General features: G+C 71.8%; 48 protein-coding genes, 4 pseudogenes and 2 CRISPR repeat arrays (1 of these 54 only partly in view). Of the genes and pseudogenes, 18 read left to right on the top strand and 34 right to left on the bottom strand.

What is annotated here, in order from left to right:
- From ABT122_RS21325 to ABT122_RS21310, 5 genes and pseudogenes are all read right to left on the bottom strand, one after another.
- A protein-coding gene (locus tag ABT122_RS21325) for a polyprenyl synthetase family protein (RefSeq protein ID WP_351554378.1) crosses the window boundary here: on the bottom strand, positions 1–145 show its beginning. It extends 935 nt beyond the left edge of the window; only the first 145 of its 1080 coding nucleotides appear in the window; it begins with the start codon at positions 143–145; the stop codon falls past the left edge of the window.
- Positions 142–414: a hypothetical protein gene (locus ABT122_RS33645; RefSeq protein WP_502976176.1), complete on the bottom strand. Its 273-nt coding sequence runs from the start codon at positions 412–414 to the stop codon at positions 142–144. Before ABT122_RS33645 ends, ABT122_RS21325 begins: the two co-directional genes overlap by 4 nt.
- A gap of 143 nt (positions 415–557) precedes the next feature.
- Positions 558–1082, bottom strand: a pseudogene (locus ABT122_RS33640) (flavodoxin-dependent (E)-4-hydroxy-3-methylbut-2-enyl-diphosphate synthase); the annotation flags it as partial.
- A 617-nt stretch (positions 1083–1699) separates the two neighbouring features.
- Positions 1700–1867, bottom strand: coding sequence for a hypothetical protein (locus ABT122_RS21315; RefSeq protein WP_351554375.1), 168 nt, complete (start codon positions 1865–1867; stop codon positions 1700–1702).
- A gap of 138 nt (positions 1868–2005) precedes the next feature.
- Positions 2006–2980 carry a helix-turn-helix transcriptional regulator gene (locus ABT122_RS21310; RefSeq protein WP_351554372.1) on the bottom strand — a complete coding sequence of 325 codons (975 nt, stop codon included), beginning with the start codon at positions 2978–2980 and terminating at the stop codon, positions 2006–2008.
- A gap of 80 nt (positions 2981–3060) precedes the next feature.
- Here ABT122_RS21310 and ABT122_RS21305 point away from each other — a divergent pair, with 80 nt between their 5' ends.
- Positions 3061–3795: an alpha/beta fold hydrolase gene (locus tag ABT122_RS21305; protein WP_351554369.1), complete on the top strand. Its 735-nt coding sequence runs from the start codon at positions 3061–3063 to the stop codon at positions 3793–3795.
- Between the two features lie 688 nt (positions 3796–4483).
- A complete protein-coding gene (locus ABT122_RS21300; RefSeq protein ID WP_351554366.1) occupies positions 4484–5221 on the top strand; it encodes a hypothetical protein in 738 nt (245 codons plus the stop codon).
- Between the two features lie 514 nt (positions 5222–5735).
- Here the strand turns inward: ABT122_RS21300 and ABT122_RS21295 are convergent.
- The 5 genes and pseudogenes from ABT122_RS21295 to ABT122_RS21275 all read right to left on the bottom strand — a co-directional run.
- On the bottom strand, positions 5736–6227 hold the full coding sequence (locus ABT122_RS21295; protein ID WP_351554363.1) for an SRPBCC family protein: 492 nt from the start codon (positions 6225–6227) through the stop codon (positions 5736–5738).
- Positions 6224–6616, bottom strand: coding sequence for a metalloregulator ArsR/SmtB family transcription factor (locus ABT122_RS21290; protein WP_351554360.1), 393 nt, complete (start codon positions 6614–6616; stop codon positions 6224–6226). Before ABT122_RS21290 ends, ABT122_RS21295 begins: the two co-directional genes overlap by 4 nt.
- A gap of 106 nt (positions 6617–6722) precedes the next feature.
- Complete coding sequence (locus ABT122_RS21285; protein WP_351554357.1) at positions 6723–7412, bottom strand: formylglycine-generating enzyme family protein; 690 nt, start codon at positions 7410–7412, stop codon at positions 6723–6725.
- A 456-nt stretch (positions 7413–7868) separates the two neighbouring features.
- A complete protein-coding gene (locus ABT122_RS21280) occupies positions 7869–8471 on the bottom strand; it encodes a GNAT family N-acetyltransferase (RefSeq protein WP_351554354.1) in 603 nt (200 codons plus the stop codon).
- Between the two features lie 9 nt (positions 8472–8480).
- Positions 8481–9030, bottom strand: a pseudogene (locus tag ABT122_RS21275) (transposase); the annotation flags it as partial.
- A gap of 805 nt (positions 9031–9835) precedes the next feature.
- On the opposite strand from ABT122_RS21275, the gene ABT122_RS21270 reads away from it, so the two are divergent.
- Positions 9836–10030, top strand: a complete 195-nt coding sequence (locus ABT122_RS21270; RefSeq protein WP_351554351.1) for a hypothetical protein — start codon at positions 9836–9838, stop codon at positions 10028–10030.
- A gap of 185 nt (positions 10031–10215) precedes the next feature.
- Here ABT122_RS21270 and ABT122_RS21265 read toward each other — a convergent pair whose 3' ends face one another.
- On the bottom strand, positions 10216–11247 hold the full coding sequence (locus ABT122_RS21265) for a hypothetical protein (protein WP_351554348.1): 1032 nt from the start codon (positions 11245–11247) through the stop codon (positions 10216–10218).
- Positions 11248–12717: 1470 nt separating this feature from the next.
- Here ABT122_RS21265 and ABT122_RS21260 point away from each other — a divergent pair.
- Complete coding sequence (locus tag ABT122_RS21260) at positions 12718–13179, top strand: DUF8189 domain-containing protein (protein ID WP_502976175.1); 462 nt, start codon at positions 12718–12720, stop codon at positions 13177–13179.
- 501 nt (positions 13180–13680) lie between these two features.
- Here ABT122_RS21260 and ABT122_RS21255 read toward each other — a convergent pair.
- The 10 genes and pseudogenes from ABT122_RS21255 to ABT122_RS21210 form a co-directional block, all read right to left on the bottom strand.
- Entirely contained in the window at positions 13681–15108 is a 1428-nt protein-coding gene (locus tag ABT122_RS21255) for a beta-propeller fold lactonase family protein (protein ID WP_351554342.1), read from the bottom strand.
- Positions 15109–15796: 688 nt separating this feature from the next.
- Entirely contained in the window at positions 15797–15928 is a 132-nt protein-coding gene (locus ABT122_RS21250) for a hypothetical protein (RefSeq protein WP_351554339.1), read from the bottom strand.
- Positions 15929–16116: 188 nt separating this feature from the next.
- Complete coding sequence (locus ABT122_RS21245; protein ID WP_502976173.1) at positions 16117–16425, bottom strand: hypothetical protein; 309 nt, start codon at positions 16423–16425, stop codon at positions 16117–16119.
- Positions 16426–16430: 5 nt separating this feature from the next.
- Positions 16431–17663 (bottom strand): GNAT family N-acetyltransferase, encoded by a 1233-nt coding sequence (locus ABT122_RS21240; RefSeq protein ID WP_351554336.1) that lies wholly within the window; start codon positions 17661–17663, stop codon positions 16431–16433.
- Between the two features lie 50 nt (positions 17664–17713).
- On the bottom strand, positions 17714–18838 hold the full coding sequence (locus tag ABT122_RS21235; RefSeq protein WP_351554333.1) for a peptidase C39 family protein: 1125 nt from the start codon (positions 18836–18838) through the stop codon (positions 17714–17716).
- A gap of 87 nt (positions 18839–18925) precedes the next feature.
- Positions 18926–21025, bottom strand: a complete 2100-nt coding sequence (locus ABT122_RS21230; RefSeq protein WP_351554330.1) for an iron ABC transporter permease — start codon at positions 21023–21025, stop codon at positions 18926–18928.
- The gene (locus ABT122_RS21225; RefSeq protein WP_351554328.1) at positions 21022–22086 is read right to left on the bottom strand and encodes an iron-siderophore ABC transporter substrate-binding protein; all 1065 of its coding nucleotides are present in this window, start codon (positions 22084–22086) and stop codon (positions 21022–21024) included. The genes ABT122_RS21230 and ABT122_RS21225 overlap by 4 nt, the downstream gene beginning before the upstream one ends.
- Positions 22087–22254: 168 nt before the next feature.
- Complete coding sequence (locus ABT122_RS21220; protein ID WP_351554325.1) at positions 22255–23121, bottom strand: ABC transporter ATP-binding protein; 867 nt, start codon at positions 23119–23121, stop codon at positions 22255–22257.
- A gap of 118 nt (positions 23122–23239) precedes the next feature.
- Positions 23240–24113: pseudogene (locus ABT122_RS21215) on the bottom strand (helix-turn-helix domain-containing protein).
- A 167-nt stretch (positions 24114–24280) separates the two neighbouring features.
- Positions 24281–24430 (bottom strand): hypothetical protein, encoded by a 150-nt coding sequence (locus ABT122_RS21210; protein WP_351554322.1) that lies wholly within the window; start codon positions 24428–24430, stop codon positions 24281–24283.
- Positions 24431–24774: 344 nt separating this feature from the next.
- On the opposite strand from ABT122_RS21210, the gene ABT122_RS21205 reads away from it, so the two are divergent.
- The 4 genes and pseudogenes from ABT122_RS21205 to ABT122_RS21190 all read left to right on the top strand — a co-directional run bounded on the left by ABT122_RS21205 (position 24775) and on the right by ABT122_RS21190 (position 27217).
- Complete coding sequence (locus ABT122_RS21205; protein WP_351554320.1) at positions 24775–25431, top strand: hypothetical protein; 657 nt, start codon at positions 24775–24777, stop codon at positions 25429–25431.
- A gap of 194 nt (positions 25432–25625) precedes the next feature.
- Complete coding sequence (locus tag ABT122_RS33635; protein ID WP_502976172.1) at positions 25626–25997, top strand: DUF8825 domain-containing protein; 372 nt, start codon at positions 25626–25628, stop codon at positions 25995–25997.
- A gap of 90 nt (positions 25998–26087) precedes the next feature.
- A pseudogene (locus ABT122_RS21195) lies at positions 26088–26315 on the top strand (hypothetical protein); the annotation flags it as partial.
- A gap of 229 nt (positions 26316–26544) precedes the next feature.
- Positions 26545–26817: a CRISPR direct-repeat array (repeat unit 29 nt; unit sequence CGGACTACCCCCGCGCGGGCGGGGCGGAC).
- A gap of 181 nt (positions 26818–26998) precedes the next feature.
- The gene (locus ABT122_RS21190; protein ID WP_351554314.1) at positions 26999–27217 is read left to right on the top strand and encodes a hypothetical protein; all 219 of its coding nucleotides are present in this window, start codon (positions 26999–27001) and stop codon (positions 27215–27217) included.
- Between the two features lie 95 nt (positions 27218–27312).
- On the opposite strand, the gene ABT122_RS21185 is transcribed toward ABT122_RS21190, so the two are convergent.
- Positions 27313–27504 (bottom strand): hypothetical protein, encoded by a 192-nt coding sequence (locus ABT122_RS21185; protein ID WP_351554311.1) that lies wholly within the window; start codon positions 27502–27504, stop codon positions 27313–27315.
- A gap of 540 nt (positions 27505–28044) precedes the next feature.
- On the opposite strand from ABT122_RS21185, the gene ABT122_RS21180 reads away from it, so the two are divergent.
- Positions 28045–28629 (top strand): GNAT family N-acetyltransferase, encoded by a 585-nt coding sequence (locus tag ABT122_RS21180; protein ID WP_351554308.1) that lies wholly within the window; start codon positions 28045–28047, stop codon positions 28627–28629.
- 289 nt (positions 28630–28918) lie between these two features.
- A complete protein-coding gene (locus tag ABT122_RS21175; RefSeq protein WP_351554305.1) occupies positions 28919–29455 on the top strand; it encodes a hypothetical protein in 537 nt (178 codons plus the stop codon).
- 271 nt (positions 29456–29726) lie between these two features.
- Positions 29727–30060: a CRISPR direct-repeat array (repeat unit 28 nt; unit sequence GGACCACCCCCGCGCGGGCGGGGACGAC).
- A 541-nt stretch (positions 30061–30601) separates the two neighbouring features.
- Here ABT122_RS21175 and ABT122_RS21170 read toward each other — a convergent pair.
- Entirely contained in the window at positions 30602–31609 is a 1008-nt protein-coding gene (locus ABT122_RS21170) for an ABC transporter substrate-binding protein (protein WP_351554303.1), read from the bottom strand.
- A gap of 1644 nt (positions 31610–33253) precedes the next feature.
- Entirely contained in the window at positions 33254–33751 is a 498-nt protein-coding gene (locus ABT122_RS21165; RefSeq protein WP_351554301.1) for an ArsI/CadI family heavy metal resistance metalloenzyme, read from the bottom strand.
- A gap of 91 nt (positions 33752–33842) precedes the next feature.
- On the opposite strand from ABT122_RS21165, the gene ABT122_RS21160 reads away from it, so the two are divergent.
- From ABT122_RS21160 to ABT122_RS21150, 3 genes are read left to right on the top strand one after another with little or no spacing between them, the layout of a single operon-like run.
- The gene (locus ABT122_RS21160) at positions 33843–34241 is read left to right on the top strand and encodes an ArsR/SmtB family transcription factor (protein ID WP_351554299.1); all 399 of its coding nucleotides are present in this window, start codon (positions 33843–33845) and stop codon (positions 34239–34241) included.
- On the top strand, positions 34238–35356 hold the full coding sequence (arsB, locus tag ABT122_RS21155) for an ACR3 family arsenite efflux transporter (RefSeq protein ID WP_351554296.1): 1119 nt from the start codon (positions 34238–34240) through the stop codon (positions 35354–35356). Before ABT122_RS21160 ends, arsB begins: the two co-directional genes overlap by 4 nt.
- Positions 35349–35768 (top strand): arsenate reductase ArsC, encoded by a 420-nt coding sequence (locus ABT122_RS21150; protein WP_351554294.1) that lies wholly within the window; start codon positions 35349–35351, stop codon positions 35766–35768. The genes arsB and ABT122_RS21150 overlap by 8 nt, the downstream gene beginning before the upstream one ends.
- A gap of 741 nt (positions 35769–36509) precedes the next feature.
- Here the strand turns inward: ABT122_RS21150 and ABT122_RS21145 are convergent.
- From ABT122_RS21145 to ABT122_RS21120, 6 genes are all read right to left on the bottom strand, one after another.
- Positions 36510–40103 (bottom strand): hypothetical protein, encoded by a 3594-nt coding sequence (locus tag ABT122_RS21145; RefSeq protein ID WP_351554292.1) that lies wholly within the window; start codon positions 40101–40103, stop codon positions 36510–36512.
- Between the two features lie 90 nt (positions 40104–40193).
- The gene (locus ABT122_RS21140) at positions 40194–41909 is read right to left on the bottom strand and encodes a hypothetical protein (protein WP_351554289.1); all 1716 of its coding nucleotides are present in this window, start codon (positions 41907–41909) and stop codon (positions 40194–40196) included.
- A 186-nt stretch (positions 41910–42095) separates the two neighbouring features.
- Positions 42096–43124, bottom strand: coding sequence for a polyprenyl synthetase family protein (locus ABT122_RS21135; protein ID WP_351554286.1), 1029 nt, complete (start codon positions 43122–43124; stop codon positions 42096–42098).
- 3 nt (positions 43125–43127) lie between these two features.
- Positions 43128–44447, bottom strand: a complete 1320-nt coding sequence (locus tag ABT122_RS21130; protein WP_351554283.1) for a hypothetical protein — start codon at positions 44445–44447, stop codon at positions 43128–43130.
- 47 nt (positions 44448–44494) lie between these two features.
- The gene (locus ABT122_RS21125) at positions 44495–44866 is read right to left on the bottom strand and encodes a hypothetical protein (protein ID WP_351554280.1); all 372 of its coding nucleotides are present in this window, start codon (positions 44864–44866) and stop codon (positions 44495–44497) included.
- A 100-nt stretch (positions 44867–44966) separates the two neighbouring features.
- On the bottom strand, positions 44967–45950 hold the full coding sequence (locus ABT122_RS21120; protein WP_351554277.1) for a hypothetical protein: 984 nt from the start codon (positions 45948–45950) through the stop codon (positions 44967–44969).
- Between the two features lie 389 nt (positions 45951–46339).
- On the opposite strand from ABT122_RS21120, the gene ABT122_RS21115 reads away from it, so the two are divergent.
- The 3 genes from ABT122_RS21115 (at position 46340) to ABT122_RS21105 (ending at position 49532) form a co-directional block, all read left to right on the top strand.
- On the top strand, positions 46340–47635 hold the full coding sequence (locus ABT122_RS21115) for a hypothetical protein (RefSeq protein ID WP_351554274.1): 1296 nt from the start codon (positions 46340–46342) through the stop codon (positions 47633–47635).
- A 189-nt stretch (positions 47636–47824) separates the two neighbouring features.
- Complete coding sequence (locus tag ABT122_RS21110; RefSeq protein ID WP_351554271.1) at positions 47825–49048, top strand: TerD family protein; 1224 nt, start codon at positions 47825–47827, stop codon at positions 49046–49048.
- 52 nt (positions 49049–49100) lie between these two features.
- Entirely contained in the window at positions 49101–49532 is a 432-nt protein-coding gene (locus ABT122_RS21105) for a cupin domain-containing protein (protein WP_351554268.1), read from the top strand.
- A gap of 92 nt (positions 49533–49624) precedes the next feature.
- Here ABT122_RS21105 and ABT122_RS21100 read toward each other — a convergent pair whose 3' ends face one another.
- The 4 genes from ABT122_RS21100 to ABT122_RS21085 all read right to left on the bottom strand — a co-directional run bounded on the left by ABT122_RS21100 (position 49625) and on the right by ABT122_RS21085 (position 55023).
- On the bottom strand, positions 49625–50011 hold the full coding sequence (locus ABT122_RS21100) for a VOC family protein (protein ID WP_351554265.1): 387 nt from the start codon (positions 50009–50011) through the stop codon (positions 49625–49627).
- Positions 50012–50225: 214 nt separating this feature from the next.
- Positions 50226–51524: an MFS transporter gene (locus ABT122_RS21095; RefSeq protein WP_351554262.1), complete on the bottom strand. Its 1299-nt coding sequence runs from the start codon at positions 51522–51524 to the stop codon at positions 50226–50228.
- Positions 51521–53434 carry an outer membrane protein assembly factor BamB family protein gene (locus ABT122_RS21090; RefSeq protein WP_351554259.1) on the bottom strand — a complete coding sequence of 638 codons (1914 nt, stop codon included), beginning with the start codon at positions 53432–53434 and terminating at the stop codon, positions 51521–51523. Before ABT122_RS21090 ends, ABT122_RS21095 begins: the two co-directional genes overlap by 4 nt.
- 941 nt (positions 53435–54375) lie before the next feature.
- On the bottom strand, positions 54376–55023 hold the full coding sequence (locus ABT122_RS21085; protein WP_351554400.1) for an SRPBCC family protein: 648 nt from the start codon (positions 55021–55023) through the stop codon (positions 54376–54378).
- 337 nt (positions 55024–55360) lie between these two features.
- Between ABT122_RS21085 and ABT122_RS21080 the strand changes: the two genes are divergently transcribed.
- A complete protein-coding gene (locus tag ABT122_RS21080; protein ID WP_351554256.1) occupies positions 55361–56014 on the top strand; it encodes a TetR/AcrR family transcriptional regulator in 654 nt (217 codons plus the stop codon).
- A gap of 210 nt (positions 56015–56224) precedes the next feature.
- Positions 56225–57106, top strand: coding sequence for a universal stress protein (locus ABT122_RS21075; RefSeq protein ID WP_351554253.1), 882 nt, complete (start codon positions 56225–56227; stop codon positions 57104–57106).
- Positions 57107–57498 lie beyond the last annotated feature (392 nt).

Below are 57498 nucleotides of genomic sequence, written 5' to 3'. Positions count from 1 at the left end.
AGTCCCGGAGCGCGGTGGTCAGATCAGGCAGCCGGCTTGCCGTGTTGCGGGCGCGCTTCACCGCCAGGAAGCCGGCCAGAACATCCTCGACGGGGCGTTTCAGCAGTTGCAGGTCGAGCTCTTCGTTCGCGGGCAGGAGCGTCACGTCATGATCTCCCCGCTGTCGCCGGGGGCGGCTGCCCGCGTGAGGTTGAGTGCCTTTTCGAGCAGTGCTTCAACGATCCGGCTCTCAGGGACGGTGCGCACGGTTGTGCCCTGGACGGAGATCTGTCCGCTGCCGTTGCCGGAGGAGCCGCCGATGCCGGCTTCGCGGGCTTCGCCGGGACCGTTGACGACGCAGCCCGTGACCGCCACGTGCGGAGGGTCAGGGAACCCGTCGAAGGCGGCTTCGACTTGATTGGCGAGTCTGTGGATGCCGGCTTGGAAGCGTCCGCGGCCGGGCAGGAGACGATCTCCAGCATGCGCTGACGCGGACCGAGTGAAGACAGAATGCGGCAGCCCGCCTCGACCTGATCGACGGGGTCGGTGGACAGCGAGACGCGGATGGTGTCGCCGACGCCCTCGTTCAGCAAGATCCCGAAGGCGACGGCGGTCTTGATCAAGCCCTGCGAAGTGGTGCCGGCTCCGGTGACGCCCAGGTGAAGGGGGTAGTCGCAGGCATCGGAGAGATGCTGGCAGGCGGCGATCGCAGTACGTGGATCGCGGTGCCTCACTGCGATTCCGAGGTCCTGGAAGCCGTGCCCCTCGAAGAGACCGCATGCCCACAGGGCCGATTCGGCCAGCGCCTCGGAGGCGGTTCTGCCGTGTTTCGCGAGCAGCCGGGGGGCGAGAGCACCGGCGTTGACGCCGATACGGATCGGCACCCCCGTCCCCGTGGCGGCCGCCGTGATCTCAGCGATCTTGTCGTCGGACTTCTTGACCGCGGCTGCCCGGCAGGCCGGGCCGGTATCCCGGTCCAGCGGCGCGTACGCGTGACTGGTCCAGCGCCATATCCGTTCCGGGGCGAACGCCTCTCCGGGCAGTGCCCCGGCGGCCCGGCGGTTCCACGGCGCCGGCGCGCGCCAGGCGCCGCGCTGCTCCATGGCCCGCGTCAGGTGCTGCCGCTGGTCGTCCGTCATCGGTACTTCTTGGGCCGGCCGTCGGGGTCGGGCTCCGGGAGAACCTGTCCGTCCGCGTTGTCCGGAGCCGGCTTGCCCCGGCTCAGGTCCGGCTCCGGCTTCCTGTGCTCTCTCACGGACGCCCTCTCCCTACTACGGCGGAGAAGGACATGCTGCCGCAGCGCCCCGTGCCACGGTAGTGAGCCCTTCCGGCCACCCGGGTCATCGCCTTGCTGTTCCCACGAGCACTCAGGCGTTGGCGGAGGTACGAGGCAGACACGCCTTACCCGGAGCCGGCATCTCGCCCGGACCTCGCACGTCCGCCCCACCCGCGGGGGTGGTCCGGCCGTGCTCCTGGGAACGCTGTCGCCCACGCGGTCGTCCCCGCCGCCCGCGCCGGGATCGTCCGCGTGCGGCCTCGCTCGATGCCCCGCTCTGTCCGTCGTTCCGTCGGCGTCCCTCTCGTCCGCTCGCGCCGCCGCCGGTCCGGCCGGCACCTCCGGCAGCACCGGATCGTAGATCGTGGCGATTGCGCGGGGCGGAGGCTTCGCGCCCCGGCGGGCGGCCCCGGTCGGCGCCGGTTCACCGGCGAGCATCCTCCCTCACATCGTCGGCGAGATCCGGTGGATCCGCGCGGAGGGCTTCGCGATGCCCGCGCCGGTGAGGTACCGCTCGACCGCCGCGGTGTACGACGCCGGCGGGGCGGACAGGGCCATGTGACCCGGGCGCTCACGCGACCGCGACGCGCCCCTGCCTTCGGGTTCGGTCACCGGCTCGACCACCATGCCCGCCCCGCCCTTCCGGAGCCGCCGCGGTGAACGCGTACACCTCGCGCCGGAGGCGTGAATGGCCCGGCCCACCGCGGGTCGCGATGACCACGGTGGGGCTCTCCGCAGTAAATCCGGCATTTACCGCGGCGGTTCTTCCGGTTGCCGTTGAGCGGCCGCGGTGAGCAGGTCGGCGAGGTCCTTGAGGGCCTGTCGCAGTTCGTCGGGGTGGTGGATGGTGAAGGGCCACTCCAGGGAGGCGAGGAGGTGTGCCATGCCGTCCAGCCGATCTGCTCGTGCGCGCATGAGGACGCCGGCGGGCTGGGCGGTGAGGGTCACCGCTGATCGGGGCAGCCGGCGGGCGATCTCATCGAGTGGACCGTGGATCGTCACCTCGACCTCCCAGCGGTAGGCGCCCTGGGCCAGGGTGGAGGTCAGGTGGGCGACGGGGTCGAAGCCGACGGGGGCGGTGAAGCGCCGGGTCCGGGGAGTGGTGGAGGCGACGCGGTCGATGCGGAAGGTCCGCAGGCTGTCGCGGAGGTGGTCGTGGCCGACGACGTACCAGCGGCCGGTGTGAAAGACGACGCCGTAGGGGTCGATGTCGCGTTCGGTCTGCTCCTGCCGCCAGGACTGGTGGCTGATGCCGACGGTTGTGCCGGCGCGGGATGCCTGGGCCAGGGCCAGCAGGACGCCGGTTCCGGGTGTCTGCCCGATCACGGCGTTGGCGGTGAACGAGAGGGTCTCCCGCATGGCGGCGAGCGGCTCGCGCAGGGAGTGCGGAAGCACCCGCCCGATCTTGGCCAGGGCACCGGCACTGGCCGGTGCGGTGGTGCCCATGCCGAGGCGTTCTGCCGCGAGCAGGCCCAGGACGACGGCGAGGGCCTCGTCGTTGGTGAGTACCAGGGGTGGCATCCGGTAGCCGCGGGCCAGGCGGTAGCCGCCGTGGCGGCCGCGTTCGGCTTCCACGGGGATGCCCAGTTCCCGCAGGTGGGACACGTACCGACGCACCGTGCGGACGTCGGTGTCCAGACGGTCCGCCAGCTCCGTCCCGGTGAGTCGGGCGTTGGACTGGAGGAGTTCCAGCAAGGTCAGAACACGGGTGAGGGGATGCGTCATGGATCACTCGGCATTTCAGGGCGGAATATGTCCTGTATCAACTTTACGCTCCCGACAGCACCTCACATCAGGGAGATCACATGGCCACCTTCGTACTCGTTCCCGGCGCCTGGCTCGGCGCGTGGGCCTGGGAAGACACCGCCCGCACTCTGCGGGAGAACGGCCACACGGCGCTGCCGCTCACGCTGACGGGCCTGGCCGAGCGCGCCGCCCAGGCCGGACCCGAGACGGACCTGAACACGCACATCGCGGACATCACCGGCTTCATCGAGGAGAACGATCTGCGCGACGTCACGCTGGTCGCCCACAGCTACGGGGCTGCCCCGGTCACCGGGGCGGCCGGGCGTCTCGGCGACCGGCTGGAGCGCGTGATCTACGTGGACAGCGCGCCGTTCACCGCAGGCATGTGCATGCTCGACCTCATGCCGCCGGAGGCAGCGGACCAGCTGAACCGGCAGGTCTCCGCTTCCGGCGACGGGTGGCGGCTTCCGATGCCGCCGTTTGAGGTCCTGGGCCTGTCCGGAAGCCTCGTTGGGCTCGATGAGGGACAGCGGGATGCTCTGTCCTCGCGTGCCACCCCTCACCCGTTCGGCACCTACACCCAGCGCCTCGCCGGCCCGACCGAGCCCGGCGCCGGCGTGGACCGTGTCCTGATCACCTGCCATGACTTCACGGGCCTGCTGGATGCCGGGATACCGACGCTGGCCCACCTGAACCAGCCGCCGTGGCGGCGCTTCGACCTGCCCACCGGGCACTGGCCGATGCTGTCCACACCCACCGAACTCGCCGACGTCCTCGACAAGGCCGTCTCCTGACGGCGACGGCTTCCCGCGGGCCGGGTCACGATCGCTCTTTTGAGGTCTGTCCCACGGTGTCCGCCGGGGTGCGGGGGCCGGGCACGGGGCTGCGGCGAGTCCGCTGACATCGGGCTCGGCGCCACCGTATCCGCAGAAGCAGTAGCCGTGTTGCCGGTTCCCGGGCCGCGCGTCGCAGGGCTTGGCGCGCGAGGTCCACGTCCGCTCAGCTCCACCTCGATGCCCATGCGATCACCATCCTGGTGGCGTCGGCGCGCAGCGGGCGGGCGGCGAGGGCGGCAGCGGTCCGTCCACGGCGCGGACCCGGGCATCTCCGTCGACGGGGCGGTCTGCCCGCGCGGCTGGTCCAGCCGCGCGGGCAGCAAGTACCGCGCGGCACGCTCCCTTGTCGTGGCGGCCGGAATGGCCCGCCGCAGGTCGCGGTGATCACCGTAGGGGCTCTGCCGCGGTGAATCCGGCATTCACTGCGGCAACCGGGGTCCTCAACGAGGACATCCCGGAGGCATCGGTCAGTTCGGGACGAGAGAAAAAAGCTCAGGGCCCCTGGGTCGGCTGGGGAGTAGAGTCCGCTCGTGCGTTGATTTTCCGGGCGACGGCCAAGCGCCGCCGCAGATGGTGCGGGAGCGACCTGCCGAGTTCGGGGTCGCCTGATTGGCATGCCCATCACGATGATCCCGGAGATCACGGAATGACTGCTCAGAATCCCCTCACCTACGACGCGTTCGTCACACTCGCCGTCGCTGATCCAGCTGTCGTCGGTCTTGTCCTCAAGGGCTCCCGGGCTCACGAGGGGATGACCACCGAGCACTCCGACCACGACCTGTACGTCGTTCTCGCTGATGGTGCGACAACCGGCCTCACTCGGTTCACGGGCCACCGCACCCCGGAACTCGACCTCCTCGTTCTCTCACTCGACGAGTTCCGCGCCGCAGGAATGCCGGGATTCGAGCGGTATGCCCTTGCCCGCGCCCGGATCGTACTCGACCGGCTCGACGGGGCCGTCGCCGAGATCCTGGCCGAAAAGGCACGGCTCAACGCCGACCAAGCCTTCCGGGAGGCAGGTGAGTCGCTCGACGCCTACGCCAACTCCCTCTACCGCTCGGTCAAGAACGACCGCGACGGGCACACGCTCGCGGCCCGGCTCGACGCCGCCGACAGCATCCGGCTCCTGCTGGAGCTGCTCTTCGCACTGGACCGTCGCCCCCGCCCGTACAACAAGTACCTGGAATGGGAGCTGGCCCGATTTCCGCTGCCGGGCTGGGACACCGGAACGCTGCTCGACGCCGTGGACCGCATCGCGGGAACAGGCGACGTATCCGCACAGCGCCGCCTCTTCGCCCAGGTCGAGGCAGTGGCCCGGCAGGCCGGGCACGGCGCGGTGCTGGACGCCTGGGGCGAGGACCTGCACCTGATGCGACCGCAATAGAAGAAGGGTGTGAGAGCTCCCGGCCTTCATCAGGCAGCCTGGCCGAGAACGGCAGGGGTCGGAAATCGGGTGTCCGCAGCAGCAGCACGGCAGGATGGCTGGGGCAAGAAGGCGACGATGACGGCGGCTGAGCCACCCCCTGCCCCGAACGGGACAGGGCGGGGGACGGCGCCGACGTCTCGCCACCGCGCCCTCCTTCGATACCGGCACCGCCCTGCGGTGCCCGGCCCCGGAAACCGCCCGCGCCGACGCCCCGTCCCCCGACACGGACCGTCCGGCACAGACAGGAAACGCCCGGACACCCCGGACAACGGGCCGCGACTGGACGATGAGGTGGACGCGCGGGATTCAGCTCTTGCCGGGGATGGTGTCGTCGATGACGGCCTCCGGCTCGGGGTCATCGGGGCTCCCGGCTGCCTTGATCCGGGCGACCGCCGGCGCGAGAGCGTCGTACACCCGCCTCGACGCCGCGGTGTTGCCCCGCTCCCCCGTTGAACTCCGAGGGGTGGGCAGCTCAGGCCAAGGACTCGAAGTATGCCTTCTGCGCGGGGTAGTAGTCCTCGAAGTCGGGCAGTGGCCCGCGCGTGCGGGCGGCGGTGAGCATGTCCAGGTAGTACTCCCAGCCCGGGCCGGTCTGGCCGAGGTGATCTGTGGAGGCGAGGTGATGGACCAGCCGGAGTTCGGTGGTGCCGTCGTTCTCGGCCAGCAGCAGTTCCATCGACCAGGACCCGGCCTCGTCCTCCATCGAGACGGCGAGACGGCGCGGCGGTTCGCACGCTTCGATCCGCAGTGGGCACCAGGGCGCCGACTCCTCGAACACCATCTGCACCTCGACGGTGAGGCCGGCCGCCGCCCGGCCGCGCCACGGGCCGAACCAGCGGGCGGTGCGCTCCGGCTCGGTGACACTCGCCCAGACATCATCGGCGGAGGCGCGGTAGCTGCGGGTAAGGATCAGGTCGTGCCCCGTCGGCGTGGGGATGAGCTGTCCGGTGGGCTCAGGGGTCATGCCGTGTCCTCCTCGGGTTGGCGCGCGGTGTGCTGATCGTCAGTGGGCTCGGCCCGATTGCGGTCCCGTCGAGTGCGGTGAACCTCCGTCTCCAACGCGGCCAGCCGCTGCGGCCAGTCGACACGCCGGGTGTCGAACTGAGCGAGCCAGGCGGCGAGGTCACCCAGCCGGGGAGGGACGAGTGAGTAACGCCGATGGCGTCCGATCTGCTCGTCCCGGACCAGGCCGCTCTCCCGCAGCACGCGCAGATGACGGCTGACCGCGGGTCGGCTGATGGTGAACCGGGCAGCAATGTCGCCTGCCGTCAGCGGGGTACGGCGCAACATCATCAAGATCTCCCGGCGCACCGGATCGGCGATGGCGTCGGCCACCTTGCTCAGGTCGTCCACACCAAAAGCGTAACCCATAGGTTACGCGTCAGGAGTCGGCACAGGCCGAACACCGTGCGAAGGTGGAAGACAAGCTCAAGTGATCCGATTCGCCGGCAGAGGGCCTTCACCACGATGTTGATCGGCGCACGACGGAACGCGCGAGGCGGAATCCCACGTCGTCGACCTGGAAGGCCGGGTGGCTGCGGCGGCGCGCGGAGGCCCGGCAACTCCAGTGCTCATCGAACCAACCACCGCCGCGGAGCACCCGGTAGGCGCCATAGACCTCGGCGTCGTAGACGTCCCAGCACCAGTCCCAGACGTTGCCGAGCATGTCGTAAAGCCCCCACGCGTTGGGACGTTTGCCGCCCACTTCGTGGACGCGCTCGTGCGAGTTGCCGCGATACCAGCCGATCTCGTCGAGTTCCCCGTGGCGCGGCCCGGTCGTCCCGGCCCGGCAGGCGTGCTCCCACTCGGCTTCGGTCGGCAGTCGATACCCGTCGGCGGACGCGTCCCACTCGATGATTTCGGCCTCGGCGCGGAAGTGGTACGCGGGTGTGAGGCCGGCGCGCTGGGACAGGGCGTTGCAGAACCGCACCGCGTCCCACCAGGAGACGCACTCGACGGGCAGCTGGTCCCCAGGGGTGATACTCGGCCGCCGGCCTGTGACCTGTGTGTACAACGCCTGGGTGACCGGGCATGCCGCGAGCTGATAGGGCGCCAGCTCGACCGACCAACTGCGCTGTGTCCGCCGGTCCGACAGCGTCACCTGCCCCGGCGGGATGGCGATCATCTCGTTCCCCATCATCACGTTCATGATCAGGAGATCCTACGAGACCCGTCAGGGCGGGACGACACAGCTGCCAACAGGGACTACCCCCGAGGGGGGACGAGACCGGGTCGGGACGCTCCGTGTCCCATCCGTGCGGGCTGCCCCGCGCGGGCGGGGACGACGCGACCCAGGGGTGCGGTGACCGTTCCCGAGCAGGACTGCCCCCGCGCGGGCGAGGACGACCGGCCGCCGGGGTGGACAGAGAGGGCGGCCGACGGACAAGGACTGCCCTCGCGCGGGCGGGGCTGACCTCGGTCTGGTGTGCGTGGGCAGGCTGCCGGCGCTGGTGGCGGAGGTGCCGCGACGACGGCACAGCGCTCCCGGCCGGGCTGAAGCGGGACCCGGGCGCGGTCGGGCCGGACCAGAGCCTGTCTCCTTGATGCCCTGAGGAGTGTGGTGCCTGGCCGGACAGAGTTTTCGGCAAGTGCTCCGCCGGTCAGGTCAGGCGTCCCAGGCGCGAGGACGGGCCAGCTCTTCCCACTCGGGGCGGAGCAGCGAGAACACGGCGAGGTCGTGGCGGCGGCCGTGGTGGAGGCAGGCGGCGCGGCTGACCCCTTCCTGGGTGAAACCGGACTTGGCAAGGACGGCGAGCGCGGGGGTGTTGCCGGTGTGCGTTTCCGCCGTGAGCCGATACATCGGGAGCTCGCCGAAGGCCAGGTCCACCACGGCGTCGAGGGCGGCGGTGCCGTGGCCGTTCCCGCGATGTCGAGCAGCGATCAACAGCTCGACCTGGGCTGTCCCGTTGACGATGTTCTGGCTGGTCAGTGCGACGTAGCCGACAGGGGTGCCGTCGGGAGGGAGGATGAGGAAGTCGTCGCGATCGTCGTCTTCGATGTCGCGCTCGACGCGCTCGCGCACGGCGGTGAGTGAGCGTGGCCAGATGCCTATGTGGTGGGCGGCTACTGGGTCGGATCTCCAGCTGTGCATGAGCTCGGCGTCGTCTGTGTCGAGCGCTGCGAGACCGACGGACTTGGCCCGCCAGGAAAGCTCCCTTTCAGCCTCTGCGTCATGCTCGTCGTCTGCGATCCTGATGTTCTCGGTCATAGGGGGATGTTATGGGTGTCTCCAGGCCGGGACCACCGCGTTTCTCCCGCTCGGTGACGCGTCGTCCTGCCTGGTCGGCAACGAGCCCGGACAAGGATGGCAGCCAGGTGGAGTGCGGCCTGATACGCGATGGCAAGCTTGTCGGGTCGCATGGCCGGGCCGCGCCACCGCTTGAGCCGGGAGACGCACCGTTCAACGGTGTTGCGCTCCTTGTGTCCCTCGGCGTCGGAGCCAGGCGGGCGACCTCCGGCGCGGCCTCTGCGTAAGCGGTGGCCGACCTGGTCCGCGGGCTGCGGACCAGGTCGGCCCGGATACCTCGGCGCCGGAGATGCCCACGGATCGCGCGGGAAGAACAGCCGCGATCAGCGAGGACAGCCGCGGGCCGGGTTCTTGGTCTGCCGACCCCGCTTCGTGGCATCCGGATTCCGGCCATGACCGCCTCGGAGGCCGGCGCGTCACCGGCCTGGCCCGCAGTGAGATGGATGGACAGCGGTCGTGCCCGGCTGTCACTGGTCAGGTGGACCTTCGTGCTCAAGCCACCACGAGTACGTCCGAGGGCCCGGGCTCACCGGCATTCCGCCGAAGCTGGGAAAAGGGGTTGGTTCAGTAGGTGAGGGTGACGCAGCCGGCGCCGCCGCTGCCACCGGGAGCGCCGGAGCTTCCCGAGCCGAAGCCGGACGGTATGACGCTCCCCCCGCTCCCGCCGTCGCCACCCGTTCCGCCCTGACCAGTGCCGAACGGACAAGTGGACGGGAGCGGGGTGCCTGCCGCTCCTCCGGTGGCTCCTTCGCCGCCGACACCTCCGGCCGCTACTGCCGGCCTGTCGGCCGCAGCTCCATTTGCTCCGCCGGTGTTGCCGTCGGACCGGGCCCCGTTGCCGCTGCCGGATGGTGTGCCGAGACAGACGGAGCCCACACCGAGGATGCTCCCACCGCCCGCGCCGTTGAAGCCTGCCGCTCCTCCGGCGCCGAGCGCGCCGCCACCGGTGAAGGGGTTGCCGCCGTCCCCGCCCGCGAGTCCGCCCCTGCCGCGACCGCCACTCGGCACGGATGCCTGGTCGATCCCCCCTCTGGTCAGAGCGGACCGGCCGCCTCCGGTACCAGCGGTACCGGAACTGGCCCGAGTTGCCGGCAGTTGGGTTGCCCCAGCGCCGCCGGCACCGCCGGCAACCGCCGCCGCCGACGGTGAGGGTAAGGGTCTGGCCCGGGGTGACGGGCAGGGTGCAGGTGATCCGGGCGCCTCCGCCGCCGCCACCCCCGCCTCCGCCTCCCCCGCCCCCTTGGACGCGTGGCCCGTAAATAGGGCCGGACTTGCCACCGCCACCCCCACCCGCGCCGCCCCCACCGGCGGCGACAGGGACGGCGGTGACACTGGTGACCCCCGTCGGGACGGTGAACGTCCCACTGGTGGTGAACGTCTGGGTAGTCGCGGCGGACGCGGGAGTCGCCAACCCCACCGTCAGTGCCAGGGAACCCACCACACCCGCCATCGCGACCGTGGCACGGGCCGCCCGGGAGCGCGGGGCCTTCGAACGCGGTCGTCCGCCGTTGATTCGCTGAATGTCTGTCATATATCCACCGTGCGTACCCGGTGCGAACTATGACAATGGCGGATATTCGTTCGGGTATACACCCCGGCGTGAGCAGGGAGGGGAGAAGCAGACCGGCCCCCGGCCGGACGGCGTTGGCCACCGCCCCGGCCGGGGGCTCACGGACTCATGGTGTCGGGTGTCCAGGTGTTCCTGTCAGGGGCGTGTGGCTCCCGGAGATCCGTTGGTGACGGCGACCACCCCCACGATTCCGGCACTCGCGCCGAGCCCGCCGCTGCCGCCGGGCCGGCCCGCGCCGCCATTGCCGCCCTCGGAGGTGCCGCCGGTGGGGGCGGAGAGGGGACCGTCGTTGCCGTGGCCGCCGTTGCCGCCTTCCGAGCCGGTCTGGCGGGTCTCGCCGCCAGTGCCGCCCTGGAGGGCGACGCGGCCGGTCATGACGATGGTCTCGTCGTTGGCGTCGCCGCCGTTGCCGCCCTCGCCGTTGGAGAGCCCGAAACCGCCGTTCCCTCCGGTCACGTTGACCTGATTGACCAGGAGGGACAGCACCCGGGTCCTGATCGTGCCGTCGTTGCCGATGCCGCCCGCGCCGCCGTCGGAGTCCGGAGTGGTGCCGAACTGGGTCTGCCCGGCGTTGCCGCCGGCGCCGCCGATGACGGTGATCGAACCGGCGCTGGTGATGGTCCCTTCGCGGTTTCCCGCACCGCCCGCGCCGCCATCGCTGCTGGTCCCGCCGCGCCCACCGTTCCCACCGCTGACCGTGACGGTGTTGTTGCCACCGCCGCCGTCGATGGTCCCGGTGTTGCCGTACCCGCCGACGCCTCCGGGGAGGGTGTCCTCGGTGACGCGGCCATTGCCCCCGTCGACGGTGATTCTGTCGTCTCCCGTGCCCCCGTTGACGGTGCCGCTGCTGCCGTCCCCGCCCCTGCCGCTGCCATTTGTCGTCACACTCTGGATGGAGATGTCGTCGTTCCCCGATCCGCCGTTGACGTTTCCGCGGTTGGCCGTCAGGCCCCCGGAGGGCCCGTCGACCACAATGCGGTCGTCACCCGCTCCGGCGTTGATGGTCGTCCCCGGGTTCACCCCGTCCCTGCAGAAGATCAGGTCGTTCCCGCTGGTGCCGTTGATGGTCTCGCTGACGGTCGTACTGTTGTTGACAAGACAAAGGGTTGTTTCGGCCGACGCCGTCCCCGGCACGGCGACCAGGAGGGCGCACGACGTCGCAAGCACCCCGCCGACGGCGACAGCGCGCCGCCGGACCCGCCCCCATCGCCCCGGCGACAGACCAACGGGGGCAGGGGAGAGCGAGAGGGTTAAGGGGAATCGAGGTGTGTTCATGGGGGGGGACCGCCTTGCTGTTCAGGAGCCCCGGCTCAGGGCCCGGTACCGGTCGAACACCCGTCTCCGGGGTGCCACGGGCACCACACCCGTCATGCGCCCCGAGCGGACTACCTGCCCCGTACCCGACCTCAGCTACCAGACGCCCCGACACGACCAGGTCCAGCATCCGGTGGAAGCGACACTCGCCCGGACACGCCGGGCGCGCACGGCCCGCACCCCGGCACACAGACCGGCGCGCGCAGGCCGCTTTCTGCGGAGGTGATCGCTGCCGGCCGAACACGCCGAACGGGATGCGTACCCCGAAGCCGCCGAGACCGCGCACGCCTGCCTTCACCACCCTCCAGCAGAGCGAACTCCCCGGCCCCCGGGCTCAACCGCGGACCGTGCGGTGACCAAGACCGTCGAGATCCTTCGCCCCAGGAGGGCGCGGGCGGAGTTCGCGCAGCGGATCGCGGTCCTTTCGCTGAGGCCGAAGACCTCGGCACGGCGCAGTGGGTCGGGGCCGTGGGTGAGAGCCTCGTCGAGCGGACGGCCCGCGCGGAGCCATTGCGGGGTGCCGGTCGGGCCGCGCAATACGGCTCCGGCGACCGAGTCTTTGCCGATGGGCCGGTCCCCAGTGCGTCTGCTTGTTGACCAGCAGTGGAGGGGACTACCCCCGCGTGGGCGGGGCGGACCGTTCCTGGCCGGGTGGTTTCACGTGATTATGCTGTTCTGCTATACCTGCTTCGCGGCGGTTCCCCGGGTGCTGCTGTGCTCGGCTCTGGTGACGTCGGGATCGGGATCACCGTACCCGCAAGTGCGGGTGTGGTGTTGTCGGTTCCTTGTCGCCGTCTCCCGGACCACCCCCAGGGTTGGGCGCGCGAAGTCCACGTCCGCTCAGCTTCACCCGTGCGATCACCGTCGTGGTGGTGTCGGCGTGGAGCGGGCAGGCGCCGAGTGCGGGCAGTCGGTGTGTCCGCGGCACGGACCGGGCCTGCTTGGTGCTGGGGCGGTCCGCTTGCACAGCCAGCCGTGCCGTGAGCAGGTACTGCGCGATGTGCTCCCTCGCCGCGTCGGCCGCTTTCGCCGCCGCCGCAGCCGTCGGGAACGGCGGCCAGGGCGCGGCGCTGCACTTCCTCGCTCGCGATCTGCCGGTCGATGGCGGCGTCGCGGGGATCGGCGGTGCTCCGGTCGCGGACGAGGCCGGCGCAAGGCCGGGAGGCGCAGCCATAGGCCATCAGGGCTTGTTCCGTGGAACCAGGACGCTCTGATCTTCCTCTACCGGGGCGGCGCCGGGGGCGGTTGGCTCTGCCGGGGCCGTGCACCGCCCGCCGTCCGGCGGACGGTCCTTTGTGTGATCAGGAGGTTGGGTCAGTGAGGATGAAGAGACTCGGGAAGGCCGCCGTGGTCGCCGCCACGGTCGTGGGCGTCGTCGCGGGGACAGCGGGCACCGCCCAGGCCTCCCCCAGGGTCATGACCTTCAGCCAGTGCGACAAGCCGGCGATCACAGCCGAGCCCCTGGCGGGCGGCGGGTGGAACGGTGGGCTGGCCCTCTGCGGCGGAGGCTTCGGCCACAAGATCGCCAGCTACCTCTACTCCGACGGCATGAAGCAGGACTTCTTCGTCGGCGCCGACTACGCGGTCTGGACCGCCTGGTACGACTACAGCGGCCCTGATGCAGGATTGCGCAGTCTGGCCTCGCTGGGCGGCAAGGTCACCTCACAACCCGTCATCAGCGCCCACAGCGGCAACTACCTTCAGCTGAAGGCACGCGGCACGGATGGCAAGAACTGGTACAAGGAGCGCTACTCCAACGGAACCTGGAGCAACTGGTACCGATAGACCCGGGCGGCGGGGGTGCGGGCTGCCGACTCCCGCACCGCCGCCCCGGTGCCCATGAACCCGGCCCGTTGCCGTGAACGACCGGCTCCGGGCCGGACTGTGGGCACAGTGAGATCCCCTTACGGCTCCGGGGTCCGGGCAGTCAGCCGGCAGTCCAGTGGCGCGCCGCCACCGCGCTGCTCCACCCGGGCGAGTCATCGAGAATCAGCTCCGGGTCGGTGACGCCCGCGGCTTCCAGGAAGACCTGGAGATCATGGTCGGAGAACGCCGCTCGGTGACGGCCTGGCCGTGACGGAGTGCCGAGCCGTCACGGCGCTGCGGGCGTCCTGGCCCGGACCGGGTGGTGTCCGCTGCCGCCGCGTCGAGGGTCTCAGCGCTCCGGGGCGCCGACGTGATCCGGTTGGCTGTGAGTTCACGGAGCCGGGGGCACGTCTGACGGCGGTCGGCCGTTCCTCCCGGGTTCGGGGAGGAACGGCCGGTGTTGGGCCGGTGTCCGGCGTGTCAGGTGCAGTTGATGACGAGTGCGGTGGTGGCGGTGCAGGTGCGGGACGCGCTGTCGTTGGCGGGGTTGAGGTCGGTGGGGGTGCTGGTGGTGCGGGTGGCGGTGACGGTGTGGGGGGTGCCGAGACTGAGGGCGGCGACGGGCACGGTGATCCGGCGGGTGGTGTCGGCGCCGGGGGCGAGGGCGGTGGTGGTGCAGGTGGCCTTGCCGGTGGTGAGGGTGCAGTCGGGGCTGGTCGCCCCTGTGGGACTGGGCAGGTCCAGGGTGACGGTGGCGGAGGCGAGGGTGCGGGGTCCGTGGTTGGTGAGGGTCACGGTGTAGTCGATGCGGCCGTTGAGCAGGCCGGGGCGGGGAGTGGCGGTCAGTTCCACTCCGAGGTCGGCGGTGGGGCGCTCGGCGATGGCGATGTCGACGGGGGTCGTGCCCACGGGGATGCCGCTGGTGGTGTGGGTGGCGGTGTCGATCACGGAGACGGTGGCCGAGTTGCCGTTGGCGGTGTAGACGTGGCCGCCGTCGGGGGTGACGGCCACTCCCCTGGGGGTGTTTCCGGAGGCGGTGGTGGCGGTCACGGTGTTCGTGGCGGTGTCGATCGTTGCGATGGTGGCGCCCTGGCCCCGGGAGACGTACACGTGCGCGCCGTCCGGTGATGCGGCGACGTCGTAGGGGCCGTCGGTGAGGGGGACGGTGGCGGACACGGCGTTGGTGGCTGTGTTGATCACCGCGACGGAGTTGGAGAAGGGGCGGGTGACATAAGCGCGGGTGCCGTCGGGGGTGAAGGTGACGCTCTGGGGGAATCCGCCGACGTTGATGGTGGCGGTCACGGTGTTCGTGGCGGTGTCGACCACCGATACGGAGCGGGCGTTGTAGTTGGTGACGTAGGCGCGGCTGCCGTCCGGGGAGACGGCCACCTCCTGCGGGGCGCTGCCGACCGTGATGGTGGCGGTCACGGTGCCGGCCGCGGTGTCGATCACCGTGAGGCGTTCGAGGGAGCTGTTGACGACATAGGCGCGGGTCCCGTCGGGCGAGACGGCGATGCCGCCCGCGCCGTTGCCGACGGGGATGGTCGCGGTGACCGTTCCGGTCGAGGTGTCGGTCACGGTGACGGAGCCGGCGTTCCCGTTGCTCACGTAGAGGCGGGCTCCGTCCGGGGAGGCGGCCACGCCTTTGGGGCCGTCGCCGACCGAGAGGGTGGACGTGACGGTTTCGGTGGCGGTGTCGATCACGGAGACCGTGTCGTCGCTGTAGTTGGTCACATAGGCGAGCGGCGCTTCAGCCGCGGTCGGTGCCGCGGGTGCGGCGGGGGCGGGGTGCGCGGCGGGGGCCATGGCGGTCAGCGAGGCCATGGCCAGGCCGCAGGAGGCAGCGATCGCGAGGAGCCGGCGGGCGGGCTGCTTCCAGGGCCGGTCGGATGTGGTGGGCTGGCTCATACAGAGGTTCCTCTCCCATCGGGCCCGGCGTGGGACCAGATGGCCAGGTGGCCGGCCGGTGGCCCGTGTGGTGGTGTCGTGGACGTGGGTCGGATGGTGGTGTGGCGTGGTGTCGACAAGATGTGCGGCCTTGATTCGGGCCGGTCCGCGCAGGGAGCCCCCTGGCGGCGGGAGCCGTCTCGTCCCGCCCCGACGAACCTGGGGCGACGCACCACCGGCACCCGCCCCCTGCGCCATCGGGCATGGCGCCCGCCCACCACTGTGGTGCCTCCCCCGCCGGTCCGATCGCGATCACCGGCACAACCATCCGAACGGATGATCATGCGGTCATGTGTTCAATCCGTCGGCCTGCGCTGCCCCCGCAGATCAGTGAACAACCAGCCTGGCACAGGGGCTGGTCGTGGCGAAGGCGGACAGAATCCGGCCGGACCAGTTCAGACCGGGCCGGGGCAGCCGCCGCCGGAGGCACGCCGGGGAATCGGTTGCGCGCCGCGATCCACGCGGCCGATGACCTCGGGGCGACCCCCGCGTGGGCGGGGCTGACACTTCGTCCCGGTCCATCGTCGACCACTGGATCGGGCGACCCCCGCGTGGGCGGGGCTGACGGGTCATGTCATGGCACGTGAGCTGTTCGCCGACGGGCGACCCCCGCGTGGGCGGGGCTGACACTTCGCGACCTGGGGTTCTTTCACGTGATCATGTTGTTTTGCTTGACCTGCTTCGCGGCGGTTCCCTCGGGCGCTGCTGTGCCTGCTTCGGTGTCATCGGGCTGGAGGTCACCGTATCCGCCAGTGCGGTCGTCGTGTTGCCGGTTCTTCATCGCCGTCTCCCCGGGCCGCGCGCAGGGGTTGGCGTGCGAGGTCCGCGCCGGTCAGATCCGCCTCGGTGCTCATGTGATCGCGGTCCTGGTGGTGTCGGCGTGCAGCGGGCGGGCGGGGGCGATCAAGAGTCCGGACAGACCGATTCCGGCACCGCGGACGGAACCCGCGCGGGCGGCGTGGACTGGCCCTATGGCGCACTCAGTTTGGGTGCGGTGGTGGCGATGAAGGCGCCGTTGGGGCGGTCCGCGGTGGGCTGTGCGGCGTGCCGGCTGTGGGCCGCCGCTGCCCAGGTCTCCTGCCGGGCGACGGCGAGGGCGGCGGCCAGGTCGAGGCCGAGTACGGTGATGCCGGGCAGTGCGGCCAGGTGCTCGGCCGTGCCGGACCGTGCGCGGTCGGCTTCGACGAGTGCGCATGCGGGAACGCGGAGGAACCAGCCCGGCTCGGGGTGGGCCCGGTGGACCGGCAACCCCCGTACCGGCGGGCCGCCTCTCCCCATGGCACTCAGAACCAGTGCACGCAGTGTGGGGGGCTCTCTGTACGGAACAGCGCGTCCGCCACGGCGGACGCGCCCGGATGGTGGGCCCGGATGTGTCCCGCGCGGACGAGCGTGCTGGGGGCGATGCCGCCCAGGTAGAGCGAGCTCAGGTCGCGCACGTCCAGCGACAGATCGGGGTGGCGGTCCGTGGGGGCACAGGACGCTCTGCCCTCGCGGACGGTCAGCAGATAGCGGCCGTGTGCGCCGAGGAACGGATCGTCCACGTCGAGGACGAGGTCGCCGTCCGCGGACCAGCCGCGTGCTGTCAGGGCGCGAGGGACATCGAGGATGCGCACCCACAGCCAGTCGGCGTGCTCACCGACCTCGCCCGCCCGGAAGTCCGCGAGCCGCCAGCGCAGCGGGTGCTCGGGCGGGACGTGCCGGAACACGGCCCGTGAGACCAGGTCGTGCCCGAGAACGAACCGGGCCAGAGCCGTGAAGACCGCGTCATCGGTGGCGATGGTCTCGTCGACCGTCAGGGTGCCGCCCTCCCCGATCGAGTAGCTGGCGTACCCGTCCGCCACGCCGTCGGCGTCCCGGTGGACCGCGATGTGGCGCGGTGACGAGGAGACCGGCGCCTGCCCCGCTCCCCGCGCCCACCAGCGGTGCGGCCGGGACAGCGCGCCGGGCTGGGCGCGGCGGTACCGGTCGTACACCTCTTCGAGTACTCCGCCGCACGCGGAGCGCCGCATCACCTCGACCGTGCCGCCGGCCGTGGCGGACACCGGTGCGTCGGCCGACGCGCGCGGCCGGGGCTCCGCGAGGGCGGCCCGGTGGCGCGGCACCGTCAGCCGGGTGGTGAACGTCGCCGGTCCGTAGCCGAACCTGCCGTAGATCGGAGCCTCGGAAGCCAGCAGTACCGAGAGGAACTCACCCCGGGCCCGCACCTCGGAGAGCTGCCGCCGCATCAGCGCGCCGAGCACGCCGCGCCGCCGGTGCGAGGGCAGGACGCCGACCGCGCTCACCCCGGTGACGGGAGTGACGTGCCGGCCGGGCAGGGTGAGTTCGAAGGAGTACGCGGCGGCGGTGCCCACGGGCCGGCCGTCCTCGGACAGGGCGAGCAGGCTGCGGTCCATTTCGAGCGCCGACCACCAGCGCCCGCCCTCCGCGACAGGGGCCTCGGGAAAGTGCCCGAAGGCCGTGTGGACCGTGTCGACGAAGACCTCCAGGTCCTCGTCGGCCGTGGATCGGATCTCCATCGCTGTCGCTTCCTTCCCGGAGCACCCGCACAGTGGATCATGGTGTTCGTTCATGGGTGTGGCGTCGCGTCCCGCTCGTGCGGACGGCCGATGGTCACCGCGCCGCGGAAGTCCTGCGGCGAGAGGACCGACATCGTGTCGAGCGACGCGTCGGACACCGGCAGGAGATGGGCGTCGACCCAGGTGTCACCCGTCGTCGCGTTGCTCCACGGATCGTCGATCACGATGGCGCCGGGCACGACACTGTGACAGAGCACCCAGTGCGGCACGTCGAACCCCTGCATCCCGGCGAGCGAGAGCAGGAGCAGTACGTGCTCGCCCCGGCCGATCGATGCGCGGACCGCGCTCAGGGAGAGACGGCTGGGGTCCACGGGGACACCGGCGCGCTCCGCGTCCTTCCTGGAGGCGCGCTGGAGCAGGGCACGCCACTCCCGATCGTTCTCCGACAGGTGGTCGAGCAGCACCGGCCGGTCGGCGTCCAGGTGGACCCTGACCGGTGACGAGGGCCGGGCCCGGTGCACGGCGACGCCCAGCCCGACGGGTTCGCACGCGGGGAAGTTGGTGGCGTCGCGCCAGAGCGTCAGCTCCGCCTGCCGGTCGAGTTCTTCCCACTCCAGCGCGCCCGCGTGCGCCCGGGCGACCAGCGCGGTGACGGCTCCGCAGGTGAAGTGCGTGGTCTGTCCGTAGTACACAGGCGTGGTCGTGACGCCTCCGCGCAGCCAGCGGACGTATCCGGCAGCCGGTCCCGCCGCACCCTCGGACGGCGTCAGCGGAGTCCTCAACCCGGTGAATCCGGTGGCGGCGACGTCCTCGGCACGCGCCGTCCACCCCTCCCACTTGACCTGTGCGAGCCCTCGGCGGGCCGCGAGGGCGACAACCGCGTCCACGGCGGCCCGCACGTCGCCGACGGCGTCGACGATTTTCAGATAGGCCGTCTTCGGGCGTGCTGTCACGAGCGCCGCGGCGGCCCATCCCTCGCGGTCGTCTCCGGGAACGGCCACGAGACGAGGCGCGTGGGCGGAGCGGTCGACGGCACGCCAGCGCTCCGACACCTCATCACCGGCGAGGGGCACCAGCCCGGGCGGCGGCGCGTCCGGCTCGTAAGGGACGACGAGGCTCTCCACGGGGCGCACGGGCCCGGTGGGCCGCTCGGACGGTTCATGGCGGGGCGGCATTCCGGTACTCCTGGCGGGAGGGCGAGGGACAGAGGGGGGAAGGAGGGGGCTGAAGCGGTGGGCGCGGACCCCGCCCCCGCCGTGGGGTCACGCGCGGGACTTCCGGAGCACCCACACGAAGTACGGTCCGCCGACGAGCGCGATCATGAGGCCCGCCGGCACTTGGGCGGGGGCGACGACGGTACGGCCGAGGGCGTCGGCCACACACACCAGCACGCCACCGAGGACCATCGCGACCGGGATGGAACGGCCGTGCCGGGCGCCCACCAGGGATCGGGCGAGGTGCGGGGCGACGAGCCCCACGAAGCCGACGACTCCGACGGCGACCACGCTGAGCGCCGCGAGCACCGCGGCGATCGCCAGCGCGGTGAAGCGGGTGCGCTCCACCCTGACTCCGACGATGCGCGGGGTGTCCTCGTCGACGGCGAGCAGATCGAGCCGGCCGCGCAGGGCCAGCAGTACGGGCAGGGCGAGCGCCAGGCCCACCGCGACCGGGACGACGTCGGGGAAGGTCCGGCCGTAGGTGGTACCGGAGAGCCAGGTGAAGATACGGGGGGTGTTGTACGGGTCCGCGCGCAGCAGCAGGAAGGTGGTGACCGCGCTGAGGCCGTACCCCATGCCGATGCCGATCAGTACGAACCGGTCGGGCAGGAAGCCACCGCGCCAGGCGAGCAGGGCGATCACCGCGAACGTGATCAGCCCGGCCGCGACCGCCACCACGACGAGGACCGTCCGTCCACCGGACAGCCCCGAGGTCGCGACACTCGCCGCGCCGAGGCCGGCGCCCGCCGTGATGCCGAGCAGTCCGGGCTCCGCCAGAGGATTGCGTACCGAACTCTGCACGACGCAGCCGGCCAGTCCGAGGGCCGCACCGGCCAGGATCGCGGCGGTCACGCGCGGGACCCGGTCGTCGAGCGCCTGGCCCACCAGGTCCGGAGCCGTGCCCTGGAGCCACAGGAGGATGTCCCCGGTCCGCAGCCACAGGCTTCCGGCGAGGACGGCCACGAGGGCCGCTCCGGCGAGCAGCGTCACCGCGCCGGACGTGACGAGGAGGAACGCACGGCGCGAGCGTGCGGCGACCCTCGCGGGCGGGGGCTGCCGGATCTGCCCGGTGTCGCGCAGCCGCAGGGCGAGGACCACGATCACGGCGGAGCCGAGCAGCGCGGTCGGTACGCCGGTGGGGATGGAGGCGGCCCCGTCCGCCCCCTGGATCGCCCGCAGGACCGCGTCCGCGAGCAGAATGAGCAGCGCGCCGAGCAGCCCGGCCGCGGGGATCAGGAACAGGTGCCGGCGCAGCGCGTGGACGCGTCCCGCGATCAGCCGGGCGAGGACGGGGGCGCCGAGACCGACGAAGCCGATCGGACCCGCCAGGGTCACCGCCGTGCTGGTCAGCAGTACCGCGCAGATCACGGCGGTCACACGGGTGGTTCGGATCGGCACGCCGAGGGTGGACGCGGCGTCGTCGCCCAGGTGCATCACGTCCAGCCGTCGGGACAGTGCCAGAGCCAGGCACAGCGTCACGGCGACGAGAGGGGCGGCGCGTACCGACGCGTCGATGTTCAGCTGCGCCAGCGAGCCGCTCCCCCAGGCGAAGAGACCGGTCGTGTTCTGGTCGAACAGGATGAGGAACATCCCGGTCGCCGCGTCCAGGGCCATGGCCGTCGCCGATCCGGCGAGGACGAGACGGGTGCCCGCGGTGCCCGCGGCGCGGCCCGAGAGGAGCAGCACGAGTGCCGCCGCGACGAGGCCTCCCGCGAAGGCGACGGCGCCCGACGCCCACAGCGGGACGGTGAGGCCGAGGGCGGCGACGAGCGCGAGGGTGAAGTAGGCCCCGGACGTGACCGCGAGGGTGTCGGGTGAGGCGAGCGGGTTGTGGGTGACGGACTGGAGCAGCGCGCCCGCGCAGCCGAGGGCGAAGCCGACGGCGATGCCCGCGAACAGCCGCGGCAGGCGCGAGCCGGTGAGGATCTCGCCGACGGGCGCCTCCTGGGCGCCGCCCGTCCCGGCGAGGTGGCGTACCAGGTCGCCCACGCCGACGCCCGACGTCCCCTGTGTCAGATGCCACAGGCCGGTGAGCACGGTCGCGACGAGGAGGAGTGCCAGGACGGCTGCCCCGGCGGGGCCGCCGCCGAGCCGGGCGGGGGGCAGTGGCCCCGGCTCGGGGGCCACCGCGCGTACCGTGCTCACTTCTTGTCGAGTACGTTGACGTAGGCGTCGATCGCCTGCGCGCAGGAGCGCGGGCCGCCGGCGCCCCAGACCCGCGCCGGGAACGCGTGGGCGCGGCCCTCCTTCACGGCGGGGAGCTTCTTCCAGATCGGGTTCTTGCTCAGCGCGGCGACGTAACCGCCGGCGCCGTCGTCGTTCGCGTGGAAGAGGTTGGCGTTGCCCACGGAGGTGAGCCCTTCGACGTCGGTCTGGGCCAGGCCGTAGGCGGCGTCCACACCCCCGTCACCGTGCTTCTTGTTGACGTCGTTGGTCCACGCCGGGGTCATGCCGAGTTCCTTGCCGATCTCGGTGAACAGGGCGCCGTCCGCGTAGGGGCGTACGGTCAGGTTGCCTCCCTCGAGCCAGCCGTCGAAGAACAGGAAGTCCTTGGTCGGCAGGTTCGCGTCGGCGACCCGCTGCTTCGCCGTCGCGAGGTGCTGGTCGAACTCCTTGAGCACCTGGTCCGCCCGGTCCGTGCGCCCGGTCGCCTCGCCGATCATGCTGAACACCTTCCGCATGTTCCCGATCGGGTCCTTCGGGTCCGCTCCCCGGGTGGCCATCACGGGAACACCCCTCTTCTCCAGCTTCTTGATCATCTCGTCCTGGGCGCCGAAGGCCTCGACGACGATGAGATCGGGCTTGGCCGCGTAGAGGGTGTCGAGATCGGGCTCCTCCCGGGTGCCGATGTCCGTCACACCGGCAGGCAGCTTCTCCGCGCTGGTCCAGGTGCGGTATCCCTTGGCGTCGGAGACGGCGGTGGGGGTGACGCAGAGGGTCAGCGCGTCTTCGACCTGCTGCCATTCGAGGACCGCGATCCGCTGGGCGGGCTTGTCGAGCTGTATCTGGCGGCCGACGCCGTCCTTGAAGGAGACCGGCTTCGTCGAGGTGGTCGTGGTGTCCTGGGCGCAGTCCTTCGACGCGGGGGGCGCCTCGGTGCCGCTGCGGGCCGTCGCCTTGTCGACGTCGGTCGTTCCGCAGGCGGTTACGGCAACCAGCGCGAGGCCGGTCGAGGCTGACAGCGCCAGGCGGCGGGCACGGTTCATGGGGATTCCTCTTTCGCGGGTGAGGGGAGTGATGAGGGTGGGGAGGAGGGTGGGGAGGGCGGCGCGCAGAAGGCGCGTCGGTGCCTCCGGGGGCAGCGCGGTGATTCCGGGGCGGCTCGTCACGGGTGAAACGGCCGATGCGGCGCTCCGGGAGGCGCGCCACCGCGTTCAGGAGAGGTGACGTCCGAGCGGATCGATGCGGAGCCGCCCCGTTCGGGGGTCGGCGTCCACCGCGACGCGGATGTCGTAGACCTCTCCGATGTTCTCGGCGGTGAGGACATCGGCCGGTGCGCCGGCCGCGTACACCCGGCCCGAGCGCATGAGGACGACGGTGTCCGCGATCCGGGAGGCCTGATCGAGGTCGTGCAGCACGATCCCCACCGCGATGCCGTGTTCCTCGACGAGGTCCCGAACCAGGTCGAGTGTCTCGAACTGGTAGCGCAGGTCGAGGTGGTTGGTCGGCTCGTCGAGCAGGACGACCCCGGTGTCCTGGGCCAGGCAGGCCGCGAGCCAGACACGTTGCATCTCCCCGCCGGAGAGTTCTCCGACCTGCCGTGCGGCCATGTCCCGCACTCCGGTGACCCCCATGGCGCGGTCGACAGCGCTCCGGTCCTCGGCGCTCGGTCCGGCGAAGCCGCGCCGGTGGGGATGGCGCCCGAACGCGACGACCTCCGCGACCGTCAGGCCCTGGGGAACGGGCCTCGCCTGGGAGAACAGAGTGACCTCGCGTGCGAACTCCTGAGAGCTGAGCAGGGCCGCGTCACGCTCGGACTCCCCCTCGGCGCCGCCGAGCGTCACCCGGCCGCCGTCCACCCGGTGCAGTCGGGACAGCGCGCGCAGCAGCGTGGACTTCCCACTGCCGTTCGGCCCCACCAGGGCGGTCGCCCGGCCGGGTTCCAGGGCGACCGAGACACCGTGCACGACAGGCTTGCCGTCGTAGCGCAGCACCAGGTCGTGCCCGTTGAGCGTGACCACCGGAGCCGCGGCGGGGTGGGCCGCGGGCTTCCCGGCGGACCGGAAGAGACTTGTGAACACGAGGATGTCCGGACGGTCGGAGGGCGGGGACTGCGGCAACCTCTGTCCGATGTCACCGGGCAGGCCGCGCGCTCGCCCGGGCACGGCAGCACCGCACACGGAGAACAGCAACTAAGGGTTACCTAACCCGGTGAAGCTTATATTCCGCTTGCCGTGGCGACAATCCGGAGTTCTGGTCACACGATACGGAATTCCGGACACCCCGATGAACCGGCCACCGCACCGGAGAACGCGCCCGGCGTGGTCCCCATGACCCGCCGGAAGGCGACGATGAAGGAGCTGGGCTGCGCGTAGCCGAGCACCTCGGAAACCGTCGCCACGTCGAAGCCCTCGGCGAGAAGCATCAGGGCCCGGTGCACCCGCAGCATCTGGCGCCACTGGGCGAACGGAAGCCCCGTCGCCTGGCGGAAGGCACGGGTGATCGTACGGTCGCTGGTCCCCAGCAGCCGCGCCCACTCCTCCAGCGAGCGGCCGTCCGAGGGATCGTCCAGCAGGGCCTCGGCGATGGCGTCGATCCGCGGATCGCCGGGCAACCGCAACGCGAACTGGCGCTCCGATGGCCGGATCACATCGAAGACCACGGACTCCGCCCGCGCCCTCGCCCCCACGCCGAGGTCCGCAGCGGACAGATGGGTCAGCAGCGACTCCAGCAACGTCGTCATCGTGATCGTCATGGGCTGCGTGAACGCGAACGGTGTGTGAGCGGGAGCGAAGAAGGCGCTGAAGAACTCCGCGCCCGCCGTCGACCGGCCCTCGTGGACCATTCCGGCGGGCATCCACAACCCGTACCCCTCGACCACGGTGTGGACACGGTCACCCACGCGGGACGTCAGCGTTCCCCCTCGCACCCAGACCAGCTCATGCAAGGGATGCGCGTGGGCCGACCACTCCGTGGGAGCGGGAATGATCCGGGACGCGGCGAGGATGGCGGACGCCGAGTCGGGGAGCGGCTCGACTCCCCGGACCACGGTGCCCGCCTCGCGCCGCCACATCCCGGGGGGTGCTTGAACCATGACGAGAAGTGTATCGGCGTGCCGGTCCGGACCTATTTCGCATCTTTTGCCCATGTTGAGGGGCAGTCCGACGGCTCGGTGCGGCGAACGAGCGAGTGGTGCGGGTGGTGGGGGTGGCGGGCAGGGCTCTGCAGACCTTCCCGGTGTCACCGGACGGCTCCCGGGTCCGCGTCGCCGGGAGCCGTCCGGTGACACCGCGAGACCTCGGCCTCGACACCGGCCGGGATGGCCGCGATCACCTCACCGGTGACGGTGTCGACCGCGAGCGAGTACCTGATGGGTGTTGACGTGGACACATACGCCCGTCGGATGCCCGGCACTGCCGACACCGCACCCGCGGCGGCGGCCGGCTCGCCCCCGCCCGTCTGCCCCCAGTGGCCGCGTCCGGCCACCTCAGAGATCCTCACCCCGCGCCGGAACCTCATGACGCGCAGCGCGGTACGGACTCCGGTACGGACTCCGGTACGGGCCGAACCTGCACCGGCCCCCGCGCGGGGGCTGATGGAGCGCTTCCGGGTTGCGGACGGCCGGAGAAGGAGGAGCGGGCAGGGAGACCGATGGCTGCACCATGTGTCCGCCCGGATGGCAGGCTGCCCCTAGCCAGTCCATCAACTGGTCTCTTCTGTACGGAGGTTCAGTCATGCTCAGGTCGCGTCGATCGGTCATCGCGGTGTTCGTCGCGGTTCTCATGGCGGGTTGTGGCAGTGGCCCGGACGGCATGTCCCCGGGCGATGAGGAACCGCCTCCGGTGTCGAGGAGCGCCGGACAGAAAGACCCGGATCAGGCCACCCGGAGTGACCCCCCGAGGCGGAGCGTCGAGCTGGCCGACGGCGATGGGTACCGGTACCGGACGCCGTTACCGGTGCTGGGGCTGCGCCCGCAGTTCCTGGATCAGTCCGCGCCTCCCGGACAGACGTTCCTCTACGTCGACCTGACACTGGAGAATCTTCAGTCAGACCGCACCGCGAGGCCCAGTACGCTGACCGACGGCTTGATCTTCACCGGCCGGCCGGGCCACGGCGCCGGTGACACGCTCTGCGCCGACGCCAAGCAGGGGTGCGGCGCGGGGACCCGGTGCGAGCACCGCGACAGGACCGATTCCGACGGACGCCCGGAGGAACTGGACGACGCATGGGCACCCATGCCCGCCGCGGCGACCTACAGCCTCCGCTGCTTCCGGCCGGAGCCGGTATCCGAGCCCGTCGACCTGAAGCGGATCGATCTTTTTCTGCAGACCCTGAAGACCGAGAACGGTATCGGGTTCGGCGTGCCCGAATACACCAAGGTTCCGCTCTGAAGCCCGCCCGGCGGTGAGCGGCGCGGTCTCGGCCGGTGCCGCGGCGGCCGGGGTCGCTGCTGCGGCGCCGGCGGGTGCGGCGAGGGCGGCAGGGTGGGCGGCCGTGCAGGCTGCGATGACCGGGAGGGCGAAGCACTTGTCTGACACCTCAACACAGCCCATATTCGAACAGGTGCACCATTCGACTTTCGAATATGGCTGAGCCCGATTTCCCTCCGGACCTCCGCGACACGCGGACCCGCCTCCGCCGGGTGCGGGCCGAGGGGCGAGTACAGCGCGCTGTGCCGCCGGGAGCTGCCCTGGCCGGTGGAGCCCGATGCCCGGATGGGAGGGCGACAAGCAGCTCCACTCCGAACTCCGAGCGGATCGGCAGGATGCGCCGCCGGAGGACCGGGGTGGCGCGGCTGCACGGGGTGCTGCTGGAACTGGCCGAGCAGGTGACGACGCACCCGGGCCGGCAGGAGCTGCGCGGGCCGGATCTCGTTGAGGCCAGGATGGCGCTGCAGCGCACCGCCACCGCCACCGGCGTCGGCGTCGGCGTCGGGCCTGCGGCGCCTGAGAGCTGAGTACCGTGCTCGGGCGCCGGACGCCGACCGGCGGGAGATGCTCTGGTTTCTGCGCCGAGTCCGGACGCAGGACGACCTGAAGCGGACCGAGTGCTGGATCGGGGACGCGGACCAGCGTCAGGTTCGCCACTCCCCACGGCCGGCCCGTGGCCGGCCCCGGCCGGGCGGCCGGACTCGCCGACTCCCGCACCCGGCTGGGCCGTGGAGAAGAGCACCGCCGGGCCGATCCGTCCGCACACCGGCGGGTGCTGGGTACCCGCTCCCGGCAGCCGGGCCCTGATCTGCGACGAAGCCCGCCGGGCTCTCGCCGAAGGTCTGCCCGCATGCTCCGAGCCGGGCCGGATGTCGCCCCGGGCTCTGTCGACTGTCGACGTCGCGGCACGGCCCGGGCCGCTTGAGGAGCCGCGGGCCCGCGAGGGGTTGTGCCGCGTACGCCGTCGGACTAGCCCCGCGCGAGGCGAGGACGACCATCCGTCCGCAGCGGAGCCGATGAACCCTCGCGGGCTACTGCGGACTTCACGTCGAAGAGCTGCACGGCCATGCACGGCGGACTAGCCCCGCGCGGGCGGGGCGGACATCAAAAAGGAATGGGGCGAGATGATCACGCTCGGACTACCCCCGCGCGGGCGGGGCGGACCGGGCCGGTGCCCCAGGTGACAGCGCGGACCACGGACTACCCCCGCGCGGGCGGGGCGGACGGGGCGCCGCCACAAAAAGCTCTGACCTGCGACGGACTACCCCCGCGCGGGCGGGGCGGACTTGTCGACCGCCGCCCCGATCTCTGAAAGGCGCGGACTACCCCCGCGCGGGCGGGGCGGACACTTCCTGACCTGCGGTTCTTTCACGTGATCATGCTGTTTTGCTTTACCTGCTTCACGGCGGTTCCTCCCCGGGTGCTGCTGCGTCAGCTCCGTTGGCATCGGGCTCGGGGTCACCGTATCCGCAGAAGTCGTCCTCATGTTGCCGGTTCCTCTGCGCCGCCTCCCGGGCCACGTTCAGGATTGGCGCATAAGATCCGCGCCACTCAGCTCCACCTCGGCGCTCACGCGATCACCTTCCCTGCGGTGCCGCCGTCCAGCGGGTGGGTGGGGAGTGCGGACAGCCGGTCCAGCCGCGCCGCGAGCAGGTACTACGCGGTGCGGTCGCTCGCCCTGTCGGCGGCCTTCGCCGCCGCCGAGATGGCACCCGCGCCGGTCGGGTTGTGCCGGCACCGGCACTGATTCTGCTCGGTCCGGTAGCCCGTCGGGCTTCCGTCTCAGCCTTCTCGGTCTGGCTGAGCCGTTCCAGTGTGCTGCTGTGGTGCTCCGGACCAGTGCTACCCCACCGCCTGGAGCGCGGCGAAGGCGAGCGTGGCCGCCGCGACCGGTTCCCTGTTCAGCTCGCCCGGCTCCGCCCAGCCCAGAAACTCGCGGCGGGTGCGGGCGATGTCGGCCGCCGGCGACGCCGCGACATCCACCGCGTCGGTCAGGTCGGCCACCCGGGTGGCCGCGACGAGCCCAGCCTCCACGGTGAGGGCCTCGGCGCGGCACCGGTAGCCGCACGCCTCGCACAACCCCCGGCCCGCCGCTGCCCGCAACCCCGCGCCCGCCCGGGCCTACCGGACCGCGTCGGCAGCCGCTGCGGCCGCGCCTTCGGCTTCCGCTCGCTCCTGGTAGGCCGCACGGGCGACATCGCGCAGCCGCTCCTCAAGGGCGCGCCGGCGCTCATCGTCGGCCAGGCCGAGCAGCTCCCGATCGATCTCCGCGCCGATGAGGGCGGCAGGGGACGCCCCCGTGCAGCGGCTGGTTCCCAGTGGGTCATTACCAGAGGCATGCAGCGTGTCTCGGGGTAGTGGCCGTTGGCGTTGGCCCGGCCTGGGCAGCACCGGCGACGCGATCAGCAGGTCCCTCGGACAGATGGGAGGGACAGCCAGACGCTCGAGTACGGACCGTACCTCCGACGGGCCGACCCTGCCCCATCGGCGCAGCTTCTTCCAGTTGCGTGAGGGCCGGACCGGGATCAGATATTCGGTGTTCCGCGCGCCCCGTGAGGACACAAGATGGTGCGCATGACTCTGGCCACGCCCGTACTGCACACCGCTCGCCTGCGACTTCGGCCCTTCACCGACGCTGACGCGGGCCTTCTCTTCGCGCTGCACAGCAGCACCTGCGTGATGCGCTACTGGGACTCCCCGCCGTGGACCGAACATGCCCGCGCGGAGCGTTTCATCGCGATGTGCCGGAAGGTGGCGGACGAAGGCACCGGGGCGCGGATGGCCATCGACCGTGCTTCTGACGGGGCCTTCGTCGGCTGGTGCGGTCTGACCGAATGGGACGAGGACCACCGCAGCGCGTCGTTGGGCTACGTCCTCGACGATGCGATGTGGGGCCACGGCTACGCGACGGAAGCCGCGCACGCCGTGCTGGAGTGGGCATTCGACACACTGGATCTGAACCGAGTTCAGGCCGAGGCCGATACGCGCAACGTGGCATCTGCCCGAGTCCTGGAGAAGATCGGTTTCGTGCGTGAAGGGACGTTGCGGGAGGACTGTGTGGTGAACGGCGAGGTCTCCGACTCGTGGGTGTTCGGTTTGCTCAGGCGAGAGTGGCGGCCGACGGCCGTGACGATTCCAGCCCGTGAAGCGCGGCGTTAACTCCGTTTCTGGTCGTGGCCTCGTCCGGGTTGGGTGGGGAAGCCTTGGCGTGTGAGGCGTCCGAGGCGGCTGCGGGTGATGTTGACGGTCGCCTCGTCGGTGGGCATGCCGAGGAGTTCGTGCACGAAGGACCCCGCCGCCCGGCCGAAGGGGGCGTCCCCGGCGGTGCCGGCCCCTCTCGACCGCACCACGCTCACCGGCCGCATCGAGGACGGCGACCGCTGGGACGGCAGCCCCGTCGCTCGACTCCGAATCAACGCCCCGACCACCAACCAGAGGGACAAGGCACATGACCGGTCAGATGTTCCGCTCCATCGACGAACAGGGCCACCAGCACTTCTTCCGTTGCACCGAGGTCACCACCGACGACAGCGGCCAGAGCATTATCAAGGGATACCTCCGCTCCGGCGTCGACGGGAAGGAGAGCCCCTGCATCCTCGGCAGTGACGCGTGGGACCGTGACGCCTGGACTCCGTTCACCCCCGACCCGACGCTGACATGGACCGTGGAGCAGCTCAGCGGCGGCACCTGGACCGCAGTCGACGGCGACACCACTCCCCGGACCAAGGCCGGCGCCCTCGATGTCGCCCGCGTCGCCCTGGCCGCCCACCTCATGGACATAGGGGAGCAGCCCGGCCCCGGCACGTACCGCGCCGTCGTCCAGGACGGCGGGCCGCCGACCGTCGTCACCGAGGCAGACCTCACGGCCTGTCTCCGCGAGCGCGGGCACCACGGCCCCGTGACCACCCGGACCATCTGGAGCCTGGAACGCGAGGCGTTCATGGCCCTCCCCCAGCAGACACGGCAACGCCTCCACCAGCGCTAGCAGCAGCACTGGGAAGGGCCCGTCACCACAGGCACGGTGACGGGCCCTCCGCATGTCTCGACCTGCCCGGGGCCGGACTTTCCGAAGTCATGCTGTGAGGTCTCACCACAACGCCCGGGCCGGGAACATCCGGTTCCATCCGTACTCAAGCGCGGGGCTGGTCCTGGCTGTCGAAGTCGAACCCGGCGCCGGACCCCAGCCGTCGACGAGCGTCCGCCGCGCCGCCCGACCGAGGGCTGGTGATCGGTGACACCCGCTGGTACTGCGCCCTCGTACCACCCCGCGCGGGCGGGGACGACTCCTCATCAGGGACACAGTCCGCCTCAGCTACCGGACCACCCCCGCGCGGGCGGGGACGACCCTGTCCACCCCAACGAGTGAGGCCCCGTCTCCCGGACCACCCCCGCGCGGGCGGGGACGACAGCCGGGTGGAGAACGGGCAGGGCCTCCTGAAGGGACCACCCCCGCGCGGGCGGGGACGACGCCGGGGCGGACGTGGAGCGGTTCAGCCGGTGGGGACCACCCCCGCGCGGGCGGGGACGACACGGCAACGCCGTCGAATGCTCTGCCTACACGAGGACCACCCCCGCGCGGGCGGGGACGACACTTCCTGAGCTGGGGCGTTGTCACGTGATCATGCTGTTTTCCTTTACCTGCCTCAGGACCGCTCCGCAGGCGCCGCTGTTGTGCCGACTCCGGTGTCATCGGGCTCGGTACACCGTATCCGCCTGCGTGGCCCTTGTGCCGCCGGTTGCGTGGACCGCTCTTTCGCATTCGGCACCAGGGTCGCACTGGAGGTCTTGCCGATTCCTGCCGCGCCGGCGGGCCTCGGACCGTTGGTGCGGCGTGGGTCGGGTGGGCTCGGCGTCCAAGTGCTGCTCGACCACGGTCTCGTCGCGCGGGCGGGGCGGACCGCCCGGTCGGCTGGGCATAGCGGTGTACATCGACGCGGAGTCGGGCCGTCACGCCCTCGGTACAGCGCGGCCACGATGACGTCAACGGTCCCAGAACGGGGCGTGGGTACGAGCGGGTGTGGGCGGCGGCGGCCCGGTTGTGCTCCAGGTTCGGACCTGGGCGTGATACCCGGGGCAGCGGGCACCGCATTCCGTGCCGGGCGGTCAGGGGAGCGGCGCGGCCGTCGGCGTCTCAGTGCCAGGCGCGGTCCACGCCAGTGGGGTTGTCGCCCCGGACCGGGCCGATGAAGTCCTCCATGATGCCGCGCAGTCGCTCCACGCGGGCACGGTCGAGCATGAACTCGCGGAATCCGCGCGGGTCGGTGTTGCGGTACTGGTTGATCGGCTTCCAGCCGGGAATCTGCACGTCCCTGCGGGCCGGCCACTGGGCCGATGCCTGCTGGGCCTGCCGCGAGAGCCGGTAGCTCATGTACAGCCTCGCCGCGGCGGGGTGCGGGGCGTCCTCAAGGATCGCTCCGGTCTGGTACCACGCCTGGAAGAAGTCCTCCTTGGGCAGGATGAATCTCATCGAGTCGCCCGCGGGCGGGTTGAGGTAGTAGAAGGAGGTGAACGTCGCCGCCCGTTCACCCGACCCGATGACCGCCAGTGGCGTCGCGGTGCCGCGCACCCACAGCGGGTTCTGCGCCACCAGCTTCTCCAGCCAGCCGTAGCCGTGCTTGGCGATGATCCGCTCGAACTGGAACAGGACGGCGTCGTCGTCGTGCGGATAGGTCAGTACGATGCGGTCCTTCAGGTCCGGGCGCAGATAGTCGGTCGCCTCACGCGGGGCCTGCTCCTCGGGGATGACTTCCGTGTCGACGACGTTGGAGAACGCGAAGACGAACAGGGCGTAGTAGGTGCCGTCGGGGTCCACGAAGTCCGGGTCGACCTGATCGAGGCCGTCGGGACGGTACGGCTGGAGCAGGCCGTGCCGCTTCCAGTACGGGAAGTCGTTGACGGTCTGCACGTGCACCACGTCCACGCGGTTGTCCCCGCGGATGTGCTGTGCGTCGATCCGCGCGTTGTGGAACTTGCTCAGGTCGACGGTGACCTCGATGTCGATGTCGGGGAACATCTCGCTGAAGCCGGCCGTGTACATCCGGGCTTGCTCAGGAGCGTCCCCTCCGGCGTACACGACCAGCCCGCCTCCCTCGGCCCTGGCCCGCTCGTACAGCTCCCGCAAGTGTGGGTCGGTGGTCATCGCCTTCTCCTTCTGTCGTCGTGCTCCGTGCGCGTGCCCGCCGTGCGGGCGGGCCGGACCCGTCCGGGTGGGCGCGGCCCGTCTCGCCACGGCTTTCCCGACGCCGTCCAGGCCGTCCAGGCCGTCCAGGCCGACCAGTCCGTCCAGGCCGACCAGTCCGTCCAGCCCGTCCAGCCCGTCCGCGGCATCCGGGCTGTACTGGGCGTTGGCGTCAGCGTCGGCGGAGATGTCGCTCCAGGTCGGTGCCCCCGGTCGGGCCGTCCGTCGGCGAGCATCCGCCGGCGCTGCTCACCACACGCGGCACGAGGCGGTTCCCGTGCTCGGCCAGTCCGCTGTCCCCGACCCGGAGCAGGTCCGTGCGGAGCTACCGGGCTGCCGTCCGCGATGGCCCGGGCGTGCTCGTGGCGGAAGTACGCCGCCGCCGGCGAGGAGGCGAGTTCGCGCAGCGCCTCCGGCCCGTCGGCGGCCGGCGCGCTGTGCTGCGTGTACGCGGGGACGATCCACCGGTCGACCGCAGAGGGTTCCTTGTCCCCGAGCAGCTCACCGACGGTCCGGAGGACCGACTCCGTGCTGTTGTTCACGCTCCGCTTCCGTTCTTCCGGGGGCGGCGACCCCGCGCTCCGCAGGTCCACCATCACCCACACCGGCACGATCCGCGCGGGACACCCCGGGCGCGAAGGAGAAGGCAGCCGCACGCCCTGAAGGATCGCCCGAACGCAGGACACAGGGCGGTTGTGGGACGGTTTCGGAAGGCCGGGCTCCGTCCGGTCTCGGCCTCGAACTCAGCCGACCGCTCGGGCTCGTCCGCGAGCGCGGTGCGGACGCCGTCGGTCGTGGCCGGGATCTCCACGGGTACGCCGCCGACACTCGTCGTCCGGGTCACGGGTGGCTGGTCGCGGGTATGGCCGTGCCCTTCTGATCGCGGTCGTCTGCCCGGGCGGGCTGTTGCCCTGGCCGGCACGGCACACCCGGCCGCGGCCGGAACGGCAGGCTTCCGGGCGCGGATGGTCATGGTCCAGCCGGTCAGGGACACGGCAATCGCCGGCCTGGTGACGCGGGCGGCTGTGGCGGAACAGCCGCTCCCCCATGGTCACGGACGCCCTGGGCCGGATCTACGGACGCTCGGTGACGCCGGACTCCCGAAGTGCCGGACGCCATGCCGGGCGAACGCGTTCGTCGCGGCCGACGGCAGCGGTCCGTCCCCGAGGGCGCAGTCCGGCTGTCCACCCGGTGGTCCTGGTCGCGGTCGTGGTGTTCCTCGGCCTGACGACCGTGGTGGCGGAGAGCGGGGCAGCGAGCGGACGGGCAGGTGACGTGGCCGTTCCGGCGTCTCTGGCGATGATGGCGGCCGGGTGTGAGTGGGATCGCCGGAACCCGCCCCCTGGCCGAAAGCGATGGTGAGGATGGCCCAGAGGCGCAGGGCGCGGGCCGTCCCGATCCGGCCTGGGTGATCGACGATGGCCCGGCCGGTTTCGACCAGTGCTCCGGGGGCTGGGAGTTCCCGCGAGGTGTCGCTCCGCCGGTTCGCCGGCTGGGCGCTGAACGGCGCTGACCGGGCAGCTCGTGCCGGGGGAAGTCGCGGCCTCGGCGTGACACGGGCCCCGGTTCCCGGTGCCGCCCGCAACCGGGTGGCTGCCCGCCCGGTCAGGTGCCGCAGGCGCAGCCCGCGACAGCCGGGGCGGACCTGTCGTCCCCGTCTGCCGCGCCCCGCGCGGTGCGGCGGGCGCCGGTCGCGGGGTCCTGGACGGGGGCCTGGCCCATCCGGTCGGCGTCGGCCTTGACGACGTAGATCTCCCAGGGCTCGTGGCCGGGGCCGTGGACCCAGACCTTGTCCTGGAGCGCGTAGCAGCAGGAGGTGTCGTTCTCCTCGAAGGTGGCGAGACCGGCCTCCTTGAGGCGGGTGGCGGCGGCGGTGACGGTTTCGGTGGAGTCGACTTCGACGCCGAGGTGGTCGAGGCGGGTGTCCCCGCCTTCGCCGCCTGCCTCGCCTTCGATGAGGACGAGCTTGAGCGGAGGCTCGGTGAGGGCGAAGTTGGCGTAGCCGGGACGGCGCTTGGCGGGCTCGACACCGAACAGGCGGGTGTAGAAGGTGACCGATGCTTCGAGATCGGGGACGTTGAGGGCGAGCTGGACGCGGGACATGGCAGTCTCCTCGGACCGTCTGTATCGATGTCTGTCAATGTCTTGCGCTGTCGAGCTTGCCTCCTGGATCGAAGTTCGTCAACATAGAAGTATGTCGAATCAAGAGCTTCCGGTGATCGGGCAGGCCACCACGGTGGAGGGCTGCTGCCCCGGGCTGCTGTCAGCCCCGCTGGACGAGGACCAGGCAGCGCTGCTGGCGAAGGTGTTCAAGGCGCTGGGCGATCCGGTGCGGCTGCGCCTGCTGTCGATGATCGCCTCCCGCGAGGGCGGGGAGGTCTGTGTCTGCGACCTCACCCCGGCGTTCGACCTGTCCCAGCCGACGATCTCCCACCACCTCAGGCTCCTGCGCGAGGCCGGGCTGATCGCCTCCGAACGGCGCGGGACATGGGTGTACTACCGGCTGCTGCCCGAGATGACCGACCGGCTCGCCGGCGTACTCACCCGGCCCGCGGGCGAGCCCCTGTCCGAGCCCGCCGGGCTCTCCGCGTGACCACCCCGGCCGTGACAGCGGGCCCGGTGGCGTCCCGGCTCTCGTTCCTCGACCGCTACCTCGCCCTGTGGATTCTCGCCGCGATGGCCGCCGGCCTGGGCTTCGGACGCCTCGTCCCGGGGCTCGGCGACACGCTCGCCAAGGTCACGGTGACCGGGGTTTCGCTGCCGATCGCGCTCGGCCTGCTGATGATGATGTACCCGGTGCTGGCCAAGGTCCGCTACGACCGGCTCGACACCGTCACCCGCGACCGACCCCTCCTGGTCTGGTCCCTGGTCCTGAACTGGGTGATCGGCCCGGCGCTGATGTTCGCCCTCGCCTGGATCTTCCTGCCCGACCTGCCGGAGTACCGCACCGGGCTGATCATCGTCGGGCTCGCCCGCTGCATCGCCATGGTCATCATCTGGAACGACCTCGCCTGCGGCCACCGCGAGGCCGCCGCCGTCCTCGTCGCGGTGAACTCCGTCTTCCAGGTCGTCGCCTTCGGCCTGCTCGGCTGGTTCTACCTCGACCTGCTGCCCGGGCGGCTCGGCCTGACGACCACCGGGCTGGACATCTCCGTATGGGAGATCGCCCGCTCCGTCCTGATCTTCCTCGGCATCCCCCTCGCCGCCGGGTTCCTGACCCGCCGCATCGGCGAGAGGACCCGGGGCCGGGAGTGGTACGAGACGGCGCTGATCCCCCGGATCGGGCCGTTCGCGCTCTACGGGCTGCTGTTCACGATCGTGGTGCTCTTCGCCCTCCAGGGCGAGGCGATCACCTCGAAGCCGGTGGAGGTGGCCCGGATCGCGCTGCCGCTGCTGGTGTACTTCGCCGTGATGTGGGCCGGTTCCATGGCGCTCGGCCGGGCGGCGGGACTGGACTATCCGAGGACGACGACGCTCGCGTTCACCGCCACGGGCAACAACTTCGAACTCGCCATCGCGGTCGCCATCGCCACCTTCGGCGCCACCTCAGGGCAGGCCCTCGCGGGCGTCGTCGGACCGCTGATCGAGGTCCCGGTTCTCATCGGCCTGGTCCATGTCGCTCTGCGGGTACGCCGTTTCTTCCCCACCGCCCCCGTCCCCGCGGCCGGTCCGGCCGCCACCGTCCCGGAAGGCCCCACCCGTGTCTGACTCCGAGCCGAAGCCGTCGGTGCTGTTCGTGTGCGTCCACAACGCGGGCCGCTCACAGATGGCCGCCGCGTTCCTCACCCACCTCGCCGGCGACCGGGTCGAGGCCCGCTCCGCCGGGTCCCGGCCCGCCGACGCCGTGAACCCGTCCGCCGTGCGGACCATGGCCGAGGCCGGCATCGACATCTCCGCCGAGACGCCGAAGGTCCTCACCGCTGAGGCCGTACGGGCGTCCGATGTGGTGATCACCATGGGCTGCGGCGACGCCTGCCCAATCTTCCCCGGCAAGAGCTACCTCGACTGGAAGCTCGACGACCCGGCGGGGCAGGGCGTCGAAGCGGTCCGTGCCATCCGTGACGAGATCGAACGGCGCGTTCGGGGCCTGCTCCCCGAACTCCTGCCCGAGCGCGACTGAAGTCCGCCCGGCCCTGCCCCGCGCCCTTCAACTGGCTCTCGCGGGCGGCGTTTTGCGCGATCGTGATCAAGAGCAAGATCAAGGTGAATGCTGATGGCGACGTTCCTCACGGTGGCCGCACGATGGCCGCCTGGTGGTGGGGGGTCGCGTTGCGAGCCGTCCAGGGGTGATGGCGATGAGGGCGCGGCGGTGCGCTGGAGAGGGCTATCCCGCGCGTGCGGGGACGACCGGGCGAGAGTCGAGTCCGCCCCTTTCAAGCGCGGACTACCCCCGCGTGCGCGGGGACCACGACTTTTCCGTCTGGGAGCGGGAGTATGCGCCGGGACTACCCCCGCGTGCGCGGGGACCACACTTCCTGACCTGTCGTTCCTTCACGTGATCATGCTGTTTTGCCTGACCTGCTTCAGGACAACTCCCCCGCACCGTCGTCGTACCGGCCCCCGCAGGCTCGGGGCTCGGTAGCACCGTATCCCCCGGAGCAGTCATCGCGCCGACGGTTCCGTCCGCTGGTCGAGCAGGGCGCTGGTCCTGGTGCGTTGTGCCGGAGCGGTGCGGCTCAGGGCAGACCCTCTCCACGCGTTTCCGCCCGCAGGCGCCGGACAGCGTCTTCTCCCTGATGTTCAGCGGGCGTTCAGGCGAAGAATGATGCCCTCGGCGGGCGGCAAGGGGCACCGCGGACGGGACCACGCGAGTGGTCAGTGTTCACCGTTCCCCACCCGGCCTGGGGCGGCGGACGGAGCCCTACGTCAGCTCCGCCGCCTTCCCCGTGGCACAGTTCTTCATCGCCTCCCAGATCCCCTCCCCCAGGCTCTCGAAGAGCTTCTCCGGGTTGCTCTGGAGATAGCCCACGATGTCGTCCCACGACTGGACGCCGAAGCTCAGATCGAGATGGAATCCGACCAGATGGACGCCCTCGAGATAGGCGTCGCAGTCGCCCGTCAGGCGCAGATTCGCGCCGTTGCCGTCGACCAGCAGATCGAAGCCGCCGTGCGCCGTGATGCCGACCAGACTGCCGCCGGGGACGGGGATGCCGCCGAGGAGGGCCGCCCGGGGGAGGTTGACGCCGAAGTCCAGGCCGACATCGGCCGCGGCGTGCAGTCCGGTCGAGGCGTCGAGGGTGCAGGTGACCTCCGACGTCAGGATGGTCAGCAGATGGGCTTCGAGGGTGAACGCGAAACCGCCGGAGCCGAGTTCGGCCTCGACGGCGACGGATATCCCCAGCAGGGCGACCTTCCCGGAGAGGGAGAGGATCTTCTCGGGGAGGTGGTGTTCCTTGATGCCCCGGGTGTCGAGGAGGTAGCGGGGGCCCTTGGTGCCGTTGGCGTCCGAGAGGGTGAACCACTCCCCGATGGTCAGCGGCTCCGCGATCGCGCTGTCGGCGTGGATGCCGTCGTTGCCGACACCGATCTCGAAGCGCCAGTTGTTGCCGAAGAAGTCGACGTTCCCCTTGGCGTAGTAGCCCTGCTCCCAGTGCTCGCCCAGCGGGCTCGTCCAGCCGCCGGGGACCGTGACGGCGCAGAGCATCAGCTCGTGCAGCACGATCTTCCGCAGGAAGTCGAGCGCGTCCGGCGGGGTGAGGACGATCGCCAGGATGTCCCGGAGGGAGACGCCCTTGGACCGGTCGGCGGTGGCGAGGGAGAAGCGGAACACCGTGATGAAGGGTTCCGGTTCGAGTCCGCCGACGACATCCAGCTCCAGACCGGCCTCGCCGACGGTGATGGTCCCGCCGAGGCCCAGGGTGAGCCCGCTCGTGCCGCCGCCGATCTGCGCCCAGAACGCCTCGATGTCGAAGCCGTCGATACCGAAGGCGTTCTTCCAGGCGGGCCCGCCCGGTGGGGTGTCGGCCTCGATCAGACGGCGGGTCGCGTCGTGCACGGTCCGCCCGTCGCCACTGGTCACGGGGGTGGCCGAGAGAGCCGTACGGCCCGGTCCGTCCAGGACGAGGGCGTGCCGGCCAGGGGCGAGCTGACCGGCGGCCGTGCCGAGGGCGGAGTCGGCGGGTTTGAGGGTGAGGAAGAGCGAGAAACCCTCCTCGGACACCGTTCCTCCGGCCACGAACTGGAGCAGTGTCTCCGGTGCGGAGCCCATCGCGGGAACGGTGAAGTTCCAGGAGGTCTCCAGGGTGATTCTGAGCTGGGCCGGCTGGATCTCCACCTCCAGTCCGCCGAAGCCGGGCCGCAGTCGCTGCTCGGCGACGGACGCCCTGAACACGGAGTTCCGCACCGGTGAGGTCAGGACCGCCAGCAGGTGGACGCCGGTCGCGGCGCCGTCGAAGAGAGCCTTCAGCGGCTCCAGCGGGCCGGTGAAGCCGATCTCGGTGAAGAAGGTGAGGCCCTTGTCCAGGGTCGCCGGGAAGGTGTCCGGGGCCGAGTCCGCCGCGAGGGTGACCCCGTCGGCCGAGCAGACGGCGGCTCCGGACTTGGCGAAGGTGATGCCGCCGAGGATGCCCAGCACATCGGACCAGCCCGGGACCTGGTCGGGCGACCAGGCCCAGCCGTCCTGCCAGAAGGCGGCGGCGAACAGGGTGCCGTCACCGCCCTTCGCGGCCTTCCCGACCAGGGTCAGCGCCGTGGCCCCGGCGAACTCGACGGTGCTGCCGACCGTCAGCTCGTACCCCTTGCCCTCGTCCGCCTCACTCGCCTGGGCGGCTCCGAGGCGCAGGCGCACCGTCGAGTCGCGCAGCTCGACCTCGGGCAGACCGTCGGGCAGGGGGATGTCGACCCGGCAGGCGAGGGCTTCGAGGAGGGCGGTGAGATCGGCCTCGGGAAGGGTGCCGCCGAGTTCGAAGCCGCCGGGGAGGTGCCAGGCGGCGTCGAAGACCAGGGAGCCGTCACCGCTCTCCGGGCCGAGCGTCGCGCGTGCGGCGACCGTGCCGGTGGTCTTCGCGGCGCCCCCGTCCGGGAGGACCCCGGCCCGCTCCGCGCCCCCGGCCCCTTCCTTGGCGCGCTCCACCTCCAGGGTCGCCTGTTCGAGGCGGAGGACGGCCGCGCCGATGCCGATGTGCCACTCGGTGGTCACCGTGGCCGAGAGGCTGTACTCGCCGCGCGTGGGAACGGCCGTGCCATGGAACTTCTTCAGCGTCAGATCCGGTGCGCCGCTGAGGTCCGCGCCCGGGAGGAAGTGCCGGAGCACGTCCTGGAGCCTGGCCGGGGTCTCCTCGTCGAGGGTCAGCTCGAAGCTGCCGGGCGGGATCGCCGCGGCGGCGTGCAGGGCGACCGCGCCCGCCACGGCGAAGTCCCCGTATCCGGTGACGGTGGCGGCGCGGGCCGGGGTGAGCGGCGCGGTGACGGTCAGTTCGGCCGCGACGCCCGTCACGGCGAGGTCGTCGCCCGCGATGGGCCACGGGACATCGGGGGCGGCCACGGCCCGGACGGTGATCGCGGTCAGGGCGGCGGCCAGGCCCTGGCCCGTCTTCGTCCCGTCGAGGCGGATACCCAGCTCCGCGAGCCGGACGGCGCCGCCGAGGGTGTATCCCTGGGAGGTCAACCGCTCCACGGCCGCTCCGGTGCCGTACCACCCTTCGAGGACGGCCGTCCCCACCTCGCCGTCCGGCAGTGTGTCCACGGCGAGCACGATCTCGCTCCCGGCGGCCGGGACCGGCGCGCTGAGGCTCGCGCCGACGCCCTCCGCCAGTACGACATCCGCGGCCAGCCGGAGTCCGTACGCCAGGGGTGGGCGCTCTCCGCTCGACCCGGCCCACAGCGAGAAGTCCCCGCCGAGATCCGCCGACGGCTCGGGTACGGAGCGCAGCGCGATGTCGGTGACGACCTCGGCTCCGACGGGGCGGCGCGCCACGGGCCCGGTCAGCGAGAGGTCGGTCCCCGTGCGGCGGACCAGGCCGGCGAAGGGGCCGAGCGGTGCCGGGTCCCGGACCACGGGCGCGTGGAGGGTGAGGCCCCGGCCGAGCGCGGGGCGGCCGTCGCGGGCGGGGCGGGGGACGGAGGTGAGGAGCAGCTCGGGCGGGCGGTCGCCGAAGGCGAGGCCGGCCAGGTCGCTGCCCCCGGTGTCGGGGAAGGAGACGGGGAGCGTCCAGCCCCCGGGGGTCGGGAGGGGGAGGAAGAGGGTGGGGTCCTGGTTGACGGGGTCGAGGCCGAACTCGGCGCCGGTGACCCGGGCGCCGGTGATGCCCAGGGCGCCGAGTTCGCCGCCGACGACGACGGTGCCGGTGTCCGGGTGGTCCTCGCGGTGCAGGGCTCCGAGGGTGAGGGTCCGGTCGTCGAGCCAGGTGGCGATCAGCGCGGCGGCCGGCCCGCTGCCGAGGTCGGCCGCCGCGAGGGTGAGGGTGTCTCCGGTGGTGTGCCGGTCGAGGAGGGCTTGGAGTTCGGTGAACCGCATGCGGGAGACCTTCCGGGCGGGGGCGGGCGGTCGTACGGATGCGGGCGTGCGGGCCGCTCGGCGCGCGGACCCGCTCCCGCGCGGCCTCGGTCAGCCGCCCAGCTTCCGGGCGATCACCGTGCGGGCGTTGTCGGTCAGGGCCCGGGCGATGTCGTCCTTGCGCGCGGCGGCGCCTTCCCGGACGCCCTCGATGAAGCCGTCCTTGATCTCCTCGGTGTTGAGGATGGTGTGCAGCGCCTGGTCGGGGAGGCCCTCGACATGGACGGCGATGTCCAGTCCGGACGGGTCGACATCGATGGCGAGCGAGCGCAGCCCGATGGTCAGGGAGTCGGCGTCGGGTCCCGAGAAGGAGAGGCCGAGGGTCGCGGAGGGCTGTCGCGCGGTGGTCGTCATGGTGCCGTCGAGCTGGTCACCGGAGTTGACGAAGGTCGCCACCACGGCGGCGTCGATGGTGATCGGCGTGCCGGAGATCCGGCCGAACCGCAGGGTCGCGTCGACGCCTTCGGCGACCAGGGTGGCGTCCTCGTCCGGGATGAGCGCGTCGGCGATACCGCTGATGGTGACGGAGTTGAGGGTGAAGTTGACCGGGACGCCCATGACCTGCTGGTCGCCGAGGTCGATGGTGTCGATCGACAGGGGGTCGAGCTTCGGGTCGTCGGCGGACGCGACGACGGCCGGCGGATAGAAGCCGGAGTCCGGGTCGTTGAGGGCGGCCCGGGCGCGGTCGAAGAGATAGACCTCCAGGGGCCCGTCGCCGGCCGGGGGCCGGCCGCCGCCCGTCGGGAGCGCCCCGGTGCCGAGAACGCTGTCGAGCGCCTGCGCCAGTTGATCGGTGACAGCGCCGGAGAACTGGGTGCGGAAGTCGTCCGCGTCGAGCGCGGCGCCGAGTTTGGCGGTGAGGGCGGTGGCGGCGTCGGGGCTGTCGAACGCCAGCACCGCTGCGCCCTTCCAGGCCTTGCGGTTGAGGTCGGTGACGGTGTCGCCCTCGATGGTCAGCTTGTCCTCGTCGAGGGTGTACACCGGTGTGGAGACCACGGCGACGGAGTCGACCGTCACCTTCGGCGCGCGGCCGGAGCCGCTCCCGGCGGTCTCGATGGTGAGCCGGACGTCGAGTTCCACGTTCTCGATGGTGAACTCGAACGCCCCGTTGCCCTCGATCGTCTGGGACGGCCACTCCACCCCGTACGCCGTGAGTCCTCCGGCGGGGACGGTGGTCGGCGGCCTCAGGTCCTCGTCGAGCTGTGCCGGGCCGTCGGCGGAGTCCGAGCTGTCGGCGGAGTCCGGGTCGTCGATCACCACGACGTGCTGGACGAGGCGGTAGCTGCCGTCGACCGTGATCCGCGGCTGGTAGCCGTGGCCGTCGTAGGCGGCGGCGGTGACCCGTACGGTCCCCTGGTAGCCGTTCTCCGTCGCGACGATGTCGCTCAGCTCGCCGACGGAGGCGTTCGGCAGTCCGGTGATGGTGACGGTGAAGAGGGTCAGCGCCGGGAACGGGTCGTCGCGGTCGCGCTGGCTGTCGAAGTCGTCGAGGCTGTCCGGGATGCCGCTCGCCCCGTCGCGCTCCGCCCGCTCCCAGGCCGCGCCCACGAAGTTCCACCAGGCGACGGCGATGGAGTCGGCGGCCGTCGTGCCCGTGTCGCCCGGCAGCTCGCCCAGCTCCCACTCGTCCACCTTCAGCGGGGACAGTCCGCGCCCGTCGGGGGTACGGACCGCCTCCAGGGTCTTCGGCAGCCAGTAGGGGCTGTCCGGGTCGTTGGCCCGCTTGCGCATGGTGGCGTAGACGAAGTCGACCAGGGCCGCGGTCATGCGGTGCTCCTTCTCGGGAGGGCGGATCGGCGGGTGGCGGATCGGCGGATCAGCGGGGGCGGGTGGATTCGGCGGGTGCGGATGCGGGGACGCGAGGGCGGGGGCGGGGGCCGGGAGGCGGGGGCCGGGTCGGGCCGGTCATGGGCTCCGGTCCGGTCAGAGTCGGTCAGGGCCGGTCAGGGCCGGTCAGGGTCTCCGGTCGACGATGTGCAGTGCCAGGTCCTCCAGCGCGTACCGGTGGGGGCTCGCCGCGAAGGGGCGCAGCAGCTCGATGGCCTCCAGCGCCTGGGTGCGCGCGTCGGCGTAGGCGCGGGAGAACCCGGTGGTCCCCCGCACCTCGGCGACACACCGCTCCAGCCCTCCGGCGTCCAGGGGCTCACCGCGCATCACCCGGCTCACCCGGTGCTCGGGCCCCAGCTCCTCCATGGCGTACACCAGCGGCAGTGAGGCCCGGCGGCGCAGCAGATCCATGCCGCGCGGCTTGCCGGACCCGGCCTCGTCCTGGGCCAGGTCGAAGAGGTCGTCCATCACCTGGAGGGCCCGGCCGAGCCGGCGGCCGGCGAAGCCCGCGCGGCGGGCGTCGCTCGTGCGCCCGTCCGCGAGGGTGACTCCGGCCTCGGCGGCCAGTCCGAAGAGGACGGCGGTCTTGCGGTCGGCGGTGCGCCAGTAGTCCTTGATCAGACGGGCCGGCTCCTGGTGCAGATCGGCGCGCAGCTCGTCCAGTTCACCGCAGCCGATCTGGAACGCGGTATCGAGGACCAGCTCGATCAGCGCCATGTCGCGGTCCCGGTCGATGGTCCGCACGAAGCCCCGGATGGCCTGGACGAACTGGAGGTCGCCGATGAGCACGGCGGCCTCGGTGCCGCGCGCGGCGTTGACCGACGGCAGCCCCCGGCGCAGCGCCGACCCGTCGACGATGTCGTCGTGGATCAGGGTCGCCACATGCAGCATCTCCAGGGAGACCGCCCCTTGCAGCACCTTCCCCGGCAGCGGCGCGGAGCCGAGCACCATCCGCGCGGCGAGCAGCAGGACGGCCGGGCGGAGGCGCTTGCCCTGCCGGTAGAGCGCGCGCTCGGTGTCGCTGAGATACTCCTGCTGCGGGGCGAGTGCCTCGTCGAGGAGGGCGTCGAAGCGCGGCCGGTCGTCGGCGAGCAGCCCGGCCCAGATCCCGGCGGTGACATCCTCGGCGGGGGCGCCGGTGGGAAGGATGAGCACGGGTCAGGACTCCCCGTCCCCGGCGGGGCCGTAGCCGGCGATGCCGGTGAGCGCGGCGTGCCGGAGGGTCTCGGCGACCGCGTCCCGGAGCAGTTCCTGTACGAACCGCATGGTGCGCAGCCGCTCCCGGGCGACCTCGCCGGCCGGGCCCCGCCACTCGGCGTCGTCGATGTGCAGGGCGAGCGGGGGCAGGGTCACGGTGGCCTCGCCCCGGGCGGGGTCGCCGGTGACGCGGATGTTCTCCAGACGGGCGTGGCAGTCGCCCCAGTGGAGGGTGTCGGTGGCGGACTCCCGCTCCCGCGCCCTGTCCTCGTAGGCCTCCTTGCCGAAGGCCCGGTAGCGCGCGCGGTGCTCGTCCGAGAGCGGGAGCCACTCCTCGGGTTCGTCCTCGGGTGCGGTGTCGTAGGTGCCGTGGACGAGTCCGATGTAGCGGTCGACCTCCTCGGGTGTGGTGGCGCGCACCTCGCCGGAGTGCTGGTCGATGGAGGTGTAGACCTCGTGCTGGGTCATCGGGTTGACCAGGTCGCCGCTGTTGCCGGTGTCGTTCACCGCCGTGGCGAACCGCTGGGCGGCGTCGAGCGCGTCGCTGTACTTGTCCTGGGCGTCGGCGGCCGCGAAGCTCATCTCGAAGGAGAGCGCGCTGGTGACATTGACGTACTGGATGAAGGCGTTCGCGTTGTAGCTGGTGTGGTGGTCCGGGTCGGTCCAGTCGTTGACCGCGCTCGCGCTCTCGGGCGGTGTCCGGGGGTCCGTGGTGTCGAAGGTGTGCGCGGACATGCTCCGGGTGGTGCCGTTTCTGCGCCAGTTCTTTCTGAGGGTGCTGGAGGTGTCGAAGAGGTCGTAGAAGGTCTCGTTGTTCTTCCCGTAGGTGATGAGCAGTTGCTGCCCCTTCTCGGTCCGCATCAGCTGGTCGCGGTGGCTGTCGGCGCGGTCGCGCCACTTCCGCAGGGTCTCCTCGTCCGGCGGCTCGGGGGCGACGGCGTCGCGGGTCGCGGCGGGGAGGGTGGGCCGGAGCGCCTCGTCGGAGAGGGGGCGCAGATGGCCGGCGGTGTCGAGGTCGCGGATCTCGTCGGGGCGGGCGTCGAGCGCGTACCGGCCGGTGAGGACGAGCGCCGGTATCCGGTACGCGCCCTCCTCTCCGGCGACGGCCTCCGGCCGGCCCTCGGCGCGAATCCGGAGCGCGCCGAAGCGGATGCTGAGGGAGCCGGTGGGATATCCGACCGTGCCGGGCATCTCCACGGTGCGGGCGAGGGGGTAGCCGGGGGTGTCCGCGAGGTACAGGGGCCGGGGTTCGGTGCCGGGGTCGGGGTACGGGGTGCTCACGTACGTCTCCTGCGGTGAGTCGGACCGGTGGACGGGGAGCGCGCGGGTCAGGAGATGTCGGCGGTCCCGCTGATCATGAGCATGTCGCCGTGGGCGGCCAGTTCCGGTGATGCCAGCGATATCTGGATGGTCGCCCCGCCGATCGGGATGCCACAGCCGATGGGTGTGTCGAGCGGGATGTCGGGGGTGAGCCCGGTGATCTTCCCCTTGACGATGTCCGGGGCCGCTTTGGCCAGATCGTTGACGAGGCCGGAGAGCGCGTCGGCGAGGACGGTCCCGGGGGTGAAGGTGACCTGTTCGAGATCGAGATCGGTCACCCGCACCGTGAGGGCGGTGTCCGAGATCCCGGTGGCCTGGACGGTGACGACGGGCGGGTCGGGGGTGTAGCTGACATCGAACTCGATGGGGGCTGTGCCCATGGCGGGGCCTCTCCTGGCTGGTCGCTGCGCCGGCGTCTCCTCGGTGGAGCGCCGGTGGGATCACCCGTGGATCTCCGGTGCGTCACCCGTCGATCCCCGGTCACGATTCATGGCCCGCCTTGGTCAGGGCACAGCCGCCGCTGCCGTCCGGGGAGGTGGGGAAGAGGTCGAGTTCGGCGTGCCAGTCGATGTCGACCCCGGCGGACGCGGTGGTGGGATCGGTGCCGACCGTCAGATTCGTGGCCTGGCGGAAGGTGGCGTCCCACTGGGCGGAGGCGAGGAACTCGATGGTCTTGCTGTCCTTGGCCAGTTGCTGGTTCTCGTACTTCTTGACCGCCGCCGTCAGCAGTTGTGTCAGCAGACCCCTGCTGATCAGTGTGAACACCTCCTTGTCCGTCGGCCAGTCCGCGGCCTCGGCGCGCACCGCCCGCCTCTGCTGCTGTTGTTCCTGTTCCTGTTCCTGTTCCTGTTCCTGTTCCTGCTGTTGTTGCACCTGGGTCGTCGAGGCGAGGACGAGATGGGTGGGGATGACGTCCACCTGGACGAGGTCGAGGGTGACCGTCTGCCCGAAGAGGTTCTGGGCGGGGATCTTCAGCCCCTGGAGCAGGGTGGTGCCCTGGTTGAGGAGTGCGGGGACCACGACGTTCTTGACGATGATGCTGGTCGGTCCGGCCGGCAGATTCTCCAGCCAGGCGCCCAGGGGGACGGCGGTGATACCGCCGCCGCCCAGGGTCAGCTGAAGGGCGACGGTGACCTTGCCGGTGACCTCCGGGAGCGGGGTGCCCCCGACCGAGCAGTCCGCCTGGAGCTGTTCGGTGACGAACTGGAGCACCCCGGAGTCCGGGAGGTCCGTGACACCGTCCGCCTTGATCATCTCGTTCCAGAGATCCGGGCCGGGCGGGGTGAGGGCCAGTGTGGGCGCGTCCAGGAAGTCCCAGGCGAAGGTGTACGCCGTGCCCTCGATGGGGTCCGGGGTGACGCTGCCCCGGAACGCGTCACGGTGCTGGTCGTGGGCCGTCCGGAGGCCGGAGTTGAGGGCGTCGGTACCGACTCCGACCGCGAGATCGAAAGTTGAATCGCTCACGGCGCCATCCAAAGCCACCCCGGGTGGCCGCACCACAGCTTCCCTCGCGCTGTCGCAAATCCGCGCTCGGACAGTGGTGAACGCGTCTTTCCCGGGTGGGCGCGCCAGGGGCGCGTGAGTGGGGCGCGCGGCGGAGAGGCACCTCGGTGAGCAGGGGCGCTGTCCCACTGGATCACCATGTTCCCGATAGATCTCCACTGTCGGAACTGGCCACCTTGGCAGGAAACAAGAGGTTGTTACCGGACATGTCGACTTAACGAGATGTCCGGCCCGGTGTACGGGGGACGGTATGACGGGTCGGCGGCACCGGGCGCTTCGCCGGTGGGCCGGCCGTGCCCCGGGCGGGACGAGGGCCCGTGACCACCACTTCGGACAGAGGGAGTCGGACCATGAGTTACGACCTTGCGGTCGGAGCCGATGTCGGCATCGTGAACAGAGTGGCGGAGGAGGTCTACGGCCAGTTGTATCCGCGGTGCTTCACCGGTTCCGAGCCGTACGACGACGATGACGTCCCCACCACGGTGACCTGGGACGTGAAGAGCGCGCCGGTCTTCGATCTCACTCCGCCCTCCTACTCCGACGAGGAGTTGCGCGCCCGCTTCACGGAGAACGGCGGAGCGCGCCGGCTGACCGGGGAGGAGGTGGCGGAGCACGCCGCCGCCCTGGGCGCGTCGCTGGACGGGAGCACCTTCCAGGTGGTCCTGAGCCCGGTCCATGTCACCGTCGACGTGGGCGAGGGCGAGGACCTGGTGGAGGGGGACATCACCGTGACGGTGGACGTCCAGGCCGGAACGGACCGGTCCGGGCTGCTCACCCTGAATCCCGTCAAGGCCGTCGCCAGTGACACGAGCGAAGTCCAGAAGGTGATTCTGGACAATGTGGTGCTGCCCGCCCTCCTCGCCCAGTCCCGCGAGATCCTCTCGGGGATCACACTGCCCAAGCCGGACATCCCGCTGCTGAATCTGTCGTCACCGGTCCCCGTGATCCAGCCGGAGCGGGTGGTGGCCGCCATGAATCTGGTGGAACACGGCGTTCCGCAGCCGCCCTTCCCCGAGAGCTGGCCGTCCGGCGGCTTCTTCGCCCTGCTCGGTACGGACACGGTCCAGCGGATCGCCGAGGCCGCCACCACCTATCTCGACGGGATGCCCTTCGACGCCGGCGACTCCGAGGACTTCGGCATAGGCACCGGCTACTACCAGGCGACGGTCGCGATCCACCAGGTCCGGTGCGAGGTCGTGGACACCGAGATACCGACGGTGCGTGTCAACGCCTCCGTCACCGGCAGCGGGAGCGCGGGGATCGAATGGCTCTGGGGCGGGTCGACCGACGCCTTCTTCGATCTGGCGCTGGAGCCCGATCCCACCATCACGCTCAGCCTGTCGATGTCCGGAACCACCCTCAAGGCCACCACGGAGAGTGTCAGCTCCTTCGATCTCCGGATCTATCCGCACGACGACCTCGTCAGCGTCATCGCCTCCTGGGTGGCCAACGCCCTCTCGTCCGTCCTCGGCGGGCTCGTCGGTGACGCGTTCGACGGCATCGATTTCACCCTGGGCGACCTCCCGGCCGTCCCCATCGACGTGGACCCGGTCCATCTGGAGGTGACACCGGTGGACCTGGCCCTCGGCCGTTTCGGCGACGCGCTCTCCCTCCAGGGCGACGTGGCCATCACCAGGCGCCCCTGAGCCGTCTCCCGCGGATCGGGCCGGACCGGACCGGTACGGCTCCCTCCGCCGGTCTCCGCCGTGTGCGGTGCCGGCGCGCGGCGGGCACGCCTCGAACGCCCGGGTTTCCGGGCACGCGGGGCGGCCGGTCCGGCGCGCTCCGACGGACGGGCTGGTCACAGACGTGCCCGGCCACGCATGATGGGCCGTATGGGTCAGATGATCAAAGGTGGGAACTGTGTCGTTCCCTCGGTTCCCCTCCGGGTCGTGGTGCGCCACGACAGCAGCGCCGGAGCCCCCGCGCTGGATGTGATGACGCTGCTGCTCGACTCCGTCAGCGGCCGGATGCGCGGCCCGCACGACCTGGTCTCCTCCGGACGGCCCGTGCATCCCTCGGGTGCGGTCCGGCACGGCGGCGGGGGCGGTGGCACGCACTGGATCGAGTTCGACCCGGCGGCGGTCGAGCATCCGGTCGACCGGGTGGTGCTCGCGGGCACCACGCCGGGAGGTGTGCTCGCCGCCCTGACGGACCCCGTGGTGGAGGTGTTCGCCCCGGACGGCGAGAGCGTCGCCCGCTATCCGGTGACCGGGGCCGGGACGGAGACGGCGTTCGTCTTCGGCGAGTTCTACCGGCGGGCCGGCGGCTGGAAGTTCCGTGCGATCGGCCAGGGGTACGCCTCCGGGGCCCCGGGCCTCACCGCCGACTACGGGAGCACGAACGCCCCGCCCGCCCCCGCCGGCCGGACCCCGCCCGCACCGCCGGCGCCCGTCGTCCCGCCCGTGGCGGGTCAGGTGGCCATGGCCCCGCTCACGCCCGTACCGGACGCTCTGCCCGGAGCCGTACCCTCGTTCTCCCCCGTCTGGTCCTTCGGGCCGGTCTTCGCGCCCTTCGTCTCCCAGGGCCTGGGCACGGGAGTCGTCGACACCAGGGGCGCGGTCCCGCCCGGCCCGGTCCTCGTCGAGGCGGTGTTCCGGGGTGAGGACTTCCACTCGGTCTGCCCGCTCGGGCGGAACAACAAGGACGAGATCTCCGTGATCTGCGGCATGGACGACTACCGGGGCGGCGCCCCCGTCCAGTCGGACGGCAACCGCGCGCTCCGGCTGAAGGTCGAGACCGGGGAGAGCTGGACCGTCACGGTCAAACCACTGGCCGCCGCCCGGCGTCTGGAGGGCACCCTCACCGGGGCGGGCTCCGAGGTCTTTCTCCACACGGGCGGGCCCGTCGACCTCGCGGTGGAGTACCGGGGCGACGAGAACCTCATCGCGCACTACTACGAGATCGCGGGCCTGAGCGGGCTTCCCGAGGACCCCGAGAACCTGATCAATGAGATCGGCGCCCGCCGGGTGACCCTCCCCCTCCCCGCCGGCCCCCTGCTGGTCTGGTTCGAGTACGCGGAGGGACCGTGGACGATCACGTGCGGGCCGGTGCGGTGAACGGCTGATCCGGGCCGTTCCGTCCAGCGGGCCGGGCCCGCAGGATGGGACCGTGACGGATTTATCTGATCTGGTGGCCCTGCTCGGTCTGCGACCGCATGTCGAGGGCGGGTGGTTCCGGGAGACCTGGCGCACCACGGCCGCGACGGTCCCCTCCGGCTACGGCGGCCCACGGCCCTTCGGTACGGGAATCTACTTTCTGCTGCATCCCGGGGAGGAGTCCCGGTGGCACCGGGTCCGCTCGGACGAACTCTGGCTGTGGCACCGGGGAGGGCCGCTGCGCATGCGGCTCGGAGGGAGGGGCGAGACCCCCGGGGAGGCGGTCGAGTCGGTTCTCGGGGGGAGGGTGGAGCGGGGTGAACAGCCGCAGTTCCTGGTCCCGGGCGGGGTCTGGCAGAGCGCGGAGCCCGCGGGTGACGAACCGGTTCTGGTGACGTGTGTGGTGGCCCCGGGGTTCGATTTCGAGGACTTCGAGATGGAGTGAGGGCAGCCGTCCCGGCCCCCGGCGGACCCGGCGCGGGGTGTCGGCGCCGTTCACGCCGGCGCTGTCCGCGTCGGCGCTGTCCGCGTCGGCGCCTACGCGCCGTGCGCGATCTGGATCAGGTTGCCGCAGGTGTCGTCCAGCACCGCGAAGGTGACCGGGCCCATCTCCTGCGGCTCCTGGGTGAAGCGCACACCGAGCCCGCGCAGCCGGTCGTACTCGGCGCGGACATCGTCCACGGCGAAGGAGGCGGCGGGGATGCCGTCCTTGACCAGCGCGGTCTTGTACGGCTTCACCGCCGGGTGGCCGTCGGGCTCCAGCAGCAGTTCGGTGCCGTCGGGGTCCTCGGGCGACACCACGGTGAGCCACCGGTCCGTGCCCACCGGGACCTCCTGCTTCTTCACGAAGCCCAGCACCTCGGTGTAGAAGCGCAGCGCCTTGTCCTGGTCGTCGACGAAAACACTGGACAGATGGATTCTCATGGGGTGCTCTCCGGTGCGTCGGTCCCGGGTCACCGGGTCGCGAAGCGCTCCGGAGTCCGGCCTGTGCGGATCGTGGAACATCTAGCATCTCCGGCACCGCGGGACAACCAGCCTCGCGGGCCGGAGGGCGGAAGACCGCTCGGGCCGCACCGCACCGGAGCACCGGAGCAGTGGGCCGCTTCCGCCGCCGGGACCCGCCCGTGTCCGGCGCTCCTCACTTCTCCGCGCCGGGCCGGGAAGGGGCCGGTGAGTCCCCGGCCGTCCAGGCGCTCCGCGTGCGGTGCAGGTACCACAGGCCCGCGCACGCCACGGCGCCGAGGGCGAGGAAGGTCTGCCGGGTGCCGAGAGCCTCGCTGAGCAGCGGGGTCACCACGGGTGAGAGGAGCGAGGCGGCACCGGTGAGGAGCCAGAGCAGCCCGGTCGCGCGGCCCAGTACCTCCGCCGGCAGGTACTTGACCCGCATCATCACCGCCGTGCTCAGCACCGCGCCCTGTCCCAGGGCGCCGATGACGAGGGCGGCCACGAACAGCGGCCAGAACGGCACGGCGAGCAGCAGGAGGGAGAGCGTCCGGACCACCATGCCGAGCCCCAGCGATCTCCCGGGGTGGAACCGCTTGCGCTGGGCGACCAGGAGGTTCCCGGCGAGCATGGCCACGTTCATCGCGGTCAGGGCACCGGCGGCCTGCCGGCTCGACAGGTCCCAGGTGTCCCCGAGGTCGTAGACGATGAGCGCGTTGAGGCCGGTTCCGCAGGCCACACCCAGGGCGAGCTGTGCCACCAGCATCGCCAGAATCCGGTGGTCGCCGCGGACCGCCCGCCAGCCCTCGACGAGTCTCCCGGAGCGGGCGCCCCCGCCGGGTTCCGCGCTCGCGGGGGCGGCGGGCGGGGGCGGCCGGATGCCGAACGCCCATACGACGATGGGAGCGAAGAGCGTCAGCAGATTGAACCAGAGCAGCCCGATGTAGCCCAGCCAGGGCAGTGTCGCCGCGACGATCAGCGGACCGATCAGCGTGGTGGCGAAGAACAGGCTGTTCAGGGTGCCGCGAGCGCGCACCTTCCGGTCCGGGAACATGGCGGGGATGCCCGTCATCCACCCGGCGCGATAGGCCGATCCGCCGATCGCCAGCAGCAGCGCGCACAGGAACAGGGTGGCGGACCCGTCGTGGCCGGCCCGCAGGAGAAGGGTCATGGCCAGGGCGGCGGCGGCCTGGAGGAGGAGCCCGGGCACCACGAGCACCCGGGGCCCCCAGCGGTCCGCGACCACCCCGAACGCCGGGGCGAGCAGCATCGCCGCCGGTACGGCACCCGCGAGCAGCGCCATCACCGCCAGCGAGCCGGTGCGTTCGTACATCAGGAGGGGCAGCGCGGTGGCGTACACCGCCTCCCCGATGTTGTTGGCCGTGTTGCCGGCGGCGAAGACATTGAACCGGGCGCTGCGAAACGGCGACGGCTCCCACTCCTCCTTCGCGGGTGTCGAGGAGGACTCCCCGCCCGGCGCGGAGGCGACGGTCACCGCCGGGCTGCCGCTGCTTCGGTCACCGTGCCGCCCCGGACAGCCGGTGAACCGGGCAGCCACAGATCGCGTACGGCCGTGAGCACCTCGCCGCCGCTGCGGTCCAGCCGGTACAGCCGCAGATAGCCCCCTCGGCCGCCCACGACGATGTAGGCGTCGCCGTGCGCGCCCCGCACGGCCGCCACGCCCTTGGCGAAGTCCGGCAGATCCTCGTGCAGGGCGAGCAGCTCGCCGGACGTCCGGTCGAAGGCGGCGATCTGCATGCCGTAGGTGACGGCACAGAGGGTACCGTCGATGACGGCGCAGTTCTCGGCGGTGTTGTCCAGCAGTTCCACGTACTGATGGTCCGGTTTGTCGCTTCCCACCTCGAACTCCCGGACGCCTCCCCCGCCGGTGACCCTGACCCGGTCGCCGTCCACGATCAGACGCTTGGGGTAGTTGCCCAGCTCGACGGACCAGGTGGACGCGGAGTCGGCGCCGTAGGCGTTCATCCGGCCGTTGCGGGTCGCCAGCAGGCGCTGTCCGTCCGGGAGGTAGGCGCCGGCCCAGGCGCTGGCGGGCAGGTTGTCGACGCGGCTCGTCTCGGCGCCGGTGGCCGCGTCGTACTCGATGCCGCCGGCGTTGCAGGCGACCAGCAGCCGCGCGCCGTCGGGGGACAGGGCCAGGGTGTGCGCGATGCCCGGCAGCTCCCGTTCCCAGAGCGGCGTCCCGTCACCGGAGACCCGGCGCAGGGTGCGCGGCCAGAACACACCGGCCCATCCGTCCTCGGTGACGGTGAGTCTGCGGGTGAAGCCGGGGCCGCCGGTGTGCCCGCCGGTGACGCGCAGGGCGGGGTGCCCGGGCTCGGGCTCCACCAGGCTCAGCCGTACCGCTCCGTCGTCGGTCGCCGCCAGCAGCTCCCGCTCCGCTCCCGGGACGGGCTGGATGTCCCAGACGCACTGGCGGGCGAAGCCCAGGGTGTTGAGGACCGTCCCGTCGGGGCTGAGCGCGGTCACCTCGCCGTCCTGGGTCAGGACATGGACCCGGCCGTCGTCGGTCACGGTGATGTCGGTGATCTGGTGGGTGAAGCCGCCGATCCGGTCGGCCACGGTCAGTGCCGGGGTCGAGTTGTCGAAGATCAGCAGCTCGCCGTCGAAGCCTCCGCTGTACGCGCGGGAGAAGTCCGGGGAGAAGACCAGACCTTCGACGTCGTTGCGGGCGAAGTCCAGCCGCTGGTCGAGGGTACCGTCGAGCCCGACGGTCACCACCCCGTTGGCGATCTTGTACGTGTCGCCCAGACCGGCGTCGGTCGTCGCCCAGAACCGCTGGTGGCGCTCGTCGTAGACCACCCGGTGCACATTGGAGGTGTCGACCTCGACGACCTTCGGGAACGAGAGTTCGTCCAGGGAGCCCAGATGGATTCTGCCGTGCCGGTCGGAGACCGCGTGCACACCGGGGGCGTCGGTGCAGAACCACTCCAGCATGTCGTAGCCGTGCGGCCAGAGCACGACCCGGTCGACGGTGAAGCCGGCCAGGTCGACGACCACGAGCTGGAAGTAGCCGTTGTTGACGTACATCTTGCCGTCCCAGACCCCGATGCCGCGCAGCATCGTCGGTGAGGGCTGCTCACCCTCCATCAGGAACCCGCGGTTCACCGTGCTCCGGGCGTCCAGCCGGTCGGTCAGCGCGAGCGTCTCGATGTCCCACCGCGAGATGTTGCCCCTCTTGTCGCGGGTGAGGACGGCGTCCTCGCTGAAGGCTACGGCGTACAGCGGGTCGCCCGACGGGTCCTGGGCGGTGACGGTCGAACGGGAGGAACGGACACGGCGCAGATCCGCGTCGAGCCAGTGCAGGCGTCCACGGACATCGGCGGCCAGGATTCCCCGCCCGGGGCGGTTGACAATGCGGGTGATGCGTTCTTCGTTCGGCACGGGGACGGTCCTCCTGGGAGCGCGGCATGGGGTGCGTACGGCACAGGGCGCCCGGGAGGGCGGCCCGCTCCCCGGGGCGGGCGGTGCTGCCCCGGGGAGCGGTTCACTCATGATGCTCCCGGTACCGGGTCGTCGTTCTCCGGTACCGGGTCGTCTCTTTCGGATCGTGCCGGGCTCGCGGGCCCTGGCACCGCGCCTCGCCGATCCGGCCCGATCAGAAAGGAACTCCCTAGATGTCTCCTCGGATGACGCGGCGCACGGGCTTCGGCATGGGAATCACCTCGCCTTCGACAAGAGCGGGGCGGAGCGGGCGGGAGAGGGTCCGGGCACGGACCGCCTCCGAGGCCGCCGGAGTGAGCGCCCGGCGGCCGGTTCAGGGCGCTACGGCAGGGCGGCGGCGGTCACCGCCGGCACGCGGCGCGGATGCTCGGGGGCGGCGCCGGCCTGCGGCTCTCCGGCGCGTCCGCGGTCTCCCGGAAGCTCGCCCGGTGTGCCGCGACGCCTGTCCGGCGGTTGGCAGGCACTGTGCCGATCAGGTGTGGAAGCCGTCTCAGGTCTGAACCCCTCGCCGCCCATTCCCCACCCCCGAATGCGTCGACCCCGGCTGTGTCGCCCGAATTTCGCATGAGGTGCGGTGGAGCTACCAGGGTAAAACAGGACGGCCGGTTCTCCTGTGGCCGGACTCGCCGAAGGGCTCCCGGCCGTGCGCCGCCCGGCCAACCCCTCCTCGAACGGGGAGATGGCGGCTCGACGCACCGCCCGGAGGGGGCACGGGGGTCGCGATGACACCCGGGGCCGGAAAGAGGCGAACAGGACATTCCCCTGCGGTCGATCATGTCGGCGGATGGCTCGATGAAATCATCCCCCGCGGGTGTGCCCTGGGGCGCCGGTGGCGGACACGCCGGAGCGCGTCCGGTCTTCTCCATCGGGCAATTCCGGCTTCAGTGGGCCGGGTTGCGGGTGCGGTCGCGGGCCGCGCCGTGGGCCGTGTCGTGGGCCGTGTCGTGGGCGCGGGCTTCGGCGGCCGTCTTCAGGTCGCGCAGCCACGCTTCGAGGCCCTGGCGGAGGATCTCGGTCGCGACGGGGACGTGCGCTTCGACCTGGGGGCCGGTGTGAGTCTCCTCGGTACTCACCCGGACACCGCCCCTGACCTTGGTGAAGGTCCACACGTGAACGCCGTCGATACGCAGTCCGTCGGCGATCGCGGGACCGGTCCAGCGGATGCAGGAACCGCGCCTGAGCTGCTCGACGGTCGAGGTGATCTCCAGGCTCGTGGCGGGAGTCACCGGGTTGGGCGGCACCGGCATCGTCCACCGGAACGCGGAACCCGTCCGGAAGGGGCCGTGGTCGAGACGGTCCGCGCCGGTGACGGCGGCCTTCCAGGCCGGCCAGCGCTCCACATCGGCCTGGAGCCTCCACACGGTGTGCGGCGGTGCGTGGATCACGGTCTCGGTCCGGTGGCGGACGAGGGCGGCGGGGTCGACCCCTTCCCCCCGGCAGGTGAGGGGCTGACCGGGGTGCGACGGGGCGGCCCCGGCCGGCGCGGCGGCGGTGCCGAGGAGACCGGCGACCAGCGGGAGGGCCCACAGCGCGGCGCGGACCCGGGAGCCGGTGCGGAAGCCGGTGCGGGTGCGGGAGGTGGTGCCGGTGGCCGCGTGCGTGCCGGTACGGGTGGTGGCGCGGGCGCCGGTCTCGGTCTCGGTGGTGGCGGTGGCGGTGGCGGCGTGGGTGCCGGGCATGGCGTTCCTCTTCTCCGTCGGTCTCTCAGCCGATCGGCGCGTCGCCCGGAGAACGGGCGCCCACCGAAGAGCCTCTTGCGTTCGTGAGAAGTTATAACGCTATGCCTCACGGGCGGTCAACCACCACCGTGATAGCTTCTAACGAAATTTGAGGGCTGTAGCCCCACGGACGAGGGAGGAGGCGGTCGTGCCGAGGACGGATGCCACGACACCGAGGGAGCGCTACCGCGCCCAGGTGCGGGCCGAGGTCAAGGAACACGCCTGGGAGCAGATCGCCACGGCGGGGGCGTCCGCGCTCTCCCTCAACGCCATCGCCCGGCAGATGGGGATGAGCGGACCGGCGCTCTACCGCTACTTCGCCAGCCGGGACGACCTGATCACCGAACTCATCCGCGAGGCGTATCTGAGCCTCGACGACACCCTCCGCGCGGCCTCCGCCGACGGCCCCGATCTGGCCGCGCTGGCCCACGCCCTGCGGGGCTGGGCCCTGGAGGACCCCCAGCGGTATCTGCTCGTCTACGGAACCCCGGTCCCCGGCTACCACGCGCCCGACGACATCACCGGCATCTCCGGCCGGATCATGGCGACCCTGCTCGACGCGTGCGCGGCCCTGGCCCCGGAGGGCCCCACCACACCGTTCGGCGCCCATCTGGACGGCCACCGGAACTGGGCCGGGGACCACCCCGCCCCGTCCACCGCCCTCCAGCGGGCCCTGACCGTCTGGACCCGGCTGCACGGACTCCTCTCCCTGGAGCTGGCGGGCCACTTCGGCGGGATGGACTTCGACCCCGCCCTGCTCTTCGAAGCCGAGCTGACCGAGTTGCTGGCACCCCGGGCCTGACCGCCCGGCCCGGCTTCCGCCCCTCCCCCGCCGACGGGTCGCGCACCGGCCGCCGGCCCGGTGGCGACGGGCCCGGGTGTCCCCGCCCGTCAGGGCTGTCCGGCCCTCGCGCCGGGGCCGTTCGGCACATGCGGGCCCGGCTCGCCCGCCGGACACTGGAGACAGGCGGTGACGCCGGTACGGCGCACGCGGAAGAACGGAAGTGCTGTGATGAATGGTCCGGTCGTCGTCGGTGTGGACGGCTCGAAGTCGGCGCTCACCGCGGTGGAGGTCGCGGCCCGGGAGGCGCGGCTGCGCGGGGTGGGGCTCCATGTGGTGCACGCCTTCATCTGGCCCACGCTGCATGTCTCCCTCGGCCCCTCCCCGGTCGGCCCGAAGGACGGCGGACTGCGCAACACGGCCGAGCGGCTGCTCTCCGACGCCGTGACCCGGGCCCGGGAGACCGAGCCCGGCGTCGTGGTCACCCAGGACCTGGTGACCGGCGAGGCGCTGACCGTGCTGGAGGCGCAGTCGCGGGACGCGTCCCTGGTGGTGGTCGGCAGCCGGGGGATGGGCGGGTTCATCGGGCTGCTGGTCGGTTCGACCGCGGTGCACCTGGCCGCGCACGGGCGGTGTCCGGTCCTGGTGGTGCGCGGCGACGCGCGCGGCACCGGGCCCGTCGTGGTGGCGGTCGACGGCTCGCCGGAGGCCGGCGCGGCCATCGGCTTCGCGTTCGCGGAGGCGGCGGCGCGGGGCGCCGAACTGGTCGCCGTCCACGCGTGGAACACCTGGACCGAGCGCGGGGACGACGACCCCGGGTTCCCGGAGAACCTGGTCGACGGCATCGACCGGATGCGCGCGGCGGAGGAGCGTCTCCTGGCGGAGGCGCTCGCCGGGTGGCAGGACCGGTATCCGGAGGTCACCGCGCACCGGCGGCTGGTGGAGAACCGTATCCGGCAGGCGCTGATCGAGGAGACCGAGCAGGCGCAGTTGATCGTGATGGGCGCGCGGGGCCGGGGCGGCTTCGCCGGGCTGCTGCTGGGTTCGGTGAGCCAGGCGCTGCTGCACCACGCGCACTGCCCGGTGGCGGTGGTACGCGGCGACCGGCCGTGACCGCCGGCCGGCGGGCGGCCCGCGCCAGGGGGTGCGGGCCGGGCCGGCGGAGGCGTCCGTGACCGTGCCGGGGGCCGGGGGTGATGAGGTCCCGTCCGGCGGCGGCTCCGGGACCTCCTCGCGGGTAGGGGCCCGCACGGGGGTGCCCGCGTCGGCGCGGGTGCGGATGCCTCGTCCCGCCATACCGCGCCGGCATAGGTGCGGGTGCGGGTGACCCGTCCCGCCGACCCCGCGTCGGCCCAGGTCCGGGCGACCCGAACCGCCCCCACCGCGCCGGCAGGCGCAGTCCACCCGTCCCACCGTCACCGCCGCCGCGCCGGCAGCCGGTGGTCTTCCGGCGCTGAGGGCCCCCGCACGGACCTCCGTGCGTCGCGGCGGCAGCGCGGGGGCCC

Source organism: Streptomyces sp. NPDC001985 (assembly GCF_040296845.1).
Classification (GTDB): domain Bacteria; phylum Actinomycetota; class Actinomycetes; order Streptomycetales; family Streptomycetaceae; genus Streptomyces.
Note: the sequence above shows the minus strand (reverse complement) of the source record. Positions and strands in the feature narration are given on the sequence as shown.

Excerpts from the sequence above, each read along its gene's own strand:
- ABT122_RS21310 (WP_351554372.1), bottom strand. The coding sequence starts at position 2,980 with ATGACGCATCCCCTCACCCGTGTTCTGACCTTGCTGGAACTCCTCCAG.
- ABT122_RS21305 (WP_351554369.1), top strand. The coding sequence starts at position 3,061 with ATGGCCACCTTCGTACTCGTTCCCGGCGCCTGGCTCGGCGCGTGGGCC.
- ABT122_RS21300 (WP_351554366.1), top strand. The coding sequence starts at position 4,484 with ATGACTGCTCAGAATCCCCTCACCTACGACGCGTTCGTCACACTCGCC.
- ABT122_RS21295 (WP_351554363.1), bottom strand. The coding sequence starts at position 6,227 with ATGACCCCTGAGCCCACCGGACAGCTCATCCCCACGCCGACGGGGCAC.
- ABT122_RS21285 (WP_351554357.1), bottom strand. The coding sequence starts at position 7,412 with ATGAACGTGATGATGGGGAACGAGATGATCGCCATCCCGCCGGGGCAG.
- ABT122_RS21280 (WP_351554354.1), bottom strand. The coding sequence starts at position 8,471 with ATGACCGAGAACATCAGGATCGCAGACGACGAGCATGACGCAGAGGCT.
- ABT122_RS21260 (WP_502976175.1), top strand. The coding sequence starts at position 12,718 with ATGAAGAGACTCGGGAAGGCCGCCGTGGTCGCCGCCACGGTCGTGGGC.
- ABT122_RS21255 (WP_351554342.1), bottom strand. The coding sequence starts at position 15,108 with ATGAGCCAGCCCACCACATCCGACCGGCCCTGGAAGCAGCCCGCCCGC.
- ABT122_RS21250 (WP_351554339.1), bottom strand. The coding sequence starts at position 15,928 with ATGAAGAACCGGCAACACGACGACCGCACTGGCGGATACGGTGACCTC.
- ABT122_RS21245 (WP_502976173.1), bottom strand. The coding sequence starts at position 16,425 with ATGGGGAGAGGCGGCCCGCCGGTACGGGGGTTGCCGGTCCACCGGGCC.
- ABT122_RS21240 (WP_351554336.1), bottom strand. The coding sequence starts at position 17,663 with ATGGAGATCCGATCCACGGCCGACGAGGACCTGGAGGTCTTCGTCGAC.
- ABT122_RS21235 (WP_351554333.1), bottom strand. The coding sequence starts at position 18,838 with ATGCCGCCCCGCCATGAACCGTCCGAGCGGCCCACCGGGCCCGTGCGC.
- ABT122_RS21225 (WP_351554328.1), bottom strand. The coding sequence starts at position 22,086 with ATGAACCGTGCCCGCCGCCTGGCGCTGTCAGCCTCGACCGGCCTCGCG.
- ABT122_RS21205 (WP_351554320.1), top strand. The coding sequence starts at position 24,775 with ATGCTCAGGTCGCGTCGATCGGTCATCGCGGTGTTCGTCGCGGTTCTC.
- ABT122_RS33635 (WP_502976172.1), top strand. The coding sequence starts at position 25,626 with ATGGCTGAGCCCGATTTCCCTCCGGACCTCCGCGACACGCGGACCCGC.
- ABT122_RS21180 (WP_351554308.1), top strand. The coding sequence starts at position 28,045 with ATGACTCTGGCCACGCCCGTACTGCACACCGCTCGCCTGCGACTTCGG.
- ABT122_RS21175 (WP_351554305.1), top strand. The coding sequence starts at position 28,919 with ATGACCGGTCAGATGTTCCGCTCCATCGACGAACAGGGCCACCAGCAC.
- ABT122_RS21170 (WP_351554303.1), bottom strand. The coding sequence starts at position 31,609 with ATGACCACCGACCCACACTTGCGGGAGCTGTACGAGCGGGCCAGGGCC.
- ABT122_RS21165 (WP_351554301.1), bottom strand. The coding sequence starts at position 33,751 with ATGTCCCGCGTCCAGCTCGCCCTCAACGTCCCCGATCTCGAAGCATCG.
- ABT122_RS21160 (WP_351554299.1), top strand. The coding sequence starts at position 33,843 with ATGTCGAATCAAGAGCTTCCGGTGATCGGGCAGGCCACCACGGTGGAG.
- ABT122_RS21145 (WP_351554292.1), bottom strand. The coding sequence starts at position 40,103 with ATGCGGTTCACCGAACTCCAAGCCCTCCTCGACCGGCACACCACCGGA.
- ABT122_RS21140 (WP_351554289.1), bottom strand. The coding sequence starts at position 41,909 with ATGACCGCGGCCCTGGTCGACTTCGTCTACGCCACCATGCGCAAGCGG.
- ABT122_RS21125 (WP_351554280.1), bottom strand. The coding sequence starts at position 44,866 with ATGGGCACAGCCCCCATCGAGTTCGATGTCAGCTACACCCCCGACCCG.
- ABT122_RS21115 (WP_351554274.1), top strand. The coding sequence starts at position 46,340 with ATGAGTTACGACCTTGCGGTCGGAGCCGATGTCGGCATCGTGAACAGA.
- ABT122_RS21110 (WP_351554271.1), top strand. The coding sequence starts at position 47,825 with ATGGGTCAGATGATCAAAGGTGGGAACTGTGTCGTTCCCTCGGTTCCC.
- ABT122_RS21100 (WP_351554265.1), bottom strand. The coding sequence starts at position 50,011 with ATGAGAATCCATCTGTCCAGTGTTTTCGTCGACGACCAGGACAAGGCG.
- ABT122_RS21075 (WP_351554253.1), top strand. The coding sequence starts at position 56,225 with ATGAATGGTCCGGTCGTCGTCGGTGTGGACGGCTCGAAGTCGGCGCTC.